At 73.0% G+C, this 56,196-nt stretch carries 53 protein-coding genes (2 of these 53 cut by a window edge); 33 read left to right on the forward strand and 20 right to left on the reverse strand.

The annotated features are described in order from the left end of the window. Positions 1-214 carry the final stretch of a translation elongation factor 4 gene (gene lepA, locus ACIPSC_RS06205; RefSeq protein WP_400823519.1) on the forward strand. The gene continues 1,655 nt to the left of window position 1, outside the view, so the window shows 214 of its 1,869 coding nt (coding positions 1,656-1,869); its start codon lies beyond the left edge, outside the window; it ends in the stop codon at positions 212-214. 120 nt (positions 215-334) lie between these two features. Here lepA and ACIPSC_RS06210 read toward each other — a convergent pair whose 3' ends face one another. The 4 genes from ACIPSC_RS06210 to ACIPSC_RS06225 all read right to left on the reverse strand — a co-directional run bounded on the left by ACIPSC_RS06210 (position 335) and on the right by ACIPSC_RS06225 (position 6,435). After that, complete coding sequence (locus tag ACIPSC_RS06210; RefSeq protein WP_400823521.1) at positions 335-1,414, reverse strand: NAD(P)/FAD-dependent oxidoreductase; 1,080 nt, start codon at positions 1,412-1,414, stop codon at positions 335-337. A 75-nt stretch (positions 1,415-1,489) separates the two neighbouring features. After that, on the reverse strand, positions 1,490-2,413 hold the full coding sequence (gene sigJ / locus ACIPSC_RS06215; RefSeq protein WP_400823522.1) for an RNA polymerase sigma factor SigJ: 924 nt from the start codon (positions 2,411-2,413) through the stop codon (positions 1,490-1,492). A 279-nt stretch (positions 2,414-2,692) separates the two neighbouring features. Then, positions 2,693-4,591: an ABC transporter ATP-binding protein gene (locus tag ACIPSC_RS06220; RefSeq protein ID WP_400824092.1), complete on the reverse strand. Its 1,899-nt coding sequence runs from the start codon at positions 4,589-4,591 to the stop codon at positions 2,693-2,695. A gap of 110 nt (positions 4,592-4,701) precedes the next feature. Further along, the gene (locus tag ACIPSC_RS06225) at positions 4,702-6,435 is read right to left on the reverse strand and encodes an ABC transporter ATP-binding protein (protein WP_400823524.1); all 1,734 of its coding nucleotides are present in this window, start codon (positions 6,433-6,435) and stop codon (positions 4,702-4,704) included. Between the two features lie 325 nt (positions 6,436-6,760). Here ACIPSC_RS06225 and ACIPSC_RS06230 point away from each other — a divergent pair, with 325 nt between their 5' ends. Together ACIPSC_RS06230 and hemW are read left to right on the forward strand one after the other, a co-directional pair. Next, positions 6,761-8,683 carry an AMP-dependent synthetase/ligase gene (locus tag ACIPSC_RS06230; RefSeq protein WP_400823526.1) on the forward strand — a complete coding sequence of 641 codons (1,923 nt, stop codon included), beginning with the start codon at positions 6,761-6,763 and terminating at the stop codon, positions 8,681-8,683. 58 nt (positions 8,684-8,741) lie between these two features. Next, positions 8,742-9,971: a radical SAM family heme chaperone HemW gene (gene hemW / locus ACIPSC_RS06235; protein ID WP_400823527.1), complete on the forward strand. Its 1,230-nt coding sequence runs from the start codon at positions 8,742-8,744 to the stop codon at positions 9,969-9,971. A gap of 112 nt (positions 9,972-10,083) precedes the next feature. Here the strand turns inward: hemW and ACIPSC_RS06240 are convergent, their stop codons facing one another. From ACIPSC_RS06240 to htpX, 3 genes are read right to left on the reverse strand one after another with little or no spacing between them, the layout of a single operon-like run. Further along, the gene (locus ACIPSC_RS06240; protein WP_400823529.1) at positions 10,084-10,914 is read right to left on the reverse strand and encodes a DUF3097 domain-containing protein; all 831 of its coding nucleotides are present in this window, start codon (positions 10,912-10,914) and stop codon (positions 10,084-10,086) included. A 44-nt stretch (positions 10,915-10,958) separates the two neighbouring features. Continuing rightward, complete coding sequence (locus tag ACIPSC_RS06245) at positions 10,959-11,543, reverse strand: hypothetical protein (RefSeq protein ID WP_400823531.1); 585 nt, start codon at positions 11,541-11,543, stop codon at positions 10,959-10,961. Positions 11,544-11,567: 24 nt separating this feature from the next. Next, a complete protein-coding gene (gene htpX, locus ACIPSC_RS06250) occupies positions 11,568-12,485 on the reverse strand; it encodes a zinc metalloprotease HtpX (RefSeq protein ID WP_400823532.1) in 918 nt (305 codons plus the stop codon). A gap of 272 nt (positions 12,486-12,757) precedes the next feature. On the opposite strand from htpX, the gene hrcA reads away from it, so the two are divergent. From hrcA to era, 15 genes are all read left to right on the forward strand, one after another. Beyond that, the gene (hrcA, locus tag ACIPSC_RS06255; RefSeq protein ID WP_400823534.1) at positions 12,758-13,792 is read left to right on the forward strand and encodes a heat-inducible transcriptional repressor HrcA; all 1,035 of its coding nucleotides are present in this window, start codon (positions 12,758-12,760) and stop codon (positions 13,790-13,792) included. Between the two features lie 76 nt (positions 13,793-13,868). Next, positions 13,869-15,011: a molecular chaperone DnaJ gene (dnaJ, locus tag ACIPSC_RS06260; RefSeq protein WP_400823535.1), complete on the forward strand. Its 1,143-nt coding sequence runs from the start codon at positions 13,869-13,871 to the stop codon at positions 15,009-15,011. A 130-nt stretch (positions 15,012-15,141) separates the two neighbouring features. After that, the gene (locus ACIPSC_RS06265) at positions 15,142-15,891 is read left to right on the forward strand and encodes a 16S rRNA (uracil(1498)-N(3))-methyltransferase (protein WP_400823536.1); all 750 of its coding nucleotides are present in this window, start codon (positions 15,142-15,144) and stop codon (positions 15,889-15,891) included. A 109-nt stretch (positions 15,892-16,000) separates the two neighbouring features. Further along, positions 16,001-19,234, forward strand: coding sequence for a PDZ domain-containing protein (locus tag ACIPSC_RS06270; protein ID WP_400823538.1), 3,234 nt, complete (start codon positions 16,001-16,003; stop codon positions 19,232-19,234). 114 nt (positions 19,235-19,348) lie between these two features. After that, positions 19,349-20,038 (forward strand): RDD family protein, encoded by a 690-nt coding sequence (locus ACIPSC_RS06275; RefSeq protein ID WP_400823540.1) that lies wholly within the window; start codon positions 19,349-19,351, stop codon positions 20,036-20,038. Between the two features lie 52 nt (positions 20,039-20,090). Continuing rightward, entirely contained in the window at positions 20,091-20,444 is a 354-nt protein-coding gene (locus tag ACIPSC_RS06280) for a histidine triad nucleotide-binding protein (protein ID WP_395298673.1), read from the forward strand. A 5-nt stretch (positions 20,445-20,449) separates the two neighbouring features. Further along, entirely contained in the window at positions 20,450-21,373 is a 924-nt protein-coding gene (locus ACIPSC_RS06285; protein WP_400823542.1) for a ribonuclease Z, read from the forward strand. A 233-nt stretch (positions 21,374-21,606) separates the two neighbouring features. Beyond that, the gene (locus ACIPSC_RS06290) at positions 21,607-22,743 is read left to right on the forward strand and encodes a PhoH family protein (RefSeq protein WP_400823545.1); all 1,137 of its coding nucleotides are present in this window, start codon (positions 21,607-21,609) and stop codon (positions 22,741-22,743) included. A 14-nt stretch (positions 22,744-22,757) separates the two neighbouring features. After that, positions 22,758-23,252, forward strand: a complete 495-nt coding sequence (ybeY, locus tag ACIPSC_RS06295; RefSeq protein ID WP_238741059.1) for an rRNA maturation RNase YbeY — start codon at positions 22,758-22,760, stop codon at positions 23,250-23,252. Between the two features lie 19 nt (positions 23,253-23,271). Next, positions 23,272-24,600, forward strand: coding sequence for a hemolysin family protein (locus ACIPSC_RS06300; protein WP_400823547.1), 1,329 nt, complete (start codon positions 23,272-23,274; stop codon positions 24,598-24,600). Positions 24,601-24,632: 32 nt separating this feature from the next. Then, complete coding sequence (locus ACIPSC_RS06305) at positions 24,633-24,869, forward strand: hypothetical protein (protein WP_400823549.1); 237 nt, start codon at positions 24,633-24,635, stop codon at positions 24,867-24,869. Between the two features lie 73 nt (positions 24,870-24,942). Continuing rightward, the gene (locus ACIPSC_RS06310) at positions 24,943-25,482 is read left to right on the forward strand and encodes a DUF4383 domain-containing protein (RefSeq protein ID WP_400823551.1); all 540 of its coding nucleotides are present in this window, start codon (positions 24,943-24,945) and stop codon (positions 25,480-25,482) included. Positions 25,483-25,607: 125 nt separating this feature from the next. Then, entirely contained in the window at positions 25,608-25,973 is a 366-nt protein-coding gene (locus tag ACIPSC_RS06315; RefSeq protein ID WP_313763704.1) for a cytidine deaminase, read from the forward strand. A 119-nt stretch (positions 25,974-26,092) separates the two neighbouring features. Beyond that, on the forward strand, positions 26,093-26,254 hold the full coding sequence (locus ACIPSC_RS06320) for a hypothetical protein (RefSeq protein ID WP_400823553.1): 162 nt from the start codon (positions 26,093-26,095) through the stop codon (positions 26,252-26,254). 50 nt (positions 26,255-26,304) lie between these two features. Next, positions 26,305-27,234, forward strand: coding sequence for a GTPase Era (gene era / locus ACIPSC_RS06325; protein WP_400823555.1), 930 nt, complete (start codon positions 26,305-26,307; stop codon positions 27,232-27,234). Positions 27,235-27,333: 99 nt separating this feature from the next. On the opposite strand, the gene ACIPSC_RS06330 is transcribed toward era, so the two are convergent. Both ACIPSC_RS06330 and ACIPSC_RS06335 read right to left on the reverse strand, forming a co-directional pair. Beyond that, a complete protein-coding gene (locus tag ACIPSC_RS06330) occupies positions 27,334-27,600 on the reverse strand; it encodes a protealysin inhibitor emfourin (protein WP_313763702.1) in 267 nt (88 codons plus the stop codon). 94 nt (positions 27,601-27,694) lie between these two features. Further along, positions 27,695-28,714 (reverse strand): M4 family metallopeptidase, encoded by a 1,020-nt coding sequence (locus ACIPSC_RS06335; RefSeq protein WP_400823559.1) that lies wholly within the window; start codon positions 28,712-28,714, stop codon positions 27,695-27,697. A gap of 333 nt (positions 28,715-29,047) precedes the next feature. Between ACIPSC_RS06335 and leuA the strand changes: the two genes are divergently transcribed. The 4 genes from leuA to ACIPSC_RS06355 all read left to right on the forward strand — a co-directional run bounded on the left by leuA (position 29,048) and on the right by ACIPSC_RS06355 (position 33,604). Next, positions 29,048-30,844, forward strand: coding sequence for a 2-isopropylmalate synthase (gene leuA / locus ACIPSC_RS06340; RefSeq protein WP_400823561.1), 1,797 nt, complete (start codon positions 29,048-29,050; stop codon positions 30,842-30,844). Positions 30,845-31,105: 261 nt separating this feature from the next. After that, positions 31,106-31,768 carry a TerB family tellurite resistance protein gene (locus ACIPSC_RS06345; protein ID WP_400823563.1) on the forward strand — a complete coding sequence of 221 codons (663 nt, stop codon included), beginning with the start codon at positions 31,106-31,108 and terminating at the stop codon, positions 31,766-31,768. Between the two features lie 239 nt (positions 31,769-32,007). After that, positions 32,008-32,754: a DNA repair protein RecO gene (recO, locus tag ACIPSC_RS06350; RefSeq protein ID WP_238741029.1), complete on the forward strand. Its 747-nt coding sequence runs from the start codon at positions 32,008-32,010 to the stop codon at positions 32,752-32,754. 4 nt (positions 32,755-32,758) lie between these two features. Further along, positions 32,759-33,604, forward strand: coding sequence for an isoprenyl transferase (locus tag ACIPSC_RS06355; RefSeq protein WP_400823566.1), 846 nt, complete (start codon positions 32,759-32,761; stop codon positions 33,602-33,604). A gap of 123 nt (positions 33,605-33,727) precedes the next feature. On the opposite strand, the gene ACIPSC_RS06360 is transcribed toward ACIPSC_RS06355, so the two are convergent. From ACIPSC_RS06360 to ACIPSC_RS06375, 4 genes are read right to left on the reverse strand one after another with little or no spacing between them, the layout of a single operon-like run. Beyond that, a complete protein-coding gene (locus ACIPSC_RS06360) occupies positions 33,728-34,141 on the reverse strand; it encodes a Fur family transcriptional regulator (RefSeq protein ID WP_400823568.1) in 414 nt (137 codons plus the stop codon). Between the two features lie 35 nt (positions 34,142-34,176). Continuing rightward, the gene (locus ACIPSC_RS06365) at positions 34,177-35,166 is read right to left on the reverse strand and encodes a metal ABC transporter permease (RefSeq protein WP_400823570.1); all 990 of its coding nucleotides are present in this window, start codon (positions 35,164-35,166) and stop codon (positions 34,177-34,179) included. Continuing rightward, complete coding sequence (locus tag ACIPSC_RS06370) at positions 35,163-35,927, reverse strand: metal ABC transporter ATP-binding protein (protein WP_400823573.1); 765 nt, start codon at positions 35,925-35,927, stop codon at positions 35,163-35,165. The genes ACIPSC_RS06365 and ACIPSC_RS06370 overlap by 4 nt, the downstream gene beginning before the upstream one ends. Before the next feature lie 16 nt (positions 35,928-35,943). Beyond that, entirely contained in the window at positions 35,944-36,897 is a 954-nt protein-coding gene (locus ACIPSC_RS06375) for a metal ABC transporter substrate-binding protein (protein ID WP_400823575.1), read from the reverse strand. Positions 36,898-37,087: 190 nt separating this feature from the next. Here ACIPSC_RS06375 and ACIPSC_RS06380 point away from each other — a divergent pair, with 190 nt between their 5' ends. Further along, complete coding sequence (locus tag ACIPSC_RS06380) at positions 37,088-38,470, forward strand: glycine--tRNA ligase (RefSeq protein ID WP_400823577.1); 1,383 nt, start codon at positions 37,088-37,090, stop codon at positions 38,468-38,470. Between the two features lie 116 nt (positions 38,471-38,586). Here the strand turns inward: ACIPSC_RS06380 and ACIPSC_RS06385 are convergent, their stop codons facing one another. From ACIPSC_RS06385 to ACIPSC_RS06395, 3 genes are all read right to left on the reverse strand, one after another. Then, positions 38,587-39,894 (reverse strand): hypothetical protein, encoded by a 1,308-nt coding sequence (locus ACIPSC_RS06385; RefSeq protein WP_400823579.1) that lies wholly within the window; start codon positions 39,892-39,894, stop codon positions 38,587-38,589. Positions 39,895-39,962: 68 nt separating this feature from the next. Then, complete coding sequence (locus ACIPSC_RS06390) at positions 39,963-41,132, reverse strand: hypothetical protein (protein WP_400823581.1); 1,170 nt, start codon at positions 41,130-41,132, stop codon at positions 39,963-39,965. After that, positions 41,129-41,707 carry an NADAR family protein gene (locus ACIPSC_RS06395; RefSeq protein ID WP_400823583.1) on the reverse strand — a complete coding sequence of 193 codons (579 nt, stop codon included), beginning with the start codon at positions 41,705-41,707 and terminating at the stop codon, positions 41,129-41,131. Before ACIPSC_RS06395 ends, ACIPSC_RS06390 begins: the two co-directional genes overlap by 4 nt. A 104-nt stretch (positions 41,708-41,811) precedes the next feature. Between ACIPSC_RS06395 and ACIPSC_RS06400 the strand changes: the two genes are divergently transcribed. Further along, positions 41,812-42,462: a hypothetical protein gene (locus ACIPSC_RS06400; protein ID WP_400823585.1), complete on the forward strand. Its 651-nt coding sequence runs from the start codon at positions 41,812-41,814 to the stop codon at positions 42,460-42,462. Between the two features lie 152 nt (positions 42,463-42,614). Here the strand turns inward: ACIPSC_RS06400 and ACIPSC_RS06405 are convergent, their stop codons facing one another. Further along, entirely contained in the window at positions 42,615-43,940 is a 1,326-nt protein-coding gene (locus ACIPSC_RS06405) for an MFS transporter (RefSeq protein WP_400824093.1), read from the reverse strand. A 269-nt stretch (positions 43,941-44,209) separates the two neighbouring features. Between ACIPSC_RS06405 and ACIPSC_RS06410 the strand changes: the two genes are divergently transcribed. Further along, positions 44,210-45,088 (forward strand): helix-turn-helix transcriptional regulator, encoded by an 879-nt coding sequence (locus ACIPSC_RS06410; protein WP_400823587.1) that lies wholly within the window; start codon positions 44,210-44,212, stop codon positions 45,086-45,088. A 117-nt stretch (positions 45,089-45,205) separates the two neighbouring features. Here the strand turns inward: ACIPSC_RS06410 and ACIPSC_RS06415 are convergent, their stop codons facing one another. Further along, on the reverse strand, positions 45,206-45,655 hold the full coding sequence (locus tag ACIPSC_RS06415) for a hypothetical protein (RefSeq protein WP_400823589.1): 450 nt from the start codon (positions 45,653-45,655) through the stop codon (positions 45,206-45,208). Next, positions 45,652-46,191, reverse strand: a complete 540-nt coding sequence (locus ACIPSC_RS06420) for a hypothetical protein (protein WP_400823591.1) — start codon at positions 46,189-46,191, stop codon at positions 45,652-45,654. Before ACIPSC_RS06420 ends, ACIPSC_RS06415 begins: the two co-directional genes overlap by 4 nt. 135 nt (positions 46,192-46,326) lie before the next feature. Between ACIPSC_RS06420 and ACIPSC_RS06425 the strand changes: the two genes are divergently transcribed. The 8 genes from ACIPSC_RS06425 to ACIPSC_RS06460 all read left to right on the forward strand — a co-directional run bounded on the left by ACIPSC_RS06425 (position 46,327) and on the right by ACIPSC_RS06460 (position 55,235). Next, entirely contained in the window at positions 46,327-47,556 is a 1,230-nt protein-coding gene (locus ACIPSC_RS06425) for a sensor histidine kinase (RefSeq protein WP_400823593.1), read from the forward strand. Continuing rightward, entirely contained in the window at positions 47,544-48,188 is a 645-nt protein-coding gene (locus tag ACIPSC_RS06430; protein WP_395296286.1) for a response regulator, read from the forward strand. Before ACIPSC_RS06425 ends, ACIPSC_RS06430 begins: the two co-directional genes overlap by 13 nt. Before the next feature lie 2 nt (positions 48,189-48,190). Continuing rightward, on the forward strand, positions 48,191-48,967 hold the full coding sequence (locus ACIPSC_RS06435) for a DUF4097 family beta strand repeat-containing protein (RefSeq protein WP_400823595.1): 777 nt from the start codon (positions 48,191-48,193) through the stop codon (positions 48,965-48,967). Between the two features lie 171 nt (positions 48,968-49,138). Beyond that, the gene (gene dusB, locus ACIPSC_RS06440; protein ID WP_400823598.1) at positions 49,139-50,308 is read left to right on the forward strand and encodes a tRNA dihydrouridine synthase DusB; all 1,170 of its coding nucleotides are present in this window, start codon (positions 49,139-49,141) and stop codon (positions 50,306-50,308) included. A gap of 564 nt (positions 50,309-50,872) precedes the next feature. Next, positions 50,873-53,581 carry a pyruvate, phosphate dikinase gene (ppdK, locus tag ACIPSC_RS06445; protein ID WP_400823600.1) on the forward strand — a complete coding sequence of 903 codons (2,709 nt, stop codon included), beginning with the start codon at positions 50,873-50,875 and terminating at the stop codon, positions 53,579-53,581. Positions 53,582-53,796: 215 nt separating this feature from the next. Beyond that, positions 53,797-54,312, forward strand: coding sequence for a ribonuclease domain-containing protein (locus ACIPSC_RS06450; protein ID WP_400823602.1), 516 nt, complete (start codon positions 53,797-53,799; stop codon positions 54,310-54,312). 135 nt (positions 54,313-54,447) lie between these two features. Continuing rightward, entirely contained in the window at positions 54,448-54,918 is a 471-nt protein-coding gene (locus ACIPSC_RS06455) for a hypothetical protein (protein ID WP_400823604.1), read from the forward strand. Further along, complete coding sequence (locus ACIPSC_RS06460) at positions 54,918-55,235, forward strand: winged helix-turn-helix domain-containing protein (RefSeq protein ID WP_400823606.1); 318 nt, start codon at positions 54,918-54,920, stop codon at positions 55,233-55,235. Before ACIPSC_RS06455 ends, ACIPSC_RS06460 begins: the two co-directional genes overlap by 1 nt. Positions 55,236-55,316: 81 nt before the next feature. On the opposite strand, the gene ACIPSC_RS06465 is transcribed toward ACIPSC_RS06460, so the two are convergent. Continuing rightward, positions 55,317-56,196, reverse strand: partial view of a hypothetical protein gene (locus ACIPSC_RS06465; protein ID WP_400823608.1) — the 3' portion only. 116 nt of this gene lie beyond the right edge of the window; 880 of the gene's 996 nt are visible here — the last part of the coding sequence; the start codon falls outside the window, past its right edge; the stop codon is at positions 55,317-55,319.

Here is a 56,196-nt window from a genome sequence, read left to right on the forward strand (position 1 = left end):
CTCCCGGGTGATCGCCCGTGAGACGGTCCGCGCGATCCGCAAGGACGTTCTCGCCAAGTGCTACGGCGGTGACATCTCGCGTAAGCGCAAGCTGCTGGAGAAGCAGAAGGAAGGCAAGAAGCGGATGAAGATGGTCGGCCGCGTGGAGGTCCCGCAGGAGGCCTTCATCGCCGCGCTGTCCACCGACGCCGAGCCGCCGAAGGACAAGAAGTAACGTCGAGCGGCGACGACGGGAGGGCCCGGGGCGAACAGCCCCGGGCCCTCCCGCGTTCCGGTGACGCGCGGCCGCGGCCCGCATGCCTGCATGCCTGCATGCCCCACGCCCGCATGCGCGCTACCGCAGCGACCGGACCACCGCGTTCACGATGAGGGCCTTGGTGATCCGCCCCGTCCGGCCGGTGAGCACGCCGGGCCGCATCGAGTCGTCCCCGTGGATGAGCTGCACCAGCCCCTCCCGCCGGCCCAGGCTCAGGCACTGCACCGCGTACCGGAACGCGAAGGGCTTGCCGGTGCGCCCGGCGAGCAGCCGGCCGACGTAGCGGCCCATCGGCAGGGCGGTGGCGCAGGCCATCCGCAGGGTGCCGGTGCCGGGGACGGCGACCTCGGCGGCGTCGCCGATCACGTGGACGTCGGGGTGCGAGACCGACCGCAGGTACCGGTCGACCACCGCCCGGCCGGCGGCGTTGACGGTGAGTCCGGCCTCGGCGGCCAGCGGGAGCGGCTCCATGGAGGCGGCCCAGACCACGATGTCGCCGGGGATCCGGCCGGCGGTGGTGTCCAGGCCCTCCGGGTCGACCGCGGTGACGGTGGCCTGCTCGTGCACCTCGACGCCGAGCCCGGCCATGACGGCCAGGACGTGGGCCCGGCCGCGGGCCGAGAACCAGCCGCCGACCTGGCCGGCGGCGACGATCCGCACCTTCCACGCCGGGTGCGCCTCGGCGATCTCGGTGGCCATCTCGATGCCGGTGGCGCCGCCGCCGACCACGGCCACGGTGCCGGGGCGGTCCGCGGTGCGCAGCCGCTCGCCGACCTCGGCGGCCCGTTCGGCGCCGTAGGCGTGCTCGGCGGCGCCGGGGACGCCGTGCCAGGCGGTGCGGCTGCCGAGGGCGTAGACCAGGGTGTCGTAGGCGAGGGTCTCGCCGGTGTCCAGGAGGACCTTGCGGCCGGTGAGGTCGAGCTCGGTGGCCCGGGCCCGGACGTGCCGGACGCCGCGGCCGCGCACCACCTCGGCGACGCTGGGCCGGCGTGCGGGGTGGCCGGCCGCGGTCTCGTGCTGGCGGATCCGGTGCCGGAAGCGGGTCTCGGGGGCGACGAGGGTCACCCGGTTGTGCTTGCCGGCCCGGGTGGCCGCGGTGAGGCCTGCGTAACCTGCGCCGAGTACGACGATGTGCTTGCCGTTCGCCTTGCTGGTCATGGTGCTCGTCTCCCCTTCGAAGGGCCCGCGAGGGGCGCCCTGCGCGCCTGCTCGGGAAGGGGACGACGCGACCGGTCAGGATGTGACGGTGATCGGCGTCACACGGGTGAGCTTCTCCGGGTTGACCACCACGTAGGCGTCGGTGATCCGGCCGCCGGGGCCGACGTTGAAGCCGACCACGCCGTCCACGGCGCCCGTGGTGGCGCTGTGGAAGATCAGTCCGGGCAGGCCGTTGACCTGGGCGGAGCTGATGCGGGTGTCGGGGGTGAGCCACTTGGCGATCAGGCCGAGCACCAGGCGGGCGACCTTGTCGGCGCCGAAGACCGGGCGGGCTGCGGCGCGGACGATGCCGCCGCCGTCCGCGTGCCAGACCACGTCGGGGTCGAGGACGTTCATCAGGCCCAGGATGTCGCCCTGGGCGGTGGCGGCGGCGAAGGCCTCGACCGCCTGCCGGTGCTCGGCGGGGTCGGCGGTGCTGCGCCGGCTGCCCTCCTTGACCCGGCGGCGGGCCCGGGAGGCGAGCTGGCGGGTGGCGTCGGGGGAGCGGTCGAGGGTGGCGGCGATCTCGTCGAAGCCGACCGCGAACACGTCGTGCAGGACGAAGGCGGCCCGCTCGGCGGGGGTGAGCTGCTCCAGTACGGCGAGCAGCGCCATCGAGACGGACTCGCCGAGCTCGGCCAGCTCGGCGGGCGAGGCCGGGGCGGCCGTGGTGGCGACGGACGGCTCGGGCAGCCACTCGCCGAAGTAGGACTCCCGGCGGGCGCGGGCCGAGCCCAGCTGGTCGTAGCAGAGCCGGGTGACCACGGTGGTCAGGAAGGCCCGCGGGTCTGCGACGGCCGTGCGGTCGGCGGACTGCCAGCGCAGCCAGGCCTCCTGCAGGACGTCCTCGGCGTCGGTGAAGGAGCCGAGCAGCCGGTAGGCGACCGAGCCCAGGTAGCGCCGGTTCGCCTCGAAGGCGTCCGGGTCCGGTGCGGCGGGGGCTGACGGCTGGTCACTCACAGGCCTACCGTAGCGCCCGCCGCCACCGGGGCAGAAGAGCCGCCCCCCGGGGGCCGGGGGCGAGCCCGACCGGATTGGGACGAGGCCACCCCGCCCGACCCGCGCCGGCCCGGCCCACCCGGCCCCGCCAGAACCGCCGGCCCCGCCCCGGCCGGCCCTGCCAGGCCCGCCGGTCACGACCGCCGGAACGCAGGAGCCGGAGCGGGAATCGAACTCCCCGCTCCGGCTCCCGCGCGTTCGCCGCGTCCGCCGCGTGCGCCCGCGCCACGCGCGCCCCGGTCAGTCGACCTCGGCCACCGCCTCGGCGAACTGCGCCTTGTACAGCCGCGCGTACGCGCCGTCGGCCGCGATCAGCTCGTCGTGCGTGCCCTGCTCGACGATCGAGCCGCTCTCCATCACCAGGATCACGTCGGCGTCCCGGATGGTGGAGAGCCGGTGGGCGATCACGAAGCTGGTGCGCCCGGTGCGCAGCCGGGCCATGGCGCGCTGGATCAGCACCTCGGTGCGGGTGTCGACGGAGCTGGTCGCCTCGTCGAGGACGAGGATCGAGGGCTGGGCGAGGAACGCCCGGGCGATGGTGATCAGCTGCTTCTCGCCGGCGCTGACGCCGGTGCCCTCGTCGTCGATGACGGTGTCGTAGCCGTCCGGCAGGGTGCGCACGAAGCGGTCCACGTGCGCGGCCTTGGCCGCTTCGACCACCTGCTCGCGGGTGGCGCCGTCGGCGCCGTAGGCGATGTTGTCGGCGATGGTGCCGCCGAACAGCCAGGTGTCCTGGAGCACCATGCCGATGCCGGAGCGCAGGTCCTCGCGGGCCATCGCGGCGATGTCCACGCCGTCGAGGGTGATCCGCCCGGAGCTGACCTCGTAGAACCGCATCAGCAGGTTGACCATGGTGGTCTTGCCGGCGCCGGTCGGGCCGACGATGGCGACGGTCTGCCCGGGTTCGACCTTGAGCGAGAGGTCCTCGATCAGCGGCTTCTCGGGGTCGTAGCGGAAGGAGACGTCCTGGAAGACGACCCGGCCGCGGATGGCGTCGGGGCGCTCCGGCATGGCCGGCTCGGGGGTCTGCTCGGGTGCGTCGAGGAGTTCGAAGACGCGCTCGGCGGAGGCGACGCCGGACTGCACCAGGTTGGCCATGCTGGCGACCTGGGTGAGCGGCTGGCTGAACTGCCGCGAGTACTGGATGAAGGCCTGGACGTCGCCGATGGACAGCGCGCCGGAGGCGACCCGCAGGCCGCCGACGACGGCGACCAGCACGTACTGGAGGTTGCCGATCAGCATCATCGCGGGCTGGATGATCCCGGAGATGAACTGGGCCCGGTAGCTCGCCTGGTAGAGGGCCTCGTTGTGCTCGCCGAAGGTCGCGGCGGACTCCTGCTGCCGGCCGAACACCTTCACCAGGGTGTGGCCGGTGTACATCTCCTCGATGTGCGCGTTCAGCTGCCCGGTGGACTTCCACTGCTGGACGAACTGCGGTTGTGCGCGCTTGCCGACCCGGGTGGCCACGACCACCGACAGCGGCACCGAGACCAGGGCGATGAGCGCCAGCAGCGGGGAGATCCAGAACATCATCGCCAGCACGCCGACGACGGTGAGCAGCGAGTTCACCACCTGGCCCAGGGTCTGCTGCATGGACTGGCTGATGTTGTCGATGTCGTTGGTGACGCGGCTGAGCACCTCGCCGCGGGGCTGCTTGTCGAAGTAGCTGAGCGGCAGCCGGGTGAGCTTGGCCTCGACGTCCTGGCGCAGCCGGTAGCCGGCCCGCTGGATGGCCTTGGTGGCGAGCCGGCCCTGGAGGACGCCGAAGACGGCGGCGGCGACGTAGATGGCGAGCACCCAGAGCAGGACGGTGCCGATGGCGCCGAAGTCCATGCTCTGGCCGGGGGTGAAGTCGGTGGAGGAGAGGAGGTCGGCGACGCCGCCGTTGCCCTGGGCGCGCAGGCCGTCGACCACCTGCTCCTTGCTGGTGCCGGGCGGGGTCTGCCGGCCGACCACGCCGGCGAAGATCAGGTCGGTGGCGTCGCCGAGGACCTTGGGGCCGGTGACGGCGCAGCCGATGCTGAGCACGCCGAGTGCGAGGACGCCGGCGAGCAGGGGCCGTTCGGGGCGCAGCAGGCCGAGCAGCCGCTTGCCGGAGCCCTTGAAGTCCATGGACTTCTCGACGCCCTGGCCGCCCATGAAGCGGCCGGGGCCGGCCGGGCCGCGGCGGGCGGCGGCGGCCTGGGAGTCGCTGCGCAGGTCGCCGGGTCCGGTGGGGGGCTTGGCCGGTGCCTTCTTGTCCGCGGTGGTCACGCCGCCTCCTGCTCGGTGAGCTGGGAGAGCACGATCTCCCGGTACGTCGGGTTGTCGGCCATGAGTTCGCGGTGGGTGCCGCTGCCGACGACGGCGCCTTCGTCGAGGACGATGATCCGGTCGGCGTCGCGGATGGTGGAGACGCGCTGGGCGACGATCAGCACGGTGGCGTCGGCGGTCTCGCGGGCGAGGGCCTTGCGCAGTTTGGCGTCGGTGGCGTAGTCGAGTGCGGAGAAGGAGTCGTCGAAGAGGTAGACGTCGGGCCGCCGGACGAGGGCGCGGGCGATGGCGAGGCGCTGGCGCTGGCCGCCGGAGACGTTGCCGCCGCCCTGGGCGATGGGCGCGTCGAGGCCTTCGGCGAGCTGTTCGACGAACTCCTTGGCCTGGGCGATCTCCAGGGCGTGCCAGAGTTCCTCGTCGGTGGCGTCGGGCCGGCCGTAGCGGAGGTTGCTGGCGACGGTGCCGGTGAAGAGGTAGGGCTTCTGCGGGACGAGGCCGACGCTTTCGGCGATCGCCTCGGGGGCGAGTTCGCGGACGTCGACGCCGTCGAGCAGGACGCGGCCGGAGGTGGTGTCGAAGAGCCGGGGGACGAGGCCGAGCAGGGTGGACTTGCCGCTGCCGGTGGAGCCGATGACGGCGGTGGTCTGGCCGGGGCGGGCGGTGATGTCGATGCCGCGCAGCACGGGGGCCTCGGCGCCGGGGTAGCGGAATTCGACGTCGCGCAGTTCGAGGTTGCCGCGGCGCAGCAGCTCGGTGACGGGGGTGGCGGGCGGGACGACGCTGGAGCGGGTGTCGAGGACTTCGTGGATGCGTTCGGCGCAGACCTCGGCGCGCGGCACCATCATGAACATGAAGGTGGCCATCATGACGCTCATCAGGATCTGCAGGAGGTAGGAGAGGAACGCGGTGAGCGCGCCGATCTCCATGCCGCCGCTGTCGATGCGGTGGGCGCCGAACCAGAGCACGGCGACGCTGGAGATGTTGACCACCAGCATGACGGTGGGGAACATCAGGGCCATCAGCCGGCCGACCTGGAGGCCGACGTCGGTGAGGTCGTGGTTGGCGCCGGCGAAGCGGTGTTGCTCGTGGTCGTCCTTGACGAAGGCGCGGATGACCCGGATGCCGGTGATCTGCTCGCGCAGCACGCGGTTCATGGTGTCGATCCGCACCTGCATGGCGCGGAACTTCGGGCGCAGCGCGCGGACCAGCAGCACGACGACGACGCCGAGGACGGGGACGACGGCGAGCAGGAGTGCGGAGAGCGGCACGTCCTGGTTGAGCGCCATGATGACGCCGCCGACGCACATGATGGGGGCGGCGACCATCAGGGTGAAGGACATCAGGACCAGCATCTGGACCTGCTGGACGTCGTTGGTGGTCCGGGTGATCAGGGAGGGCGCGCCGAACTGTCCGATCTCGCGGGCGGAGAAGCCCTGCACCCGGTCGAAGACGGCGGCCCGGACGTCGCGTCCGACGGCCATCGCGGTGCGGGCGCCGTAGTAGACGGCGCAGATGGAGCAGAGCGCCTGGAGGACGGTGACGCCGATCATCACGCCGCCGATGCGCAGGATGTAGCCGGTGTCGCCCTTGAGCACGCCGTCGTCGATGATGTCGGCGTTGAGGGTCGGCAGATAGAGCGAGGCGAGCGTCGCGACCAGCTGGAGCAGGACCAGCAGGGTGATCGGTCGGGAGTACGGGCGCAGGTACGCCCTGAGCAATCTGATCAGCACTGGCTCACTCTTGTCGTCGGCGGTGGGATTCGCATCCCAATTCTCGGTCTTTGGTGGACTCCTCCAGACCATTGGGCATGTGGCGATCGGAGGTTTGTCCAGTCCTTTGCCGAATGTTTCGGCGGGGGGTCGTAGCCGCCTGCACCGGGGGTGCGGGGGCGTGCCAGCTGCCTCTGCCCCCTTACGCATTGACCGGTTTCCCCCTAGGCTGCTGGTGGCCCCCTTGTTACCCGCTGGTATCCGGCCGGTTAACCGGGCCCCGGCGACCGCCCCCACGGGAGCCGCGACCACCCCTCAGACGGCCACCCGCCCCCGGAGGTCCTCGTTGAGTTCCGCGCAGTCCCTGATCGGCTCCGGCAGTGCCGACATCGTCGCCGGGCGTCCGGCCTCCGTCGCCCACCTGTTCCTTGAGCGGGTCGCCGCCACTCCCGGCGCCGAGGCCTACCGCTACCCCGCCCCGGTGGACGAGCAGGCGGCCGACGGTGCCCCGGGCGCCGAGCAGTGGCGCTCGCTGACCTGGGCGCAGACCGCCGTCCGGGTGAAGGCGGTGGCCGCCGGCCTGATGGCGCTCGGCATCCGGCCCGAGGACCGGGTCGCCCTGGCCTCCTCCACCCGGGTGGAGTGGATCATCGCCGACCTCGGCAACATGTGCGCGGGCGCCGCGACCACCACCGTCTACCCGAGCACCAACGCGGACGAGACGGCGTTCATCCTCGCCAACTCCGGGTCGAAGGCGCTGTTCGCGGAGAACGCCGCGCAGCTCGCCAAGGCCGTCGAGCAGATCGAGCAGCTGCCCGAGCTGCGCACCGTGATCCTCTTCGACGCCCCCGGGGAGGCCCCCGAGACGGCCGGCCTCGACCTGCTGACCCTCGCCGAGCTGGAGCAGCGCGGCGCGGAGTACCTGGAGCAGCACCCGGACGCGATCGAGAAGACCGTCGCGGGGCTCGACAAGGAGCAGCTGGCCACCCTGATCTACACCTCGGGCACCACCGGCCGGCCCAAGGGCGTGCGCCTGGTGCACGACTGCTGGGCGTACGAGGGCCGGGCGCAGGAGGCCAGCGGGCTGCTGCGCGCCGACGACGTGCAGTTCATGTGGCTGCCGCTGTCGCACGTGTTCGGCAAGACGCTGATCTCCGGCCAGATCTCGACCGGCCACGTGATGGCGGTGGACGGCCGGGTGGACCGGATCATCCACAACCTGCCGACGATCCGGCCGACCGTCATGGCGTCGGCGCCGCGCATCTTCGAGAAGGTCTACAACGGCATCGCCGGCCGGGCCCGGGCCGAGGGCGGGGCCAAGTACAAGATCTTCCTCTGGGCGGCCAAGGTCGCCCGCGACTACGCCCGGACCACCCAGGCCAACCGGATCGCCACCGGCCGCGACAGCGCCCCGGCCGCGCTGCGGCTGCAGCACGCGCTCGCCGACAAGCTGGTGTACGCGAAGATCCGGGCCGCCTTCGGCGGGCGGCTGCGCGGCGCGGTCTCCGGCAGTGCGGCGCTCGCCCCCGAGATCGGCTACTTCTTCCTGGGCGCCGGGGTGCCGATCCTGGAGGGCTACGGCCTCAGCGAGACCAGTGCCGGCTCGACGGTCAACCGGGCGGAGGACATCCGGATCGGCACCGTCGGCCGGCCGCTGCCCGGCACCGAGGCGCGGATCGCCGAGGACGGCGAGATCCTGCTGCGCGGCCCGGGCATCATGCGCGGCTACCACGACCTTCCGGAGAAGACCGCCGAGGTGCTGGAGCCGGACGGCTGGTTCCACACCGAGGACATCGGCGAGCTCAGCCCGGACGGCTTCCTGCGGATCACCGACCGCAAGAAGGACCTGTTCAAGACCTCCGGCGGCAAGTACGTCGCGCCGAGCGAGGTCGAGGGCAAGTTCAAGGCGGTCTGCCCGTTCGTCAGCAACGTCCTGGTGATCGGCAACGGCCGCAACTTCTGCACCGCGCTGATCGGCCTGGACGAGGCGGTCATCATGCCGTGGGCCGCCGAGCACGGCCTGGCCGCCAAGTCCTACGCCGAGCTGGCCGTCGACCCGCAGGTGCACCAGCTGATCGAGGGCTTCGTGAAGCGGCTCAACGCCGACCTGCAGCGCTGGCAGACGATCAAGAAGTTCCACCTGCTGCCGCGCGACCTCGACATCGAGCACGGCGAGCTCACCCCGAGCCTGAAGATCAAGCGCCCGGTGGTCGAGAAGACCTACGAGGACGCCGTCACCGCCATGTACGCGGGGGCCAACGAGGCCTGATCCGCCCCGTTCCGGTACGGCCCGCGGGCTTCCGCGGGCCGTACGGGACAATGGGTTCATGCCCTCCGCACTTCCCGACGGCGAACCCGTGCCGTCCGACGGTTCCCTGCCCGCGCACGCCCTCGCCGGGCTCGGGTCGCGGCCGTTCGGCTTCTACCTGCACGTCCCGTACTGCGCGAGCCGCTGCGGCTACTGCGACTTCAACACCTACACCGCCACCGAGCTGCGCTCCTCGGGCGCGGTCGCCTCGCAGGAGACCTACGCGGACAACGTGGTCGCCGAGATCCGGCTGGCCCGGAAGGTGCTGGGCTCCGCCGAGCTGCCGGTGCGGACGGTCTTCCTCGGCGGCGGCACGCCCACCCTGCTGCCCGCCCGCGACCTGGTGCGGATGCTGGCCGCGATCCGGGAGGAGTTCGGGCTCGCCGAGGACGCCGAGGTGACCACCGAGGCCAACCCCGAGTCCGTCGACCCGGCCTACCTGGCCGAGCTGCGGGAGGGCGGCTACAACCGGATCTCCTTCGGCATGCAGTCGGCCCGCCCGCACGTGCTGCAGCTGCTGGACCGCCACCACACCCCCGGCCGCCCCGAGGCCTGCGTCGCCGAGGCCCGCGCGGCCGGCTTCGAGCACGTCAACCTCGACCTGATCTACGGCACCCCCGGCGAGTCCGACGACGACTGGCGGGCCTCCCTGGACGCCGCGATCGGCGCCGGACCGGACCACGTCTCGGCCTACTCGCTGATCGTCGAGGACGGCACCCGACTGGCCGCCCGGGTCAAGCGCGGCGAGCTGCCGATGATCGACGACGACGTGCACGCCGACCGCTACCTGATCGCCGAGGAGGCGCTCGCCGCCGCCGGCTACTCCTGGTACGAGGTCTCCAACTGGGCCACCACCCCCGAGGGGCGCTGCCGCCACAACGAGCTCTACTGGACCGGGGCCGACTGGTGGGGTGCCGGCCCCGGCGCGCACAGCCACGTCGGCGGCGTCCGCTGGTGGAACGCCAAGCACCCCGCCGCCTACGCGCAGGCGCTCGCCGAGGGCCGCACCCCCGCGCAGGGGCGCGAGCGCCTCTCCGACGAGGACCGCCGGGTCGAGCGCATCCTGCTCGAACTGCGCCTCGCCGAGGGCGTCCCGCTCGGCCTGCTCACCGGAACCGGCCGGGAGGCCGCCGGCCGGGCCCTCGCGGACGGTCTGCTGGCCCCGGGCCCGTACGCCGCCGGCCGGGCCGCCCTCACCCTCCAGGGCCGCCTGCTGGCCGACGCCGTCGTCCGCGACCTGGTCGACTGACCGCCGCGGACCCGGACGGCCGTACCGCCGGTGCCGGCGGCGCCCGGCCCGGCCGCACACCCGCGGCCGGCGGCGCCCGGCCCTGCCGTGCGACCCGCCCCGGCCGGACCGGCTACGGCGCCGGCTCCGTCACGAAGTCGATCAGCTCCTCGACCCGGCCCAGCAGCTCGGGCTCCAGGTCTTTGTAGGAGTCGACCTTCGCGAGGATCCGCTTCCACGCGGCGGGGGTGTCGACCGGCCAGCCGAGGCGGCGGCAGGTGCCCTCCTTCCAGTCCTCCCCGCGCGGGACGGCGGGCCAGGCCGGAATGCCGACGCTGGCCGGCTTCACCGCCTGCCAGATGTCGATGTAGGGGTGGCCGACCACCAGGACGGCCTCGCCGGTGACCCGGGCCGCGATCCGGTGCTCCTTGGTGCCCGGGAGCAGGTGGTCGACCAGGACGCCGAGACGGCGGCCGGGGCCGGGGGCGAAGTCGGCGACGATCGCCGGCAGGTCGTCCACGCCTTCCAGGTACTCGACCACCACGCCCTCGATCCGCAGGTCGTCACCCCAGACCCGCTCGACCAGCTCGGCGTCGTGCCGGCCCTCGACGTAGATCCGGGACTCGCGGGCCACCCGGGCGCGGGCCCCGGGCACGGCCACCGAGCCGGAGGCCGTCCGCCCGGGCGTCCGGGCCGGCGCCGGCCCCGCGGGACGCACCAGGGTGACGGTGCGGCCCTCCAGCAGGAAGCCGCGCGGCACCAGCGGGAAGACCCGGTGCTTGCCGAAGCGGTCCTCCAGGGTGACGGTGAGGCCCTCGGCGGTCTTCTCGCAGCGCACCACCGCCCCGCAGAAGCCGGTCGCGGCCTCCTCCACCACCAGGTCCCGCTCGGCGGGCACCTCGGGGGCGGGCTGCTGTTTCTTCCACGGCGGGGTCAGATCCGGTCCGTACTGGCGGCTTCGCATGCAGGCGACTATAGGCAGCGCCGTCCCGCCGGGCCGACGGCGCGTCAGAGACCCGGCGCGCCCCAGACCGGGAACCACCGGGTGAGGTCCTTCTCCAGCCGCAGGTCGTTCCCGAGCGAGGCGTTGACCTGGAGCTCCAGCGGGCTGTTGCGCTTCTCCCCGCCGCCGGGCATCGGCGCGAACGGGTAGAAGGTGCCGCGCTTGTAGAGGTAGACCAGCGCCAGCGAGCGGCCCTGGTCGTCGCGGAACCCGACCATCGAGCAGAGCAGCTGCGGGCCGAAGCCGTTGCCCTCCAGCTCGCTGTTGACCGCGTGCAGGTCGGTGACCAGCTCCGGCAGCTCTTCCGGCGGGTGCCGCACCAGCAGCCAGGAGTAGCCGTACGCGTCCGTGGAGGCCTCCACCGGGACGCCGCCGCGCCCGGTGTCGGCGTCCAGCAGCGCCCGCACCTGTTGTTCGACCTCGACGAAGGCGCCGCCCTCGACGGAGGCGAAGCAGACCGAGCCGACCCCGGTCGGGCGGAAGCCGGAGGCCGCCTCCAGGGTCAGCGCGGCCGACGGCACGCCGAACAGCTGGTCGAGGTCGGGTTTGACCGGCTTGGTGCGGCCGAACAGCGCGTCCAGGATTCCCACGGCGGTCCCTTCCGGAGCGGCGGGTCAGCGGCCGAGCTGGGCCGAGATCCGGGCCAGCTGCTCCAGCCGCCGCTCCAGCGAGGGGTGGGTGGAGAACAGCTGGGTGGCGGTCTCCCGGGCGCTCAGCGCGGGGGCGAAGTAGAAGGCGTTGTAGGGCTGCGCCTGGCGCAGGTCCTTGGTGGGGATCGCGGCGATCTGCCCGGTCACCTTGGTCAGCGCCGAGGCGAGCGCGCTGGGCCGGCCGGTGAGCTGGGCGGCGGCCCGGTCGGCGGCCAGCTCCCGGTAGCGGGAGAGCAGCCTGGTCAGCAGGAAGCTGATCGCGTAGACCACCACCGACACCAGCGGGATGATCAGCGCGACGATCGCGGCGTTGGAGTCGTTGTTGCTCCGGCCGCCGGCGAACCCGCCGTACACCGCGATCCGGGTCATCGCCCCGGCCAGCACCCCGAGGAAGCCGGCGACGGTCATCACCGCGACGTCCCGGTGGGCGACGTGCGACAGCTCGTGCGCGAGGACGCCCTCCAGCTCCTCCGGCTCCAGCCGCCGCAGCAGGCCGGTGGTGACGCACACCACGGCGTTCTGCGGGTTGCGGCCCGTGGCGAAGGCGTTCGGCATGTCGTTGTCGGCGACCGCCACCCGGGGCTTGGGCATGTCGGCGAGCGCGCAGAGCCGGTCGACGGCGCCGTGCAGCTGCGGGTACTGCTCGGGGGTCACCCGGTGGGCGCCCATCGCCCGCTCGGTGATCTTGTCGCTGAACCAGAACTGGGCGACGAACAGCCCGCCGGAGATCAGCACGATCAGCGGCCAGGCGCCGCGCAGCAGCGCGATCAGCAGCCCGGTGAAGCCGACGTAGAGCAGGCCGATGAAGAACATCGTGGCGACCATCCGGCCGGTGAGGCCGCGGTCCGGTGCGAAGCGGGTGGGCTGGCCCGAGGTCGACATCGCTGTCCTCCGTTCGCCGTCTGCTGTCGATGCTCCCACCCGGACCGGCGCGGGGCATCATCCGGCGCGCGACCCGTCACCGCGGACTGCGGGCAGGATCACCCCGGCCGGGCCGTTCCTGCCGTGGGACCCGGGCCTTACACTGGCAGGTACGGTTCTGGCACTCGTGTGTTCAGAGTGCCAAGACCGGGGTTGCCCGGTTCGGCCCGGAACATGCAGGTACGGAACACATGTCACAACGGACAACGTGCGAAGACGGAGGTGCGTGCCCCATGGCCGGTGAGGTCCGCCAGCTGGACGACCGCAAGCTCGCGGTGCTTCGCGCCATCGTCCAGGACTACGTGGGCACCGAGGAGCCGGTCGGCTCCAAGGCCCTGGTCGAGCGGCACAACCTCGGCGTGTCACCGGCGACGGTCCGCAACGACATGTCGGCGCTGGAGGAGGATGGCTACATCCACCAGCCGCACACCAGCGCGGGGCGGATCCCCACCGACAAGGGGTACCGCCTCTTCGTCGACAAGCTGGCCGAGGTCAAGCCGATGAGCGCGCCCGAGCGGCGGGCGATCCGGCACTTCCTGGACGGCGCGGTCGACCTCGACGACGTGGTCGCCCGCACGGTCCGGTTGCTCGCCCAGCTGACCCGCCAGGTCGCGGTGGTCCAGTACCCCTCGCTGTCGCGCTCCACCGTGCGGCACATCGAGCTGGTGGCGCTGGCCCCCGGCAAGGTGATGCTGGTGCTGATCACCAACACCGGCCGGGTCGAGCAGCGGATGGTCGACTGCCCGGGCGCCGTCGGCGAGGTGGTCCTCGCGGACCTCCGCGCCAAGATCAACACGCGGGCCGTCGGCCGGCGGCTTCCGGAGGTCCCGGGGCTGCTGGAGGACGTGCCGGCGCTGTTCGAGGCGGCCGACCGGCCGACCGTCACCACCGTCCTGGCGACGCTGTTCGAGGCGCTCGCCGAGCAGAACGAGGAGCGGATCATGCTGGCCGGCACGGCCAACCTGACCCGCTTCGGCCACGACTTCCCGCTCACCATCCAGCCGGTGCTCGAAGCACTGGAGGAGCAGGTCGTCCTGCTCCGCCTCCTGGGTGAGACCGCGGACGCCGGGATGACGGTGCGGATCGGCCGCGAGAACGCCTACGAAGGGCTCAATTCCACCTCGGTCGTCTCGGTCGGTTACGGTTCGGGCGACGAGAGCGTGGCCAAACTGGGTGTGATCGGTCCGACCCGGATGGACTATCCGGGCACAATGGGGGCGGTGCGAGCGGTGGCACGGTACGTCGGCCAGATCCTGGCCGAGTCGTAGGAACGGCCGCCGCCGGGAATTCCGGCGGTGGTCCCAGTCGCAGGCACTTCTACAGGCGGAACAAGCGGAGCATTTGGTGGCCACGGACTACTACGCGGTACTCGGCGTCCGACGGGATGCGGGGCAGGACGAGATCAAGAAGGCGTTCCGGCGCCTGGCACGCGAACTGCACCCGGACGTCAACCCGGACCCGAAGACGCAGGAGCGGTTCAAGGAGATCAACGCCGCCTACGAGGTGCTCTCCGACCCGCAGAAGCGTCAGGTCTACGACCTCGGCGGGGACCCGCTGTCCCCGAACGGCGGCGCGGGTGCGGGCGGCTTCGGCGCCGGCGCGGCGGGCTTCGGCTTTTCCGACATCATGGACGCCTTCTTCGGCGCCGCCTCCGGCCAGCGCGGCCCGCGCTCGCGGACCCGGCGCGGCCAGGACGCCATGATCCGCCTGGAGATCACCCTGGAGGAGGCCGCGTTCGGCACCACCAAGGAACTCCAGGTCGACACCGCCGTCACCTGCACCACCTGCAGCGGTGAGGGCGCCGCGCCCGGCACCTCCGCGCAGACCTGCGACATGTGCCGCGGCAAGGGCGAGGTCTCCCAGGTCACCCGGTCCTTCCTGGGCCAGGTCATGACCTCGCGCCCCTGCCCGCAGTGCCAGGGCTTCGGCACCGTCGTGCCGACCCCGTGCCCCGAGTGCGCCGGCGACGGCCGGGTCCGCGCCCGCCGCACCCTGACCGTCAAGATCCCGGCCGGTGTCGACAACGGCACCCGGATCCAGCTGGCCGGCGAGGGCGAGGTCGGCCCCGGCGGCGGCCCCGCCGGCGACCTCTACGTCGAGATCGCCGAGACCAGCCACACCGTCTTCCAGCGCCGCGGGGACGACCTGCACTGCACGGTGACCATCCCGATGACGGCCGCCGCGCTCGGCACCCAGGTGCCGTTGCAGACCCTGGACGGCCTGGAGGAGGTCGACATCCGGCCCGGCACCCAGTCCGGCCAGTCGATCCCGCTGCACGGCCGCGGCATCACCCACCTGCGCGGCACCGGCCGGGGCGACCTGATAGTGCATGTCGAGGTGCAGACGCCCACCAAGCTCGACCCCGAGCAGGAGGAGCTGCTGCGCCGCCTGGCGGTGCTGCGCGGCGAGGAGCGGCCGGCCGGCCAGTTCGCGCCGGGCCAGCAGGGGCTGTTCTCCCGGCTGAAGGACGCCTTCAACGGCCGCTGACCCGGCCAACGGCTGCTGACCCGGTCAACGGCCGCCGACCGGGCCGTCGCCCGCACCGCCGGTGCCCGGTGATCCGCGAGGGTCACCGGGCGCCGTCGTTCCCCCGCCCGCCCCACCTCCAGGAACCGCCATGACCGCGCCCGTGTTCGTCGTCGAGACCGCGCAGCTCGCCACCGCCGCACCCGGCGCGGTGGTCCGGCTGGACGGCCCGGAGGGGCGGCACGCCGCGGCCGTCAAGCGGCTGGAGCCGGGCGAGGCGGTGACCCTCGCGGACGGCCTCGGCCTCGGCGCCGACGGCACGGTCGCCGCGGTGCACGGCAAGGACGCCGTCGACGTGGCGGTGGCCGCCGTCCGCCGGGAGCCCGAGCCGGCCCCGCGGATCGTCGTCGTCCAGGCGCTGCCCAAGGGCGACCGGGGCGAGCTGGCCGTGGAGACCATGACCGAGGTCGGCGTGGACGCGGTGATCCCGTGGTCCGCCTCCCGCTGCATCACCCAGTGGAAGGGCGAGCGCGGTGCCAAGGCGCTCGCCAAGTGGCGGTCCACCGCGCGCGAGGCCGGCAAGCAGTCCCGCCGGCTGCGCTTCCCCGAGGTCCGGGAGCCGATGACGACCCGCCAGCTGGCCCCGGTGCTGGCCGCCGCCGCGTTCGCCGGGGTGCTGCACGAGGAGGGCGCCGAGCCGCTGGCCGGCGCCGCCCTGCCCGCCGCGGGGGACATCGTGCTGGTGGTCGGCCCCGAGGGCGGGGTCTCGCCGGACGAGCTGGCCGCCTTCGCCGAGGCCGGCGCCAAGCCCTACCGGCTCGGCGCCTCGGTGCTGCGCACCTCGACCGCCGGGGTCGCCGCCGGCGCCCTGCTGCTGGGCCGCACCGGCCGCTGGAGCTGACCCGGCGCCCGCGGCCGACGGCCGCCTCCCCGGCCCCGCCGTCGCCCACAGGGGTCGGCTGTTGCCGAAAAGCCGGTGCATCGTACGCGTACGTGCCTAGGCTGGCGGAGTGAGCGAATCCCCGAGCACCTCCGCCGGCGCCTACCTGCGCCACCCGCACCTGCACGGTGACCTGGTCACCTTCGTGGCCGAGAACGACGTCTGGCTGGCTCCGGTGGACGGCGGACGGGCCTGGCGGCTGACCGCCGACCACGCCCCGGTCCGCAACCCGCGCTTCTCCCCGGACGGCCTGCACGTCGCCTTCACCTCCGCCCGGGACGGCGCCCCCGAGGTGCACGTCGCCCCGGTGGACGGCGGCCCGTCCCGCCGGCTGACCTACTGGGGCAGCGGCCAGACCCGGCTGGAGGGGTGGACGGCCGACGGCCGGCCGGTCGCCACCACCACCGCCGGGCAGTCCACGCTGCGCCGCACCTGGGCGCACGCCGTGCCGCTGGACGGCGGCGAGCCGGTCCGGCTGCCGTACGGGCCGATCGGCGGGCTGGCGTTCGAGCCGGACGGCGACCGGGTGCTGCTCTCCACCGTGAACAACCGGGAGCCGGCCTGGTGGAAGCGGTACCGGGGCGGCCGGGCCGGCAAGCTCTGGATCGGCCGCGAGGAGTTCGTCCGGGTCCACGAGGACCTCGACGGCCAGCTCTCCTCGCCGCTCTGGGTCGGCGACCGGATCGCCTTCCTCGCCGACCACGAGGGCGTCGGCGCGCTCTACTCCAGCCTCCCCGACGGCTCCGACCTGCGCCGCCACACCACCTCGCCGGACGGCTTCTACGCCCGCAACGCGAGCACCGACGGCACCCGGGTGGTCTGGCACAGCGCCGGAGACCTCTGGCTGCTGGACGACCTGACCGGCGCCGAGCCGCGCCGCCTGGACGTCCGCCCGGCCGGCCAGCGGGCCGGGCGCCGCCCCCGCCCGGTGCACGCCGCGCACTGGCTGGAGAGCGCCGCCCCCGACCGCACCGGCCGGGCCGGCGCCGTCGTCGTCCGCGGCACCGTGCACTGGCTGACCCACCGCGAGGGCCCGGCCCGGGTGCTGGACGAGACGCCCGGCGTCCGCGGCCGGCAGGCCCGGGTGGTGCCGGGCGAGGACGGCGGGCAGGGTGTGCTCTGGGTGACCGACGCGGACGGCGACGACGCGCTGGAGTACGCCCCCGCCGTGCTCGGCGCGGAGCGCCGCCGGCTGGCCGGCGGCCGGCTCGGCCGGGTCCGCTCGCTGGTCGTCTCCCCGGACGGCAAGCAGGCCGCGGTCGGCTCGCACGACGGCCGGGTGCTGCTGGTCGTGCTCGCCGACGGCACCGTCCACGAGCTGGAGCGCAGTACCGACGGCGAGGTCAGCGGCCTGGCGTTCAGCCCCGACTCGGCCTGGCTGGCCTGGTCCCGCCCGGCCCCCGGCATGGGCCCCTTCTCGCTACGCCAGATCGTGCTCGCCAACCTGGCCACCCGCACGGTCAGCGAGGTCACCCCGCAGCGGTTCGTCGACACCTCGCCCGCCTTCACCGCCGACGGCCGCCACCTGGCGTTCCTCTCGGTGCGCAACTTCGACCCGGTCTACGACTCGCACGTCTTCGACCTGTCGTTCCCCAACGGCTGCCGCCCGTACCTGGTCACGCTGGCCGCCGACACGCCGTCCCCGTTCGGGCCGCAGCGGGCCGGGCGGCCGGTCGGCGGGGAGGAGGACGAGCCCAAGGGCCGGAAGGCGGACGGCGAGGAGTCCACCGGGGACGCGCCGCCGGTCACCCGGGTCGACCTGGACGGCATCGCCGACCGGATCATCCCGTTCCCGGTCGAGGGCGGCCGGTTCGGCACCCTGCGCACCGCCAAGGACGCCGTGCTCTGGACGAGGGTCCCGCTGATCGGCGAGCTCGGCGACGAGGCGGCCTCGCTGGAGGACGAGCGGCCGCGCCCGGCGCTGGAGCGGTTCGACCTGCGCAAGCGCCGGGCCGAGCAGCTGGTCGACGGCCTCGACGGGTTCGCGGTCAGCGGCGACGGCAGCCGGATCGCCGTGCTGGACGAGGGCGGGCTGCGGATCGTCCCGGCCGACCACAAGGCGGGGGAGGACGACGAGGTCGACGTCGACCTCACCCGGCTGCGGGTCACCGTCGACCCGGCGGCCGAGTGGCGGCAGATGTACGAGGAGAACGGCCGCCTGATGCGCGACAACTACTGGCGCCCCGACCTCGACGGGGTGGACTGGGCCGGCGTGCTGGACCGCTACCGGCCGCTGGTGGACCGGGTCGGCTCGCACGACGACCTGGTGGACCTGCTCTGGGAGGTGCACGGCGAGCTCGGCACCTCGCACGCCTACGTGCTGCCGCACGGCGTCCACACCGAGGCCGCCCGCCGGCAGGGCCTGCTCGGCGCGGACCTCGTCAAGGACGGGGACGTCTGGCGGATCGCCCGCATCCTGCCCGGCGAGTCCTCCGACCCGCGGGCCCGCTCGCCGCTGGCCGCGCCCGGCGCCGCGATCCGGCCGGGCGACGCGATCCTCGCCGTCAACGGCCGCCCGGTCGACCGGGTCACCGGTCCGGCGCCGCTGCTGGCCGGCACCGCCGGGCAGCCGGTCGAGCTGACCGTGGCCGGCAAGGACGGCACCGACCAGCGCCACCCGGTGGTCGTCCCGCTCGCCGACGACGAGCCGCTGCGCTACCACGACTGGGTGTCCGGCCGGCGGGCCGCCGTGCGCGAACTGTCCGGCGGCCGGCTCGGCTACCTGCACATCCCCGACATGCAGACCACCGGCTGGGCGCAGATCCACCGGGACCTGCGCTCGGAGATGGCCAAGGAGGGCGTGATCGTCGACATCCGGGAGAACCGGGGCGGCCACACCTCCCAGCTGGTGATCGAGAAGCTGGCGCGCCGGATCGTCGGCTGGGACGTCGCCCGGGACATCACCAGCCCGGTGCCCTACCCCGGCGACGCCCCGCGCGGACCGGTGGTGGCGCTCGCCGACGAGTACTCCGGCTCGGACGGCGACATCGTCAACGCCGCCATCCAGGCGCTGAAGCTCGGCCCGGTGGTCGGCACCCGGACGTGGGGCGGGGTGATCGGCATCGACAGCCGCTACAGCCTGGTCGACGGCACGCTGGTGACCCAGCCCAAGTACGCCTTCTGGCTGGAGGGCTACGGCTGGGGCGTGGAGAACCACGGCGTCGACCCGGACGTCGAGGTGCCGTTCGCGCCGCACCACTGGGCCGCGGGGGAGGACCCGCAGCTGGCGGAGGGCGTCCGGATCGCGCTGGCCGCCCTGGCCGAGACTCCGGCCAAGACGCCGCCGCCGATGCCCTGGCAGTAGCCGCGGGGGAGCGGGGGGTCGGCCGGTCCGACCTCCCGCTCCGGGCCTGGGTAGGATGCGGGGCTGTTCTTGATCATCGGTAGGCTTGATCATCGGTAAGTACGGGGGCGGGTCGTGGCACAGGGATATCCACCGGGTTCGTACGGTTCGCAGCAGTACGCCCCGCAGCAGCCCTACGGGCAGCAGCCGTACCCGCCCCAGCAGCCGTACGGCCAGCCCCAGCCGTACGGGCAGGTGCCGCCGCAGCAGTACGGCCAGTCACAGCAGTACGGCCAGCCCCAGCAGTACGGGCACCCGCAGCAGTACGCGCAGGCCCAGTCGTACGGCCACCAGCAGCCCCACGGGCAGGAGCCGCAGCAGGCGCCCTGGGCCCGGGTGCCCCGGCCGAAGGAGGCGAGCGGCTTCCGCCGCTACCCGGCGATCCTCCTCGACTGGCTGCTCGCCGTCGTCCTGGGCGTCATCGCCGCCAAGGCCGTCGGCGGCCCGAAGAGCGACAATCCCGGCTCCTACTTCATGGCCCTGCTCGCCGTCGGCTTCGGCGTCTCCTACGTCAACCAGGTGCTGTTCGCCCGGCTCACCGGCTTCAGCGTGGGCAAGGGCCTGATGGCGCTCCGGGTGATCCGCAAGAAGGACGGCAGCCGCCCGCACACCTGGCGGCTCACCAAGCGCTGGGCGATCGGCTTCGTGATCATCGCCGTCTCGCTGATCACCGAGGACTTCGAGGACGAGGAGGTCTTCGGAGTCCGCGTGGTGCGCTGGAAGCATCTGAGCGAGTACCAGCAGGCCACGGCGCGGCTCGGCTAGCATGCGGCCGTACGCCCCGACCGACACCGTGCGACACCGCGAGGAGACCCCGATGGCCGGCGAGCCGCAGTCCGACTGCCTGTTCTGCAAGATCGTGGCGGGCGAGATCCCGGCCACCGTGGTGCGCAAGACCGAGCGCACCCTCGCCTTCCGCGACATCGCCCCGAAGGCCCCGACCCACGTCCTGGTCATCCCGCACGTCCACTACCCGAACGCCGCCGCGCTGGCCGCGGCCGAGCCGGAGATCGCCGGCGAGCTGCTCGCCGAGGCCGGCCGGGTCGCCGAGGACGAGGGCATCCGGGACTACCGTCTGATCTTCAACACGGGTGCCGGCGCGGGGCAGACCATCTTCCACGCGCACGTCCACGTGCTCGGTGGCATCCCGATGAACGAGCGCATGGTCTGACCGACGTGTCACAGCGCGAACTCGTCGTCCTCGGCACCGCCAGCCAGGTGCCGACCCGGCACCGCAACCACAACGGCTACCTGCTGCGCTGGGACGGCGAGGGCCTGCTGTTCGACCCCGGCGAGGGCACCCAGCGGCAGATGCTGCACGCCGGGGTCTCCGCCACCCAGCTGACCCGGATCGCCGTGACGCACTTCCACGGCGACCACAGCCTGGGCCTCGCCGGGGTGATCCAGCGGATCAACCTGGACCGCGTGCCGCACCCGGTGGACGTCTACTTCCCGGCCTCCGGCGAGGTCTACTTCGAGCGGCTGCGGCACGCCACGGCCTTCCACGAGACGGCCGTGCTGCGCCCCCGTCCGATCGACGAGCCCGGCCCGCTGCCGGCACCCGGCGCCCGCTTCGCGCTGGACGCCGTCCGGCTCTCGCACCCGGTCGAGTCCTTCGGCTACCGGCTCACCGAGCCGGACGGCCGCCGGCTGGTGCCCGGGCGGCTCGCCGCCCTCGGCATCGCGGGGCCGGACGTCGGCCGGCTGCAGCACCTCGGGGCGATCGAGGTGGACGGCCGGCGGGTCACCCTGGACCAGGTCAGCGAGCCCCGGCCCGGCCAGAGCTTCGCCTTCGTGATGGACACCCGGCTCTGCGAGGGCGTCCACGAGCTCGCCGAGCGGGCCGACCTGCTGGTCATCGAGGCGACCTTCACCGACGCCGACGCCCGGCTCGCCGAGGACCACGGCCACCTCACCGCCGGCCAGGCCGCCAAGGTGGCCGCCGAGGCCGGCGTCCAGACCCTGGTGCTGACCCACTTCTCGCAGCGCTACCCGGACCTCGGCCAGCACCTCGCCGACGCCCGCAAGCACTTCGACGGCACGGTGGTGCTCGCCGAGGACCTCGCCCGGGTGCCCGTGCCGCCCCGGCGCCGCCGGTGACCGTCCGCCGCGGCCCGGGCCGCAGCCCCGGCCGGGACCGCGCGGCGCCCGGCGGCCCGGCCGTGACCGGCGTGGAAAACCGCTCGCGCCGCCCCGCGATCTGCCGCAGCATCGTCGGGTGCGGCCCGGCCGCCCGCCGCGGCGATCACGTGCGCGGCGTACCCTGGTGCCCCGGAGAGAACCGAGCGGCCCACGAGAGACGGATGGGATGAGGCAGGCCTCAGCGCCGACCTATGAGTGACACATCGCAGACCCGTACCAACGGACAGTCGCGCCCCGAGCCGGCCGACGACGGCCGCGTCAGCGCCCGGATCGTCGTCCCCGAGAAGCACCCGATGGTCACCCTGCTCGGCACTGCCGACTCGCTGCTGCGGGTGATCGAACGGGGCTTCCCCGCCGCCGACATCCACGTCCGCGGCAACGAGGTGACCGCCACCGGAGAGCGCGCCGAAGTGGCCCTCGTCCAGCAGCTCTTCAACGAGATGATGCTGGTGCTGCGCACCGGCCAACCCCTGACGGAGGACTCCGTGGAGCGCTCCATCGCCATGCTCCGGAGCGCCGTCGACGACCCGGACAGCCCGGCGCCGTCGCAGGTGTTCACCGCGAACATCCTGTCCAACAGGGGCCGCACCATCCGCCCCAAGACCCTCAACCAGCAGCGCTACGTCGACGCGATCGACAAGCACACGATCGTCTTCGGCCTCGGCCCGGCCGGTACCGGCAAGACCTACCTCGCGATGGCCAAGGCCGTCCAGGCCCTCCAGGCCAAGGAGGTCAACCGGATCATCCTGACCCGTCCGGCCGTCGAGGCGGGGGAGCGGCTGGGCTTCCTGCCCGGCACCCTCTACGAGAAGATCGACCCGTACCTGCGCCCGCTCTACGACGCGCTGCACGACATGATGGACCCGGACTCCATCCCGCGGCTGATGGCGGCCGGCACCATCGAGGTCGCCCCGCTCGCCTACATGCGCGGCCGCACCCTCAACGACGCCTTCATCATCCTGGACGAGGCCCAGAACACCTCGCCCGAGCAGATGAAGATGTTCCTCACCCGCCTCGGGTTCAACTCCCGGGTGGTCGTCACCGGCGACACCAGCCAGATCGACCTCCCGGGCGGCACCCGCAGCGGCCTCAAGGTCGTCCAGGAGATCCTGGCCGACGTGCCCGACATCCACTTCTCCGTCCTCACCAGCACCGACGTGGTCCGCCACAAGCTGGTCGGCCGGATCGTGGACGCCTACGAGCGCTGGGACGCCCGCCAGGAGGCCGAGGACACCGCTCCGCAGGCCGCCCGCAAGCCCGCCCAGCGGCGCTCCGGCAAGGCGACCGCGCCCCGCGCACCCCGACAGTCCCATCGCACCGAAAGCTGAGTAACCAGCCCGTCATGTCGATCGACATCGCCAACGAGTCCGGTTGGGACGCCGACGAGGAAGCCATCCTCGACGTCGCCCGCTACGCACTGGACAAGATGCGGATCCACCCGCAGTCCGAACTGTCCGTGATCCTGGTGGACGGTGCGGCGATGGAGGAGCTGCACATCCAGTGGATGGACCTCCCGGGCCCGACGGACGTGATGTCCTTCCCGATGGACGAGCTGCGCCCCGGCAAGGAGGGCGAAGAGCTGCCGCAGGGCCTGCTCGGCGACATCGTGCTCTGCCCCGAGGTCGCCGAGCAGCAGGGCAAGGCGGCGCCGTCCAAGCACTCGATGGACGAGGAGCTGCAGCTGCTGACCGTCCACGGCGTGCTGCACGTGCTCGGCTACGACCACGAGGAGCCGGACGAGGAGGAGGAGATGTTCGGCCTCCAGAAGGCCATCCTGGACGGCTGGCGGGCCGGCCGCGGCCTCGGCGGCATCTCCCCGGCCCCCACCACCCACTGAGCGCGGAGCCCGAACCCCTGTGAGTGGTGAGAGTACGAGCTTCATCCTCGGTGCCGTGCTGCTCGTCGTGCTCGGCTGGCTGGCCGCGTGCGCCGAGGCGGGCATCTCCCGCGTCTCGAAGTTCCGTGCGGAGGAGGCCGTCCGGGCCGGGCGGCGCGGGTCGGCCCGGCTGCTGACGGTGGCCTCCGACCCGATCCGCTACCTCAACCTGGCCACCCTGATCCGGGTGGCCAGCGAGATGGCGGCCGCGGTGCTGGTCACCGTGGTCTGCGTGCGCAACCTCGACGAGACCTGGCAGGCCGTGCTGCTGGCGTTCGGCGTGATGGTGCTGGTGTCGTTCGTGGCGGTCGGCGTCTCGCCGCGCACGATCGGCCGTCAGCACCCGCTGACCACCGCGACGGCGGCCTCCTTCGTGCTGCTTCCGCTGGCCGCCGTGCTCGGCCCGATCCCGAAGCTGCTGATCCTGCTCGGCAACGCGCTGACCCCGGGCAAGGGCTACAAGGAGGGCCCGTTCGCCTCCGAGGCGGAGCTGCGGGCCCTGGTCGACCTCGCCGAGAAGAACGACGTGATCGAGGACGAGGAGCGCCGGATGGTGCACTCCGTCTTCGAGCTGGGCGACACCATCGTCCGCGAGGTGATGGTGCCGCGCACCGACCTGGTGATGATCGAGCGGCACAAGACCGTCCGGCAGGCGCTCACCCTGGCGCTGCGCTCGGGCTTCTCGCGGATCCCGGTGGTCGGCGACAACGAGGACGACGTGGTCGGCATCGTCTACCTCAAGGACCTCGTCCGCCGCACCCACATCAACCGGGAGTCCGAGTCGGACGAGGTCGGCAGCGTGATGCGGCCGGCCGTGTTCGTCCCGGACTCCAAGCCGGCCGCCGACCTGCTGCGCGAGATGCAGCAGATCCGCTCGCACGTGGCGATCGTGATCGACGAGTACGGCGGCACGGCCGGGCTGGTCACCATCGAGGACATCCTGGAGGAGATCGTCGGCGAGATCACCGACGAGTACGACCGGGAGATCGCGCCGGTGGAGGACCTCGGCGACGGCTCGTACCGGATCACCGCCCGGCTGCTGGTCGAGGACCTGGGCGACCTGTTCGGCATCGAGCTGGAGGACGAGGACGTCGAGACCGTCGGCGGCCTGCTCGCCAAGCACCTCGGCCGGGTGCCGATCCCCGGCTCGTCCTGCGAGATCCCGCTCCCGGAGGACACCACCTCCACGCTGTCCGGGATCCGGCTCACCGCCGAGAGCTCGGCCGGCCGGCGCAACCGGATCGGCTCGATGGTCGCCCTCCCGGTCCGCCGGTCGGCGGACCGGCCCGCCGAGGAGGTCGGCGAGTAGCGCCCGGGCGGCGGCGGGGCGACGATGGCGTCATGACTCATCTACTGCGTGCGGAGTACGGCCCGCAGGGTCGGTCGGCCGGGGCGAGCACCTGGCACGTCGTCCGGGCCGCAGATCCCGCGACGGCCCTCTGTGGCCGCACGATGGACACCGACGCCGAGACCCGGGCGGAGGAGGAGTGGGGCACCGGGCTGCGCTGCTGCCAGCAGTGCGGCTCGCTCTACATGCACGAGGTGCCGCACATGGAGGGGAGCCACCCCTACAGCTAGCCGTCGGCCGAGCGCTTCCGGGAGACCGGAGTAGCGTGGACAAGGCCGTCCGACGTCCCCTGCGGAGGTCACCATGAAGCTGCAAGACGAACTGCCCGTCGACCGCAAGCTCCACACGGTCTGGCGGATCGGGGCGGGGCTCGGGGGAGTCTTCCTGATCGTGTTCGGCTGCCTCGGGCTGGCCGACACCCCGGGCTTCCTCTCCACCAGCGGCGACAAGGTCGCCGGGATGTCCACCAACGGGGCGCTGAGCATCCTCTCCATCGTGGTGGGCGGCATCCTCGTGATCGGCGCCTTCATCGGTGGGAACCTCGCCGCCAACCTGAACATGGCGGCCGGGGTGCTGTTCGTGCTCTCGGGCTTCTACGGCCTGACGGTGCTCGGCCGGCCGGACGCCAACATCCTGAACTTCCGGATGTCCAACGTGCTGTTCGCCTTCATCTTCGGGCTGGTGCTCACCACTTTCGGGATGTACGGGCGGGTCAGCAGTCACCTGCCGCACGACAATCCGTACTGGCAGCGGCGCGCCGGCCACGAGGAGCCGCTGCCGTCCGGCCCCAAGACCTTCGTCAAGGTCATGCGGCCCGGCCCGCCGAACCCGGTCGGCCACTGACTCGCCGGGTCGCCGGGTCACTGACTCGCCGAGTCGCCATGTCGCCGGGGCACTGAGTCCGCGTCCGGGGCGGGTGGCCGGCGGCAGCGGTGGAACGTCCGGACGGCCGGCCCGAGCGGCGCCCTATGCTCGGCGGCATGAGTGACATCGTCGAGATCGACCCCGAAGACAAGAAGATCATCACCCTGGCCCGCTCCGCCCGCGCCCGCAACGGCGTCCCGGAGGGGGCCGCGGTGCGCGACGAGACCGGGCGCACCTACGTGGCCGGGACGGTCGCGCTGGAGTCGCTGCGGCTGAGCGCGCTGCAGACGGCCGTGGCGATGGCGGTGGCCAGCGGCGCGAAGTCGCTGGAGGCGGCGGCCGTGGTGACCGAGGCCGGGGAGCCGGCCGAGGCCGACCTGGCCGCCGTGCGGGATCTCGGCGGGGCCGGGACGCCGGTGCTGCTGGCCGGTCCGGACGGCGCGCTGCGGCTCTCGGTCGGGGCCCGCTGACCGACGACGCACCTCCGGGCGCCCGGGGCCGCGACCCGGGCGCCCGGCCCGCGCTGTATGGCCGACCTCGTTCAGCCGATAATCTCACCGGAAGTCGGCGCGGTGAGAGGGCTGGGGAGATGGGGCCGTACGCGTTCTTCGCGGGGCTGCTGCTGGGCGTGATGGGGATGGGCAAGTGGCAGGAGACCGGTTCGCCGTTCTGGCTCTGGGGCTCGGTGGTCTTCCTGCTGATGGTGCTGATCATGGGAATCTCCTCGCTGGGCGGTGGCAAGAAGGGCTGACCCTGGCGGTGCGTCCGTCCCGGCTCGGGTGATCAGGGAGAATGGAGCCCATGAATGCCCCTTCCTCCTCGTACCGCTCCGGCTTCGCGTGCTTCGTCGGCCGTCCCAATGCGGGCAAGTCGACCCTGACCAACGCCCTGGTGGGGACGAAGGTCGCGATCACCTCCGACCGCCCGCAGACCACTCGGCACACCGTCCGCGGCATCGTGCACCGCCCGGACGCCCAGCTCGTCCTGGTCGACACCCCCGGCCTGCACAAGCCGCGCACCCTGCTCGGCGAGCGCCTCAACGACCTGGTCCGCAGCACCTGGGCGGAGGTCGACGTGATCGGCTTCTGCCTGCCCGCCGACCAGAAGCTCGGCCCCGGCGACAAGTTCATCGCCAAGGAGCTCGCCGAGATCAAGAAGACCCCCAAGGTGGCCATCGTCACCAAGACCGACCTGGTCGACTCCAAGCGGCTCGCCGAGCAGCTCATCGCGATCCACCAGCTCGGCGTCGAGCTGGGCATCGAGTGGGCAGAGATCATCCCGGTCTCCGCCGTCGGCGACAAGCAGGTCGACCTGGTGGCCGAGCTGATCACCAAGCTGCTCCCGGAGGGCATGCCGCTCTACCCGGACGGCGACCTCACCGACGAGCCCGAGCAGATCATGGTCGCCGAGCTGATCCGCGAGGCGGCGCTGGAGGGCGTCCGGGACGAACTGCCGCACTCGCTGGCGGTCGTGGTCGAGGAGATGCTCCCGCGCGAGGGCCGTCCGGCGGACCGCCCGCTGCTGGACATCCACGCCAACGTCTACATCGAGCGCCAGAGCCAGAAGGCGATCGTGATCGGCGCCAAGGGCGCGCGGCTCAAGCACGTCGGCACCACCGCCCGCAAGCACATCGAGGCGCTGCTCGGCACGCCGGTCTACCTGGACCTGCACGTCAAGGTGGCCAAGGACTGGCAGCGGGACCCGAAGCAGCTGCGCAAGCTCGGCTTCTGACCCGGAGCCCCGACGGCGGCCCGCCCGGACACCTCCGGACGGGCCGCCGTTCCGTGTCGGGCCGATCCACAGGACGGGCCGTGGGGCGTGTCTGACTCCCTAAGCGCCCTCGCGCAGTACCAGCGAGACCAGCTCGCGCTGCGACTCGGTGAGCTTGGGGTCGGCGCAGTGGACCGTCCGGCCGTCGACGGTGATCTCGTAGTGGAAGCCGTCCGGCACCCCGTACGAGGGCGCCCGCAGCCCGCCCGCGACGGCCTCGCGGGCGAGCGCGTGCACGTGCGGGGCGTCGATCCGCTCGGTGGTGTCGAGTTCCGCATGGCGGACCTGCCCCGCGAGGCCGCCGGTCCGGGTCACCTGGATACGCATGGTGTCCATGGTGATACGCAGGGATGGTGTTTGCCGGGGTTTTCCCGGACCTTGACCTTGCGGGATCCGCCGCCCGCCCGGCGGATCCCGCCGGTCAGACGGTGCTGACGCCGACCTGTGCCCAGGCCGCCGTCACGGTGTCGGCCACCGAGGGCTCGGGGTATCGGGCCTTGGCGGCCGACACGGTGGCCCGGGCGAACGCGGTGAATCCGGCGTCGGAGGGGAGCCGCCGGCCGGTCAGCGCGTCGTACCAGATCCGCCCCGCCCGCTCCCAGGCCGGCCCGCCGAGCGCGGTGGCGAGCAGGTAGAACGCGTGGTTGGGGATGCCGGAGTTGATGTGCACGCCGCCGTTGTCCCGGGCGGTGCGGACGTAGTCGCGCAGGTGCGCCGGCTGTGGGTCCTTGCCGAGCCGGGGGTCGTCGTACGCGGTGCCGGGGGCCTTCATCGAGCGCAGCGCGACGCCCTGCACGCCCGGGGCGAGCAGTCCGGCCCCGATCAGCCAGTCCGCGTCGGCGGCGTCCTGGCGCAGCGCGTACTGCTTGACCAGGGAGCCGAAGACGTCGGAGACGGACTCGTTGAGCGCGCCGGGTTGGCCCCGGTACTCCAGGCCGGCGGTGAACTGGGTGACGCCGTGGGCGAGTTCGTGGCCGATCACGTCGATGCAGGCGGTGAAGTCGCCGAACACCTCGCCGTCGCCGTCGCCGAAGACCATCTGCCGGCCGTCCCAGAAGGCGTTGTCGTAGTGCACGCCGTAGTGGACGGTGGCGTCCAGCTGCAGGCCCTCGTCGTCGATCGAGCGACGTCCGTAGGCGTCGGCGAAGAGTGCGTAGGTGGCGCCGAGGCCGTCGTAGGCGTGGTTGACGGAATGGTCGTCGACGGGGTCCTGGCCCTCCCGGCGGACGGTGCGCCCGGGCAGGCGTTCGGTGTGCTCGGCGTCGCCGATCACCCGGTCGAGCCGGTCGGAGCCGGGCTGGGGCGGGGCGGCGGTGAGGCGGGCCGTGCGGTGCACGGCGTCGAGGGCGAGGGAGCGGGCGGCGGGCTCGTGACCGTCCTCGGCGAGGCGGTCCAGGACGTACGGCGGAACGATCGCGCAGAGCGCCGGTTCAGCGGTCATGTGGCCAAGAGTGAGGCAAGCGTGACGTGTTGTCACCGGCGCGGGCGAAATCGCGCGCCGTCTCACGGAGTGGAATGTCCGCCCGGTTCGCTTCGGGGGCGCGCTCCGCTCGGTTACGCTGGAGCACATCATGCGCAATGGGCTGCTTCTTCTTAGCTGCCGCGTCGAGGGCCTGTAGTCCGCCAAGGGCCGGCTCCCTCGCCGCGGGGACTGTGCTGTGCGCGTAGGAATCGGGCGATCCAGCGACGGGTCGCGAGCGGCAGCAGGCCGGCCAGTCGGGTGTCCATCCACCCCGACACGCCCCGCATCCACAGGAAGCCGAGAGTCACCTCCATGACCGAGCAGAGCTCCGCCGCGTCCGTCCCCGCCGGTCGGGCCTTCACCGACCGTCCCACCCCGATCACCGCCGCGACCGTCCGCCAGCAGCCCGCGGGCATGCGCCACGGCCGCTACCTGCCGTTCGGCACCGTCGACCTGCCGGACCGCACCTGGCCGTCGAAGGTGATCACCAAGGCGCCGCGCTGGCTCTCCACCGACCTGCGGGACGGCAACCAGGCGCTGATCGACCCGATGTCCCCGGCCCGCAAGCGGAAGATGTTCGACCTGCTGGTCGCGATGGGCTACAAGGAGATCGAGGTCGGCTTCCCGTCCTCCGGCGCCACCGACCATGCGTTCGTGCGGTCGCTGATCGAGGAGGGCGCGATCCCGGAGGACGTGACCATCTCGGTGCTGACCCAGGCGCGCGAGGAGCTGATCGAGAAGACGGTGGAGTCGCTGGTGGGCGCCCCGCGGGCGACCGTCCACCTGTACAACGCGACCGCTCCGCTGTTCCGCCGGGTGGTGTTCCGCAACGACAAGGAAGCCACCAAGGCGATCGCCACCGACGGGACCCGGCTGGTGATGGAGTACGCGGACAAGCTGCTGGGCGACGACACCGTCTTCGGCTTCCAGTACTCGCCGGAGATCTTCGTCGACACCGAGCTGGACTTCGCGCTGGAGGTCTGCGAGGCGGTCATGGACGTCTGGCAGCCGGGCGAGGGCCGCGAGATCATCCTGAACCTGCCGGCCACCATCGAGCGGGCCACCCCGAACGTCCAGGCCGACCAGTTCGAGTGGATGTCGCGCAACCTGTCCCGCCGCGAGTACGTCTGCCTGTCGGTGCACCCGCACAACGACCGCGGCACCGCCGTCGCCTCCGCCGAGCTGGCCTACATGGCCGGCGCCGACCGGATCGAGGGCTGCCTGTTCGGGCAGGGCGAGCGGACCGGCAACGTCGACCTGGTGACCCTGGGCATGAACCTGTTCTCGCAGGGCATCGACCCGCAGATCGACTTCTCCGACATCGACGAGGTGCGCCGCACCGCCGAGTACTGCAACCAGATGGAGGTGCACCCGCGCCACCCGTACGCCGGCGACCTGGTGTACACCTCCTTCTCCGGCTCGCACCAGGACGCCATCAAGAAGGGCTTCGACGCCCTGGAGGCGGACGCGAAGGCGGCCGGCGTACCGGTGGAGGAGCACACCTGGGGCGTGCCGTACCTGCCGATCGACCCGAAGGACGTCGGCCGCACCTACGAGGCCGTCATCCGGGTCAACAGCCAGTCCGGCAAGGGCGGTGTCGCGTACGTCCTGAAGAACGACCACAAGCTGGACCTGCCGCGCCGGATGCAGATCGAGTTCTCCCGGATCATCCAGGCCAAGACCGACGCCGAGGGCGGCGAGGTCACCCCGGCCGACATCTGGGCGGTCTTCGAGGACGAGTACCTGCCGACCACGGCCAACCCGTGGGGCCGGATCTCGCTGAGCGGCTCGCGGACCCTGACCACCGAGGACGGCCGGGACGCGCTGACCGCCGAGGCCGTCGTCGGGGGCGAGCCGGTCACCCTGGCCGGTACCGGCAACGGCCCGGTCTCCGCGTTCGCCGACGCGCTGGCCCGGATCGGCGTGGACGTCCGGGTGCTGGACTACGCCGAGCACGCGCTGAGCGAGGGCGGCGACGCCCAGGCCGCCGCGTACGTCGAGTGCGCGGTGGAGGGCAAGGTGCTGTGGGGTGTCGGCATCGACGGCAACACCGTGCTGGCCTCGCTGAAGGCGATGATCAGCGCCGTCAACCGCGCGCAGCGCGGGTAGTTCGTACGAGTGGTAGTCGCCGGGCCGTCCTTCGGGGCGGCCCGGCGCCGTTCCGGGCGGCCGGGGCCGGGCGGGGCGCCGCCCGGTGTGGCCTGCGCCACACTTTTTCGGATTCCGGGCCGTTCGAGGTGCTGACACGTGCCGGTAACCATGGCAACATCGACGCACCGGAAAGCCGGGTCGGTGGGACGGCCTCGGTGTCCGGTCGCGTGACCTGCCCATGGTTGTGCAGGCCGCCTGCCGTGTCTGGGGAGTGGCGCCGTGACAGGGTTGTGGGGTGTTCGCCCGCGGTGGCGGACTGACGTTCTCGGTGACTTCTTCTGCCCGGGCTGCGGTGGCGACCGCAACTACCGCCGGCAACACGGCCGGCGGTGGCTGCGGTTGCTCGGTACCCCGGTGCTGCCGCTCGGCCCCGTCCTGGGCAGCGTGCAGTGCACCACCTGCCACGGCCGGTACGGGGTGGAGAGCCTGGAGCAGCCCACCTGCGTCCGCCTGGGCGGGATGCTGCGCGACGCGCAGTACACCGTCGCGCTGGCCCTGCTCGCGGCGGGCGGCACCGCGCACCGGGCGGCCCGCGAGGCGGCCTGCGCGGCCGTCCGGGAGGCCGGCTTCGAGGACTGCGGTGAGGCCCAGGTGCTGGCGGCGCTGGCCGCGCTCTCCGGTCTCGGCGGTGAGCTCTACGACGCCCACGGCGTGGCCGGGGGCCTGGCCGTCGAGCTGCACGCGGTGCTCGAACCGCTCTCCGTGCACCTGGCCGAGCAGGGCCGGGAGCGGTTGCTGCTGCAGGGCGCCGCGATCGCCCTGGCCGACGGGCGCTACCTGCCGCAGGAGCGCGAGGCGCTGGCCGCGGTCGGGCGCTGCCTGGACCTGCCGCAGAGCACGGTCGGGGCGCTGCTGGAGGCGGCCACCCGGGCCTCCCGCTAGGCTCCGGGCTCCGAGGCCTCCGGGCCCGGTCGACCGGCCGCCGCCCCCTGTTCCGAGACCCCCACAGAACCGGGCCCGAACCCCCCTCCCGGGCCCGCCGTGACCCGCACCGACCGGCACACCCCCACGGCCACGGTGCGGGCACACGGCTGCCACCGTTCCGTGCGCCGGCCGCCCGCCGTCCTGGGCGACAATGGTGGGATGTCCACACTGTTCGACGCCGGCCGCGGGGCCGCGGCATGAGCCTCTTCCGGGACGACGGCGTGGTGCTCCGGGCGCAGAAGCTCGGTGAGGCCGACCGGATCATCACCCTGCTCACCCGCCAGCACGGCAAGGTGCGCGCGGTGGCCCGCGGGGTGCGCAAGACCAAGTCCAAGTTCGGTGCCCGGCTGGAGCCGTTCTCGCACGTGGACGTGCAGTTCTTCAGCCGGGGGAGTGAGCTGGTCGGCCGCGGGTTGCCGCTCTGCACCCAGGTGGAGACGATCGCCCCGTACGGCGGCTCGATCGTCACCGACTACGGGCGCTACACCGCCGGGACGGCCATGCTGGAGACGGCGGAGCGGTTCGCCGAGAACGAGGGCGAGCCGGCCGTCCAGCAGTACCTGCTGCTGGTCGGCGGGCTGCGCACGCTGGCCGCCGGGCTGCACGAGTCGCACCTGGTGCTGGACGCCTTCCTGCTGCGCTCGCTGGCGGTCAACGGGTACGGCGCGAGCTTCACCGACTGCGCCAAGTGCGGTCTGGAGGGCCCGAACCGGTTCTTCTCGCTCCAGGCGGGCGGCGTGCTCTGCGCGGACTGCCGAGTGCCCGGATGTGCCGTACCCTCCCCTGAGACACTGGTACTGCTCGGGGCGCTGCTGTCAGGGGACTGGCAGACGGCCGACACCTGCGAGCCGAGGTACTGGCGGGAGGGCAGCGGCCTGGTCGCGGCCTATCTGCAGTGGCACCTGGAGCGGGGCATCCGCTCGATGAGATACGTGGAGAAGTGAGCACATGGTAGCGCGACGGCTCTTCGGCGGCGGCAAGCAGCGGGCGTACGTCCCCCCGACCCCGCACCCCAGTGGCGCCCAGCCCCCGAAGATCCCCGGCGAGCTGGTGCCCGACCACGTGGCCATCGTGATGGACGGCAACGGCCGCTGGGCCAAGGAGCGCGGGCTGCCGCGCACCGAGGGCCACAAGGTCGGCGAGAGCGTCGTGCTGGACGTCCTCAGGGGCGCGATCGAGCTCGGCGTGAAGAACATCTCGCTGTACGCGTTCTCGACCGAGAACTGGAAGCGCTCGCCCGACGAGGTGAAGTTCCTGATGAACTTCAACCGGGACGTCATCCGCCGCCGCCGCGACGAGATGGACGCGATGGGCGTGCGGATCCGCTGGGCCGGCCGGATGCCGAAGCTGTGGAAGAGCGTCGTCCAGGAGCTCCAGGTCGCCGAGGAGCAGACCAAGGGCAACGACGCCGTGACGCTCTACATGTGCGTCAACTACGGCGGCCGGGCCGAGCTGGCGGACGCGGCGCAGGCCATCGCGGCCGACGTCGCGGCCGGGAAGCTGGACCCGCGGAAGGTCAACGAGAAGACCATCGCCAAGTACCTGTACCACCCGGACATGCCGGACGTGGACCTCTTCCTGCGCCCGAGCGGCGAGCAGCGGACGTCCAACTTCCTGCTCTGGCAGTCCGCGTACGCCGAGTTCGTGTTCCAGGACGTGCTCTGGCCGGACTTCGACCGCCGGGACCTCTGGCGGGCCTGCGAGCAGTACGCGATGCGCGACCGCCGCTTCGGCGGGGCGATCCCCAACGACGTGGCCCAGTCGGCGGTGGCGGATCTGCCCTCGCAGCGCTGACGCGTCGGAGACGCCGGTGCCGGCGCCGGAAGCGGTGCGGCGCCGACGCCCGGACAGCCGGAAGGGCCCCGCGGGACGCGTCCCGCGGGGCCCTTCCGTGTCCCGTGCCGGCCTGTTGCCGGCTCAGGCCTGCTTCTTGGCGCACTCCGAGCAGGTGCCGAAGATCTCCAGCGTGTGCGCGATGTCGCTGAACCCGTGCTCGGCGGCGACCGAGTTGGCCCAGCGCTCGACGGCCGGGCCCTCGACCTCGACCGTGGCGCCGCAGTGCCGGCAGACCAGGTGGTGGTGGTGCCCGCTGCTGCAGCGGCGGTACACGGCCTCGCCGTCGGCGGTGCGCAGGACGTCCACCTCGCCCGCGTCGGCGAGCGACTGCAGCGTGCGGTAGACCGTGGTCAGGCCCACCGAGTCGCCGCGGTGCTTGAGCATGTCGTGGAGCTCCTGCGCGCTGCGGAAGTCCGCGATCTCGTCCAGGGCCGCCGAGACGGCGGCACGCTGCCGGGTCGATCGGGCGCGCGGCGACGGGCCTGCGGTGGTCACCGTGGGTCCTCCTGGGGGTGTGGGCGTCTCGCCCCTCATTGTGCCAGCCCCGCCCTCCGCTCCGGAGTGGTCGCGTCGGACGGACCCTGACCGGACGAACCGTGGCCGGACGGACCCCGGCCCGACGGACCCTGACCGGACGAACCCTGGCCGGGCAGCCGCACGTCGCAGACCGCCGGGCCGGCGTCGGCGGCCGGCCGGTGCCGGCGGCGGGCCAGCGGGCCGGCGATCGCGCTGAAGACCGCGAAGACGACGATGGCCAGCAGCACGATGGCGGGGCCGGGGGGCAGCTCGGCCTCGAAGGAGGTGGTGACGCCGGCCAGCGAGACGACCACGCCGAGCGCGATCGAGGCCGCCTGGGTGACGGCGAAGGAGCGGGTGAGCTGCTGGGCGGCCACCACCGGCACCACCATCAGCGCGCTGACCAGCAGCAGGCCGACCACCCGCATGGCCACGGTGACGGTGACCGCGGCCATCACGGCGAGCAGCAGGTTGAGCAGGCGCACCGGCAGGCCGGTGACCCGGGCGAAGTCCTCGTCCTGGCAGATCGCGAAGAGCTGGCGGCGCAGGCCGACGGTGACGGCGATGACCACCGCGCCGAGGACGGCGATGGTGACGAGATCCGCCGGGTCCACGGTCAGGATCGAGCCCCAGAGGTAGCTCTCCAGGGCCGTGGCCCCGCCCTGGGCGGACGTGGAGACCAGCAGCTTGCCGCAGGCCATGCCGCCGTAGAAGAGCAGGGCGAGGGCGATGTCGCCGCGCTGGTTGCCGCGCGAGCGGACCAGCTCCATCGTGACGGCGCCGAGCACGCAGACCAGCACGGCCATCCAGACCGGGCTGGTGTTGAAGACGAAGCCGAGGCCGACGCCCGTCATCGCGACGTGGCCCATGCCGTCGCCCATCAGCGCCTGGCGACGCTGCACCAGGTAGATGCCGACGGCGGGTGCGGTGAAGCCGACCAGCACGGCGGCGAGCAGGGCGCGCTGCATGAAGTCGTAGCTGAGCATCTCGGTCAGGTCGATCATGCGAGCAGCCTCGGCGGGGTGTGGTCGGCGTGCGGGTGGACGTGGTCGTGGCCGGGCAGGGCGTGCAGGCCGGTGTTGGGGACGGGCGGCCCGTCGTGGGCCACGCAGCCGTCGCGGAGCACCACCGTGCGGTCGATCAGCGGTTCCAGCGGTCCGAGTTCGTGCAGCACCAGCAGGACTGCGGCGCCGCGTGCGACCTCGCTGCGCAGGGTGTCGGCGAGCACCTGCTGGCTGGCGGCGTCCACCCCGGCCATCGGCTCGTCCATGATCAGCAGGTCGGGCGAGCCGACCAGGGCGCGGGCGATCAGCACCCGCTGCTGCTGGCCCCCGGAGAGGTCGGCGACGCCGTCCGAGGCCCGGTCGATCATGCCGACGGCGGTCAGCGCGCGGTCCACCGCCTCCCGGTCCCGGCGCCGGAACGGCAGCAGCCGGTGCTGCGGCAGCCGGCCGGTGGAGACCACCTCGCGGACGGTGGCCGGGACGCCGGAGGCGGCGGTGGTGCGCTGCGGCACGTAGCCGATCCGGTGCCAGGCGCGGAACTTGGCGAACGGCGTGCCGAACAGCTCCAGCTCGCCGTGCTCCAGGGCCACGGCGCCGGTCACGGCCTTGACGGTGGTGGACTTGCCGGAGCCGTTGGCGCCGAGCAGGGCGACGACCTCGCCGGCGGCCACGGTCAGGTCGACGCCGCGCAGCACCGGCCGGCCGCCGCGGGAGGCGACGGCGGCACGCAGGTGCACGGCCGGAGGTGTCAGGTGGGTCATCGCTTCTGCCGTCCTGTCAGCTGGTGGTGGCGCCGAGCGCGGCCCGGAGGTTGGCCAGGTTCTGGCGCATGACCGTCAGGTAGTCGTCCTTGGCCGGCTCCTTGAGGCCCTCCAGCGGGTCCAGGACGGCGGTCTTGAGGCCGAGGTCCTTGGCGACGGTGTCGGCGAGCTTGGAGCTGACCAGGGTCTCGAAGAAGATCGTGGTGACGCCGTTCTCCTTGGCGGCCTTCTGGACGTCGGCGAGGCGGGCCGGGGTGGGCTCGGACTCCGGGTCGACGCCGTTGATGGCGACCTGGGTGAGGCCGTAGTGCTCGGCGAGGTAGCCGAAGGCGGCGTGGCTGGTGACGAAGGTCCTGTTCCCGGCGTCCTTCAGGCCGGCCTTGAACTCCTCGTCCAGCGCGGTGAGCCGGCCGACCAGGTCGTCGGTGTTCTTCCGGTAGTCCTCGGCGTGCTCCGGGTCGGCCTTGGCGAACTCGGCGCCGACGCTCTTGGCGACCGCCGCGTAGCGGGTCGGGTCGAGCCAGATGTGCGGGTCGCCGGCGGCCCCGTCGTGGTCGTGGCCGTCGCCCTCGGCGTGGCCCTCCGCGAGGTGGTGGTCCTCCAGCGGACTGGCCGCGGCGGCGTCGACCACGTGCTTGGCGGAGGAGCCTGCCACCGCCTTGTCCACGGTGGGCTGCAGGCCCTTGAGGTAGACCACCGCGCCGGCCTTCTTGACGGCGGCCACCTGCTTGGCGGTGAGCTCCAGGTCGTGCGGTTCGACGCCGGCGGCGGTGAGGTCGATGACCTTGACGTGCTCGCCGCCGATCTGCGCGGCGAGGTACTCCATCGGATAGAAGGAGGCGACGACGTCCAGCTTGCCGTCCGTGCCCTTGGCGCTGCTGTCCCCGCCGCAGGCGGTGAGGAGGAGGGCGGCCGTGAGGGTGGTGGCGGCCAAGGCCATGGAAGCGCCGGCAGGTCGTCGGATCATCATGACAACCATTCTCAGGTTAATTGGAAATGATTGTCAAATCACTCGGGCGGGTGAACGGTCGGTGGGGGTGGCCGGGACGGGCCGGGCGATACCGATTTGAACCTCGTACCCGGATGGCCGGTAACCTGAGGTATTCGGGAACGTGCAACCAGCCGTGCCCTGACCGTGCCGTCGTACTGAAGAGAGCACTGTGGCCGCCGACAAGATCGACACGATCGTCAGCCTGAGCAAGCGCCGTGGCTTCGTCTACCCCTGCAGCGAGATCTACGGCGGCACGCGTGCCGCCTGGGACTACGGGCCGCTGGGCGTCGAGCTGAAGGAGAACATCAAGCGCCAGTGGTGGCGCGCGATGGTCCAGGCCCGTGAGGACGTCGTCGGACTCGACTCGTCGGTGATCCTGGCCCGCGAGGTGTGGGAGGCCTCCGGCCACGTCGCGACCTTCAACGACCCGCTGACCGAGTGCCTCTCCTGCCACAAGCGCCACCGGGCCGACCACCTGGAGGAGAAGTACGAGGCCAAGCACGGCTTCCCGCCGCCGAACGGCCTCCAGGACATCAACTGCCCGGACTGCGGCACCAAGGGTTCCTTCACCGAGCCCAAGGACTTCTCCGGCATGCTGAAGACCCACCTCGGCGTCACCGAGGAGGCGAGCGGCCTGGCCTACCTGCGCCCGGAGACCGCCCAGGGCATCTTCACCAACTTCAAGGCCGTCCAGACCACCTCGCGCAAGAAGCCGCCGTTCGGTATCGCCCAGACCGGCAAGAGCTTCCGCAACGAGATCACCCCCGGCAACTTCATCTTCCGCACCCGCGAGTTCGAGCAGATGGAGATGGAGTTCTTCGTCAAGCCGGGCGAGGACGAGCAGTGGCACGAGTACTGGCTCCAGCAGCGCTGGGACTGGTACGTCGACCTCGGCCTGCGGACCGAGAACATGCGCTTCTTCGAGCACCCGAAGGAGAAGCTCTCCCACTACGCCAAGCGCACGGTGGACATCGAGTACCGCTTCAACTTCGGTGGCAGCGAGTTCTCCGAGCTGGAGGGCATCGCCAACCGCACCGACTACGACCTCACGGTGCACAGCGAGGCCTCCGGCCAGGACCTCAAGTACTTCGACCAGGAGTCCGGCGAGCGGTACTTCCCGTTCGTCATCGAGCCGGCAGCGGGCCTCAACCGCGCCATGCTGGCCTTCCTGATCGACGCCTACTTCGAGGACGAGGCGCCGAACGCCAAGGGCGTCATGGAGAAGCGCGTCGGCATGCGGCTCGACCCGCGCCTGGCCCCGGTCAAGGTCGCGGTGCTGCCGCTGTCGCGCAACGCCGACCTCTCGCCGAAGGCCCGCGGCCTGGCCGCCGACCTGCGCACCGCGTGGAACGTCGAGTTCGACGACGCGGGCGCGATCGGCAAGCGCTACCGCCGCCAGGACGAGATCGGCACGCCGTTCTGCGTCACCGTCGACTTCGACACCCTTGAGGACAACGCCGTGACGGTGCGCGACCGCGACACCATGTCGCAGGAGCGCGTCTCGCTGGACCAGGTGAAGTCGTACCTGGCGGCGCGGCTGATCGGCTGCTGAGGCCCCTCCGCTCGACCCGGAGCCCCCGTTCGCCCTTCCGGGCGGGCGGGGGCTCCGGCGTTGCTGACGGTGTTGTTGACCCGCGCTGCCGGTCGGTGGCTTGCGCAACCGCTCGCTCAGCGCCGGCCCCAGCGGGAGCGGGGCCGGCCGGCGGGGGTGGTGGGCAGCCCGGCCGTGCGGAGGGCGGCGAGCGTGGTGCGGTGGCGGCCCTCGTCCGCGGTCAGTACGGCCAGCAGCCCGTCGTAGAGCTCCCGGCGGTCCTTCAACGCGGAGGCCAGCCGGACCAGTTCGGCGGACGGGCGGAGCGCGGCGAGCTCGTGCAGCAGGACGGCGGGCAGCGGCGCGGGCAGCGTGCCGACCAGGGCGGTGAGGTCGGCGGTGGGCCGGCCGGCCGCCTGGCGCAGCAGGGTCCGGACGTCGCCGGCGCGGCCCGCCCGCTCCAGGGCGGCGGCGAGGGCGGTCAGTTCGGCGGTCGGTGCGGAGCCCCAGTTCCAGAGCAGGGTGGCGCCGTCGGCGGGCTGTCCGGTCTGCTCCAGGGCGGCGAGCAGGGCCGGCAGGGCGTCGGCCGGGTGGCCCCAGAGGGCGTGGAACAGCTCGGTGGCCTCCTCGGCGAGGCCGGCCTGGCGCAGCTCGGCGAGGGTGGCGGCGGCCTGCTCGGGCTCGCCGTTCGCGGCGCCGCGGGCCAGCCGGACGGAGGCGCCGTCCGGGCCGCCCCGGGCCAGCAGTGCGGCGAGGCGGGCGGTGTCGGGCGGCAGGAGGAGGGCGGCGGCCTGGTCGAGCAGGGCGGCGCTCTCCCGGGCGGCGCCCTGGCGGTGCAGGGTGACGATCCGCTCGGCGAGGGCGGCGAGTTCGCCGGGGGAGCGGCGGCGGGGCGGCTTGGGCGCGGGCGGTGGTGGGGGCGGTGCCTGGGGGGCCGCCGCCGGGGCTTCGGGCTCCTCGGGGCGGGCCTGCACGTCGTCGGACCGGGCCTGCGTGGTGCCGGACCGGGTTCCTGGGGCGGACCGGGTTCCTGGGGTGGGCGGCGGGGGAGCGGGTTGTGGCGCCGATGGGGCGTACGGATCGTCGTACGCGCCCCCGAACCGGGCGTCGGCGCTCGGGCGGGGAGCCGGCCCCGGGGCCGCTTGGCGGGGGACGGGTTGGCGCAGGCGGTGCTCCAACTCCATGAGTTGCTCGCTCAGTTCCAGGCAGCGCGCGCCGATCTCCTCGCGCAGCGTCCGGGCCTTGGCGAGCTGTCGCAGCAGCTCGGCGTCCGGCCGCTGCCGCTCCGGGACGGCCCGGACGGCTTCGGCGAGCCGGCGCTCGCGCTGGTTGGCGTACTGCCGCGCGCGGAGTAACTCGTCCAGCTCCGCCCGTAGTTCGATGGCGTCCTGCTCGCTCTCACCTGTGTGTTGGGCTCTGGGTTGTTCCGTGTGCCGTATCCGCATGATCGCCGCACCCTGTCCATCTCGACCCTGACTGCGGGTCATCCTGGCGTCGGTAAACGGCGGTCACGTTACGAGAGTGCGTCGAGTGGCTTGCGACTGGCGTCCAGGAACGCGCAGACGGTGCCCGCGGTGCCGAGCGCGACGACGGCCGCCCGCAGGAGCGCGGCCTCGTAGTAGGGATCCGTGAAGCAGAGGACGGTCAGGCAGCCCGCGGCCGCACCCGCCGCGACGGGGAGCGCGAGCCGGGCGGTGGCGGCGACCAGCACCACGGCGCCCGCCGCGGCAGCGAGCGCGGGCGTACCGAAGCTCCCGGCGTACCGGACGGCGAGCGCGGGGACGAAGAACAGCACGAGTCCCCGGCCCAGGGCGTCCGTGAGCGCGGCGACGCGCGGGCCCGGTGTAGCGTCGGAGCGCGGCACGAAGCGGGTCGCGGCGAGCACGGAGAGCGCGACGACCGCGCGCACCAGCCGCTGTTCGTCCAGCCGGGCGAGGTTGTAGAGCAGCACGGTGTCGTAGAACACCAGCATCAGCTGGCCGTACGCCCACAGCTCGATCGCGAAGACGACCGGCCGGGGCGCGGTCGGTCCGGTGTCCGGTTCGCGCGAGGCGATCCGGGCGAGCAGCAGCGGTGTGACGAGCGCCGACGCGATCCGCAGGAGGATGTCGTCCACCGTGTAGGGATTGCGCAGGTCCCACTCCACCGCGCAGAACGCCGCGGTGTACGAGGCGGCGGCGAGCGGCAGCAGCGGGGAGCCGGCCACCCGGACGTACAGCGAGCGGTCCAGTCGGCGCAGCACCGCGGCGAACGCCAGGAGGACGAGGGGCAGTTCGAGGAACGCCTGGACGCGGAGGACGGACGGCGCGAGCAGTTCCGGCGCGGGTGTGTGCGCGGCGAGCCAGTCGATCGTCCGGCTGTCGCGCGGCACGGCGAACCACCCGGGCGGCAGGTGGCGCGCGATGAACGCGGTGCTCCCGTCGTGCACCCGCCGGACGTGGACGGCGAAGGCCAGTTGGTTGAGGAGGAACAGCACGCCGACGAGCGCGAGCAGCGCCTCCGGCCCGGGTGCCCGGCTGCGTGGGGGCCTCGTGCCGGGCCTCGTGCTCGGCCGGGTGCCGGGCCTGGGCGCGGCGGTGTGCCCGGGCCGGGCCCCGGGCCGCAGGACCCGGGGTGCGAGGGCGAGTGTGGCTCCCGTCGACAGCACGACCGTGCCGTCCAGCACGGGCGCGACCGTGCTCACCGCGCCAGCCGGGTGCGGGCCTCCATCAGGGCGAAGCCGAGCAGGTTCTCCCCCCGCCACGCGGCCGGTCGCTGCGCCCGCTCGTCGTCGGCGGCGAGTCCGATGCCCCAGATCCGGTCCACCGGGCTGGCCTCGACCAGGACGCGCCGGTCGGTGCCGAGCAGGTACTCCCCGAGTGCCTCGTCCTGCCCGAACTTGGCGAGGTTGCCCTGGACGACCAGCTCGAACCGGCCGGCCGTCCAGGCCGCGGCGTCGAAGCCCTTGACCATCCGTCCGAGCTTCTTGGCCTCGGCGGGGGTGGCGGCCCCGAGGATCCGGGGCACGATCGCCTCGTCCCCGAACATCCGGGCCTTCCCGGCCATCATCCAGTGCTCGGCGGAGGCGTACTCGACGCCGTCGACGGTGAACGCGCACGGCCACCACTGGCTCAGCGCCCCCGGACCGATCGACCCGTCCCGCTGCGGCCGGTGCCCCCAGAACAGCAGCCACTTCGGCTCCGCACCGCCGGCGACCGCGGCCACCAGCTCCGCCCGGTTGCGGGCGTCGAGCGGGTTCCCCGTGAATTCCTTGCTCATATCGTCATACTGACACAAAGGGGTGACGGTCGGCCAACGGCTTTCGCGCCCGGGGTGCGGTCCGCCCGTCCGTCGTGTCGGTGCTGCTTGGCATCATGATCGGTATGAGCCACAACATCTCGTACTCCACCGCCGACAAGGCCGATGTCCTGGCGTTCCTCGGTGCCGGTGACAACCTGACGGAGGACCAGCAGCGCCGCCTCGGCAACATGCGCCGGCTCGCCCAGGCGCACCAGGACAGCCTCGACCACCAGGACGTGGACTGGGGCCTGTCCGTCCCCGACGCCCTCGACCACCTGATAGCCGGGCGCGCGGACTCCGGTGCGGCCTGCGCGGGCAACGCCTACCACGCCGCCATGCAGCTCGTCATCGACCGCAACGCGTCCGACCCGTCGCAGCTGGGCACCTACTCCAAGCCGTCGACGTTCTTCGGCCTGGTGGACGACGAGATGCGCCGCCTGGGCGTGCCGGCCGACCTGCTGCCCCACGGCTACCTCTACGGCGGTCTGCCCGACGAGTTCCCCCACATCCCGTGGTCGGTCGACGGCTACCCGGCCATCGGCCACCTCCCGCTGGCCAAGGCCAAGCCCGCCGCCGACGCCTACCGCGCCGTCCTGGACCGGATGGACCCGGACTTCCGCTACGACGTCCAGGAGCTCATCGAGAAGCTGGAGTTCGAGCACGAGGAGTGGGAGCGCGCCACCCGGGACATCGACTGGTACACCCAGGACACGCTGTTCTTCTCCCTCACCTGAGGGCCCTGCGGACCGGGGGCGGCGGTGTCGGGCCACCCGGGCGGACCCGGGTCCCTGACCAGGGGGCAGGGGTGGCCGGACGACGCAGCGGCCCCTGCCGCTGCGATGAGCGGCAGGGGCCGGGAGCTCGGCCGTGACCCGAGGACGGACCGTCAGCCGATCGAGCGGGGGAGACGGAGGGTCAGACCGAGGATGGTCAGCGCGCCCAGCAGCTGGATGCCGAGGCAGAGGGCCAGCGCCCGGTCCATTCCGAGGGTGGGGGAGAGGGCCAGGAACAGGGAGCCCAGGGTGGCCACGCCCAGGGCGAGGCTGGACTGCTGACCGGTGGCGAGGACGCCGCTGCCCACGCCCGCCCGGTCGGCCGGCACCTTGGAGAGGACCACCCGGAACAGCGGGGTGCCGATCAGGCCCTGGCCGATGCCGGCGAGGGTGACGCCGGGCACCATCCGGAGCGGGGAGAAGTGCGCCCAGTCGGCGAGGACGGTCGCCGCCAGGGCGGCCAGGCCGGTCGCCTGGACCAGCGCGCCCGCGGTGAGCACCCGGCTGCCGAAGCGGCCGATCAGCCGGGGGCCGGCGAGCGAGGCGGCGAAGTAGCCGACGGCCATCGGGACCAGCGCCCAACCGGCCGTCACCGGGCCGAGGTGGAGGCCCTGCTGGAGCGCCACGGCGATGACGAACATGAACCCGCCGAACCCGGCGAAGAAGGGGAGCGCGATGCCGAGCCCGCGCCGCATCTCGGGGATCCGCAGCATGGTGGGCGGCACCAGCGGGGAGCCGCCGTTGCGCTCGGTGCGGCGCTCGACCAGGACGAACGCGGTGGCGAGGACCGGGAACAGCGCGAGCAGCACCCAGGACCAGAGCGGCCAGCCGGCCGCGCGGCCCTCCATCAGCGGGACCAGCAGGGCCAGCAGGGCGGCGGCGAGCAGCACGGTGCCGGGGACGTCGACCCGGGCGGCCCGCTCGGCGCGGTTCTCCGGCACGTACCGGACGGCGAGGACGAGGGTGAGCAGCGCGCACGGCACGTTGATCAGGAAGACCGAGCGCCAGCCGGTGCCGAAGACGTCGGCGGCGACGAGGATGCCGCCGAGCACCTGCCCGATCACCACCGAGATGCCGCCGACCGCGCCGTAGAGGCTGAGCGCGCGGCCGCGCCGGGCGCCGTGGGTGGCGGCCGTGACGGTGCCGAGCACCTGCGGGATCAGCAGCGCGGCCGAGGCGCCCTGCGCGGCCCGGGCGGCGACCAGCGTCCAGGCGTCCGGGGCGAGTCCGCAGGCGAGCGAGGTCAGGGCAAACGCGGCGGCGCCGACGGTGAAGAGGCGGCGGCGCCCGAAGATGTCGCCGAGCCGGCCGCCGAGCACCAGCAGGACGGCGAAGGCGATGCCGTACCCGGCGGCCACCAGCTCCAGCACGGCGGGGCCGGCGGCCAGGTCCTGGTCGATGGTGGGCAGGGCGACGTTGACGATGAAGAAGTCGAGCATCGTCAGGAAGGCCCCGAGCAGCAGGGTGGCCAGCCCGGCGGTGCCGAGCGGGGCGACGCCCGCCGGGGCGGCACCGGGGGTGGCGGTGACGGCTCCGGCCGGCTTGGGGGACGCGACGACGGTGGTCTTGGCGATGGTGGGCTTGGCGACGGCGAGTTGTTGGGTCACGGGTCATACGATCCGCCGCCCGACAACCTGGTACCAGAGTGTGCTTATCCAGGTATAAGAAGTACCTGGCAATAGGCTCCGCGCTGGCGCATGCTGGGGCCATGAGCCTGACGACAGCCCCCGCCCCCACCCCCGAGAGCGCCACCCCCGTCGCGCCCGCCGAGGCCCGGCGGCACGAGCTGGCCGCCTTCCTGCGCAGCCGCCGGGAGCGGATCGCGCCGGAGCAGGTGGGGCTGCCGATGACCGGCCGCCGCCGGACGCCGGGGCTGCGCCGCGAGGAGGTGGCGCTGCTCGCCGCGGTCGGCGTCACCTGGTACACGTGGCTCGAACAGGGGCGGGACATCCAGGTCTCCGCCCAGGTCCTGGACTCGGTGGCCCGGGCGCTGATGCTGGACCCGGCCGAGCGGGGCCACCTCTTCGTGCTGGCCGGGGCGGAGGACCCGGCGCCGGTGCGGGAGTGCCTGACGGTGACGCCGCCGATCCGGCTGGTCCTGGAGCAGATGTCGCCGATGCCCGCCGCGGTGGTCAACGCCCGCTTCGACGTGCTGGCGTACAACCGGCCCTACAGCCACATCATCGGGAACATCGACGAGTTGCCGTTCGAGGACCGGAACCTGATGTGGCTGGCGTTCACGCCCTCCCGCTTCCGGGACGTGCTGGTGGACCACGAGAACGAGCGGGAGACCATGGTGGCCCGCTTCCGGTCGGCGATGGCCGACCACAGCACCGAGCCGGCCTGGAAGGCGCTGCTCGCCCGGCTGCGCAAGGCCTCGCCGGACTTCGAGGCGGCCTGGCAGCGGCACGACGTGATGACCCCGGGCAACGGGCTGAAGCGGTTCGTGGTGCCGGGCATCGGGCTGCTGCACTGCGACTACACCAGCTTCTGGCTTGGGCCGCGGCCCAGCGCCCGCCTGGTGGCGTACACGCCCCGGGACGAGGAGACCCGGGCGCGGATGGGCCTGATGGCCGACGGGTTGTAGCGGGCGGGCTGCCCCGGGCGGGGCGGTCGGCGGGTGGGCTTGAGCGGGTGGCCGGGGTGGGCGAGCCTGTGAGCGGGTGGGCCGGAGCGGGTGGGGCCCGTGCGTGCGGGCGGGGGCTCAGGCGCGGGCGGCCGAGCGCCGGCCGAGTGCCAGGCAGAGGGCGGCCAGCGGCAGCTCGACGCAGCCGGCCATCACCACGGCGGCGAGCAGCGGCAGCCCCTGGCCGGCGGTGCCGACATCGGCCAGGGCGTCGCCGGTGAGCAGCACCGCCACCGCGCAGGCCGCCGGTAGCGCGGCCGGGCTCCGGCGCCGCAGCAGCGCGTCCAGCCGCAGCAGGGCGGCCAGTTCGCCGAGGTCCAGCGCGACCCAGGCGGTTTCGTGGCAGACCGCCAGCACCACCAGCCAGGGCAGCAGCGCGGTGGCGGCCACGGCGGGGAGCCGCCAGGCCCAGGCCGGCAGCGAGCCGGCGGGGCGGGCGGGGGAGCCGGCCCGGCGGGCCGGGCGGGCCGGTGCGAGGGCGGCGCGGGGCCGGGGAGCCGGACGCGGCGAAAGGACGGCGGTGCTCACAGCGCGCTCCCGGACCGCAGCGGGAGCCGCCGCCAGGGGCGGACCCGTTCCAGCGCCTGCCGCTCACAGCCGCCCGCGTGCCGGACCAGCACCCCGTCGAACCGGCCCTCGGCCCAGGCGAGCCAGAACTCACCGGCCACCGTGACGACTTCGGGCACCGCGACGATCCGGCCCGGGCGCCCCGGCCGGCGCAGCCGCCCGCCGGTGAACCCGACGGTGGGCACGGCGCCGCCGTGCGGCAGCCGGCCCCACGACAGCGCGGAGGACTCGCGCGCCCCGAGGAGCGTGCACCGCCGGGCGCCACGCAGCAGCGGTAAGCCGAGCCGGGTGGCGACCAGGACGTCCGCCAACTCGCCGTACTCGTAGACCTCCAGGGCCAGGCGTCCGCGCGTCGCCCGGGCGCTGCGCACCGACCACGGCCCGCGCGGCCCGGTCGGGCCCGACGGCCCGACCGGCAGCGGACCCTCGGCGCCGTCGGCGCCCTCGGCGGGGCGCCCGGACGGCGGGGTGGCGGAGTGCGATGCAGTGCTCGTCATGCCGTCAAGACTCCCGTCCGGCAAGGCCCCGCGTCGGTAGTGCACCGCACCGAATCGGGGGTGTAGCCAGGTACACCCCTACTCGGCAGCCCCCTTCATGGCAGCTGTCGATCACCGCCCTCTACGCTGTCGGCCGTGCCCACCACGACGCTGCGCCGCGCGCTCGCCAGGGGCGCCGCCCGGCCGCCGTGGTCGGCGGCGCCCTGGCGCGACACGCGCTTCCTCGCGGCCGGAATCCCGCCGGCCCTGCCGATCTGGTTCGCCGTCATGTCACCGCGGCTGTCCCTGGTGATCCTCGGCCTGGTCCTGCTCTGCCTGCGCCCGCTCACGGCGCTCCAGCGCAGCCGCCTGCGCGCCCTGCGCGGGATCGAGGTGCCTCCGCTGCTGCGGGCGGACGACGCCCCGAGCGGCCTGCTGCCCCGGATCCGCACCGGCGTGAGCTGGCGCCAGGTCGGCTACCACCTGCTGGCCGGGCCGCTGCTGGCGCTCGGCGCGCTGGCGGTCGTCTACGCCTGGGGCGCCGCCCTGGCGGGCACCACCGTCTGGGCGTGGGCCTGGCTGATGCCGGTCTCCAGTCCGGTGCGGCACCAGTGGTACCAGCTGGACGTCCCGCTCGCGGTCGGCGGCGCCGTGCTGCTGGCGGTGCTGCCGTGGGCGGCGGCCCTGCTCGCCCGGCTGGAGGAGCGGGCGGCCGTCCGGCTGCTCGGCCCGGGCCTGGCGGAGACGCTGGAGCACCGGATCGAGGAGGTCGTCGAGAGCCGGGCGGGCCTGGTCGACGCCGTCGACGCCGAGCGCCGCCGGATCGAGCGCGACCTGCACGACGGCGCCCAGCAGCGGCTCACCTCGCTGGCGATGAACCTCGGCCTGGCCCGCCGCACCCTCAAGGACGTGCGGCCGGAGGTCATGCAGGTGATAGTCGAGGCGCACGAGGAGGCTCAGGCCGCCATCGACGAGCTGCGCGACCTGGTCCGCGGCCTGCACCCGGCGGTCCTGGAGGACCGCGGTCTGGACGCGGCTCTCTCCGGCATCGCGGCCCGCGCGCCGCTGCCGGTCCGGCTCGACGTCCGGCTGGCCGAGCGCATAGCCCCGACCGTCGAGGCGGTCGCCTACTTCACCGTCTCCGAGGCGCTGACCAACGTCGCCAAGCACGCCCGGGCCTCCCGGGTGGACCTCTCGGTGCGGACGGCGGGCGGCCGGCTGCGCCTGGTCATCAGCGACGACGGCGTGGGCGGCGCGGACGCCGCGCGCGGCACTGGGCTCACCGGTCTGCGCAAGCGCGCCGCCTCGGTCGACGGCACGCTGTCCGTTCTCAGCCCCCTCGGGGGCCCGACCACCATCACCGTGGAGTTGCCGTGCGCGCTGTGATCGCCGAGGACTCGGTCCTGCTCAGGGTCGGCCTGGTCAAGGTCCTGGAGGCGGTGGGCTTCGAGGTGGCCGCCGCGGTCGGGGACGCCGAGGCGCTGCTCGCCGCGGTCGAGGAGCACCGCCCGCAGGTGGTGGTGGCCGACGTCCGGATGCCGCCGGGCTTCACCGACGAGGGCGTCCGGGCCGCGCTGCTGATCCGCCGGCAGTGGCCGGAGATCGCGGTGCTGCTGCTCTCCCAGTACGTCGAGGAGCGCTACGCCGCCGACCTGCTGGCCACCAACACCAGCGGGGTCGGCTACCTGCTCAAGCAGCGGGTGGCCAATGTGGACGACTTCGTGGACGCGCTGCAGCGGGTCGCCGAGGGCGGCACCGCGCTGGACCCGGAGGTCGTCGCCCAGCTGCTGGTCCGCCGCCACCGGGATCCGCTGGAGAAGCTGACCCCGCGCGAACGGGACGTGCTCGGCCTGATGGCGGAGGGCCGGTCCAACGCCGCGATCGCCGCCGCCCTGGTGGTCAGCGACAGCGCGGTGGCCAAGCACATCAACTCGATCTTCACCAAGCTCGACCTGCCCCCGGCCGACGACAGCCACCGCCGGGTGCTGGCGGTGCTGCGCTTCCTGGAGGTCGGATAGCCGTGCGGGAGGGTCGGGTCTGGCGGACGGTCGGGGCGCTGTCCCTGGCAGCGGTGCTGGTGGTCGGGGCGGTGCAGACCTGGGCGGTGGCGGTGCAGCAGCAGACGGTTTCGGAGCGGACGTACCCGGTCGCGGCGACCAGGGTGGTGCTGGACACCGGCCCCGCGACGGTGGTGGTCAAGCCGGGTGTCGAGGGGCAGACGGTGGTCCGGCGGCGGCTGGACTGGACGGTGCGCAAGCCGGTCGTCTCGGCGGAGTTCCTGGGCAGCACGCTGACCGTCACGATGCGGTGCAACCAGGTACTCCCCGGGGTGGACGTCAGCTGCGGCGCGCTGATCGAGCTGGAGGTGCCGCCGTCGGCCGCGGTGGAGGGCCAGGGCTCCTCCGGCAGTCTGCAGGTCTCGGGCCTGAGCGGGGAGGTGCGGCTCTCCTCCACCTCGGGGGAGATCCGGATGAACGGGATCTCCGGGTCGGTGGTCGCGCGGACCACCTCCGGCTCGGTGCGGGGCAGGGGCCTCACCTCCGCCCAGGTGGAGGTCGGGGCGACCTCGGGCTCGGTGTCCCTGGACTTCGCCAGGCCGCCGCACCTGGTGGACGTGGGTGCGACCTCCGGCTCGGTGGAGCTGGTCGTTCCGAAGGGGTCCCGGTACGCCTTCACGGGCGAGGCGGGCTCGGGCAGTCGGCACGTCGACCCGCTGCTGGCGGACTCCTCCAGCCCCGACCGGGTCCGGGTCGCGGTGACGTCCGGCTCGGTGAGCGCCGTCTCCTCGGACGGCTGACCGGAGCGGCTGACCGGAGGCCGACCGGAGGCCGACCGGGGCGGCCGACCGGAGGCCGGCGGGGCCGCGGTCGGCCGCCCCGGGGCGAGCAATTCCGACGCGCCCGGGGCCGGTCCGCCGAGTGGGGGACAATGAAGAGTCCCGCATCCCCGTCCCCGAGGTCAGCCGCGCATGACAGCCACGCCCGCACCCACCGCGACCACCGACGAGTTCGCGCCGCTGACCATCGGCCCGATGCAGGTATGGCCGCCCGTTGTGTTGGCGCCGATGGCCGGCATCACCAACGCGCCGTTCCGCACCCTCTGCCGCGAGCAGAGCGGCGGCAAGGGTCTGTACGTCTCGGAGATGATCACCACCCGGGCGCTGGTCGAGCGCAACGCCAAGACCATGCAGCTGATCAAGTTCGACGCGAGCGAGAAGCCCCGCTCGATCCAGCTCTACGGGGTGGACCCGGTCACCGTCGGCAAGGCGGCCCGGATGATCGCGGACGAGAACCTGGCCGACCACATCGACCTGAACTTCGGCTGCCCCGTCCCCAAGGTGACCCGGAAGGGCGGCGGCTCGGCCCTGCCCTACAAGCGGAACCTGCTCCGCGAGATCCTCCGGGAGGCCGTCGCCAACGCCGGGGACCTCCCGGTCACCATGAAGATGCGCAAGGGCATCGACGACGACCACCTCACCTACCTGGACGCCGGCCGGATCGGCGCCGAGGAGGGTGTGGCCGCGATCGCCCTGCACGGGCGCACCGCCGCCCAGCACTACGGCGGCACCGCGGACTGGTCGGCGATCGCCCGGCTGCGCGACTCCGTCCCGGCGCACATCCCGGTGCTCGGCAACGGGGACATCTGGTCGGCGGACGACGCCGTGCGGATGATGCGGGAGACCGGCTGCGACGGCGTGGTGGTCGGCCGTGGCTGCCTGGGCCGCCCCTGGCTGTTCAAGGACCTGGTCGCGATCTTCGAGGGCGAGGTCGACTACGCCCGCCCGAGCTTCGCCGACGTGTCGCGGGCGATGGTGCGCCACGCGCAGCTGCTCGGCGAGTGGCTGGGCGACGAGGCCCGCGGTGTGATCGATTTCCGCAAGCACGTGGCTTGGTACACCAAGGGCTTCTCGGTCGGGTCCGAACTGCGGGTGAAGCTGGCCAACTCCTCCTCCTTGGCCGAATTGGCCGAAACCCTGTCCATGGTGGAGCAGTCCCAGCTCTGGCCGGCCGGTGCGGACGGCCCGCGCGGCCGGACGAGCGGCAACAACCGGGTGGTTCTGCCCGAGGGGTGGTTGGACGATCCGTACGACTGCGCCCTGCCCAGCGTAGACGCCGAATCGGACACCTCCGGCGGATGATCTGTCCTTAGTGGCCAAATGGCCCCCTCGGGGGTCATGGACGCCCCGGCCCAGCCCTCTTGTCCAATTCGGCCAAGAGGGCTCCCTTTTGGCGCGCTGATGTCACGCAACGAGCACGATTCTGGACGGAGTGCGACGATCGACGCAGGCGGACTACGCCCGATCGGCGAGATGCGCTCGTGACGCTTGCCACATACGGTGGCTGCTGACGGTGACTCAGGGGACGAATTGGCCAGTTCGGCCGGGAATCGCTTCCCGAAGGGGAGCGGTGCGGGATCGGCCCGTCCGGGTGCAGGAAATCAAGCCGGGGCGACGCACTCGGCCGTCGGTCACTACCCTGCGTCCCGCTCGTGTGATCTTCCGGTTTCCTTGTCTTCAAGACTTGAACGCTTGCTAGCGTCATCCGGACGATTTCACCAACAGAGGTGAACGCCTTTATGTGCATTCGATCTGCTGGGTTACCGCTCCGTACTGGCCACGTACGGCCTATCGGGGACGCAAAAGTGCCTTCGAAATGGGTATGTTCTCCGGCGTCAGGGCAACCGCGTACGAGGAGACCGACCCGTGCCGTCCCAGCAGAAGTTTGTTTACTCCTTCACCGAAGGAAACAAGGACCTCAAGGATCTTCTTGGCGGCAAGGGCGCGAACCTGGCCGAGATGACCAACCTGGGCCTCCCCGTCCCTCCGGGGTTCACCATCACCACCGAGGCCTGCAAGGTCTTCCTGGAGACCGGCAGTGAGCCGGCCTCGCTCCACGAGGAGATCAGCGCGCACCTTGAGGCGCTTGAGCAGGAGATGGGCAAGAAGCTCGGCCAGGCCGACAACCCGCTCCTCGTCTCGGTGCGCTCGGGCGCCAAGTTCTCCATGCCCGGCATGATGGACACCGTCCTGAACATCGGTCTCTCCGACGCCTCGGTCGTCGGTCTGGTCGCGCAGTCCGGCAACGAGCGCTTCGCCTGGGACTCCTACCGCCGCCTGGTCCAGATGTTCGGCAAGACCGTGCTGGGCGTCGACGGCGAGCTGTTCGAGGAGGCCCTGGACGAGGCCAAGCACGCCAAGGGCACCACCAACGACCTGGACCTGGACGCTTCCGACCTCCGGGAACTGGTCGAGGTGTTCAAGGGCATCGTCGAGCGCGAGACCGGCCGGGCCTTCCCGCAGGACCCGCGCGAGCAGATGGACCTCGCCGTCCACGCCGTCTTCCACTCCTGGAACGGTGACCGCGCCCGGCTGTACCGCCGCCAGGAGCGCATCCCGAACAACCTGGGCACCGCGGTCAACGTCTGCACCATGGTCTTCGGCAACCTCGGCGAGGACTCCGGCACCGGCGTCGCCTTCACCCGCGACCCCTCCACGGGCGCCCAGGGCGTCTACGGCGACTACCTGTCCAACGCCCAGGGCGAGGACGTCGTCGCCGGCATCCGCAACACCCTGCCGCTGTCCGAGCTCGAAAACCTCGACAAGAAGTCGTACGACGAGCTGATGGCGATCATGCAGAAGCTTGAGAACCACTACCGCGACCTCTGCGACATCGAGTTCACCATCGAGCGCGGCAAGCTCTGGATGCTGCAGACCCGCGTCGGCAAGCGCACCGCGGCCGCGGCCTTCCGGATCGCCGTCCAGCTGGTCGACCAGGGCCTGATCGACCTGGACGAGGCCCTGATGCGGGTCACCGGCGGCCAGCTCTCGCAGCTGATGTTCCCGCGCTTCGCCCCGAACGCCGAGTCGAAGCAGATCGCCTGGGGCCTCGCAGCCTCCCCCGGTGCGGCCATCGGCAAGATCGTTTTCGACTCGTACACCGCCGTCAAGTGGTCCCGCTCCGGCGAGAAGGTCATCCTGGTCCGCCGCGAGACCAACCCGGACGACCTGGACGGCATGATCGCCGCCGAGGGCATCCTGACCTCGCGCGGTGGCAAGACCTCGCACGCCGCCGTCGTCGCCCGCGGCATGGGCAAGACCTGTGTCTGCGGTGCCGAGGAGCTGGAGGTCGACACCAAGCGCCGCCGGATGACCACCGCCGACGGCATGGTGCTGGAGGAGGGCGACGTCGTCTCGATCGACGGCGCCACCGGCAAGGTCTACCTGGGCGAGGTACCCGTACTGCCGTCCCCGGTGGTCGAGTACTTCGAGGGCACCCTGCACGCCGGCGCCGACGTTCAGGGCGGTCTGGTCCAGGCCGTGCACCGCCTGATGTCGCACGCCGACGGCCGCCGCCGGCTCGCCGTCCGCGCCAACGCCGACAACGCCGAGGACGGCGGGCGCGCCCGCCGCTACGGCGCCCAGGGCATCGGCCTGTGCCGCACCGAGCACATGTTCCTCGGTGAGGAGCGCCGCAAGGAGGTCGAGCACCTGATCCTGGCGGACAACGACAAGGACCGGGAGCTGGCCCTCTCCACCCTGCTGCCGCTGCAGAAGGGCGACTTCCTGGAGCTCTTCCAGGCGATGGACGGCCTCCCGGTGACGGTCCGCCTGCTCGACCCGCCGCTGCACGAGTTCCTGCCGGACATCACCGAGCTGTCGGTGCGCGTCGCCCTCGCCGAGGCCCGCAGGGACCCGAACGAGAACGACCTGCGCCTGCTCCAGGCCGTGCACAAGCTGCACGAGCAGAACCCGATGCTGGGTCTGCGCGGCGTCCGCCTCGGCCTGGTCATCCCCGGCCTGTTCGGCATGCAGGTCCGCGCCATCGCCGAGGCCGCCGCCGAGCGGAAGCTGGCCGGCGGGGACCCGCGCCCCGAGGTGATGATCCCGCTGGTCGGCACCGTCCAGGAGCTGGAGCTGGTCCGCGACGAGTGCGAGCGCGTGCTCGCCGAGGTCGCCCAGTCCACCGGCGTCCAGCTGGACATCAAGCTCGGCACCATGATCGAGCTGCCGCGTGCCGCGGTGACCGCGGGCCAGATCGCCGAGGCCGCCGAGTTCTTCTCCTTCGGCACCAACGACCTCACCCAGACCGTCTGGGGCTTCTCCCGGGACGACGTGGAGGCCTCGTTCTTCACGGCCTACCTGGAGAAGGGCATCTTCGGGGTCTCGCCGTTCGAGACCATCGACCGCGACGGCGTCGGCTCGCTGGTGAAGCACGCCGTCGAGGCCGGCCGGGCCACCCGTCCCGACCTCAAGCTCGGCGTCTGCGGCGAGCACGGCGGCGACCCGGAGTCGGTCCACTTCTTCCACGAGGTGGGGCTGGACTACGTCTCCTGCTCCCCCTTCCGGATCCCGGTGGCGCGCCTGGAGGCCGGCCGCGCCGCCATCGAGTCTGCGGGCAGCGACTCGCGCTGAGGAAGGCATCCCTCCAGCGCGGTTCCATTCGCTGACCGCAATCCCTCCCGTCGGGAGGGCGTACACCGGAGCTCGGCGCAGGAGAACCGGCGTACGTAACGCAGCCGGGGCGGGAACGGACAACGGCGTCCGTTCCCGCCCCGGCCGCGTGCTTTCCGGGCCGCGGCCGCGCCCGCCGTCGCTCCCGCGGCCCGCCCGGCTGCCAAGCTGGGCCCATGACCAGCAGAAACCGCCTGCCCGCCCGTCTGGCCGTCCTGCTCTGCGCCCTGGCGGCGGCGGCCGGGTGCACCGGCGCGGACCACGGCGCCACCGCCCCCGCGACCGCCCCCGGTGCCGCTTCCGCCGCCACGGCCACCGCGCCCCGACCGAGCGCCCCCAAGCCCTCCGCGCCCAGGACGACCGCCGCCACTCCCGCCCCGGCCGGCGCCTGGGTGCCCACCGACCCCGCGCTCGCCGACGTCTGCCGCACCCGGCTGCCCGCACAGGCCCTCGACACCCTCGGCCTGATCGCCGAGGGCGGGCCGTACCCGTACCGGTCGGACGGGATCGTCTTCGAGAACCGGGAGAACCGGCTCCCGCGCAAGGCCTCCGGCTACTACCACGAGTACACCGTCGTCACCCCCGGCTCCGCGGACCGCGGCGCCCGGCGGGTCGTCACCGGCGGTTCCGGTGAGCAGTACTGGACGGCCGACCACTACGACAGCTTCCAGGAGATCGACGCCCGCTGCTGACGGAACCCGGCCCCCGGCAGAACTTTCGAACCGGCAGAACTCTCCTTTGGGAACTACTTTCCAATGCGGAAAGTAGATGCCATAGTGGAAGTACCGAGGCGCTCCGACGGGGTGCCGAAACGCCAGGGGGATTCCATGAACGACACCGCTCCGGCCGGCCTCTCCGCGGCGGAGGCACTGCGCGTCGCCGAACAGGCCCGCGCCGCCGCACAGGCCCCGCGCTCGCTACCGGGCTGGTTCGGCCCGGTGTTCGCCGTGGCCTTCACGCTCTACGGCTCCGGCGTCGGGTATGCCGCCTACTCCCACACGAGCTGGCTGGGCGGCGCGCTGGCCGTGGCCTTCGCAGCCCTGACCGGAGCCCTGACCGCGGTCGCGGCTCGCAGTGGGGGCATCGTGCAGCGCTCGGCGAGCGGCTGCCGGCACCTGTACTGGCGTGCGTTCGCGCAGGTGGGCGCGGTGGCGCTGGCGGCGGCCGGGCTGGCCTACGCGGCCGGTGCCGACGCCCGCGGGTTCGGGGTGGCGATCGGTGCCGCGTCGGGCGTGGCGTTCTGGGTGACGGCCCGGTGGCTGAACACCCGGATCCGGCGCGAGTTCGAGGCCCGCTGATGCCCGCCGGACTCGACCCGCTGCTGCAGCACCCGACCAGGCTCGCCGTGCTCGCCTTCCTGAGCGCTTGTCAGGAAGCCGAGTTCGGCGCCGTCCGGGACCACTGCGAGGTCTCCGACTCGGTGCTCAGCAAGGCCGCGACCGCCCTGGAGGAGGCCGGCTACGTCAAGGTGAAGAAGGGCTATGTCGGCAAGCGCCCGCGCACCTGGCTCGCCGCCACCAAGTCCGGCCGTGCCGCGCTGGCCGGGCACGTCGCCGAGCTTCAGCGCCTGGTGGCCGCCGCCGCGGCGGCCGGCGCGGAGCACGGCCGGGAATAGCCCGGCCCGACCCATGCCGGAGCGGGGGGCCGGCATGGGTCGGCGGACCGGACTCGCCGGACTCGCCGAGCCGGACCGGACTCACCGGGCCCGGCGCCAGCTGATGCGGGCGTGCGGCCCGTGCGGCCCGGAGGCGATCAGGGCGGCCAACTCCCGCAGGACGGGGGCGGGATCGCGGCGCAGCTGGACGGGGGTGGCCCGGACGACCGGGAGTCCGGCGGCGGTCAGCCGGTTGGCGCGGGCCAGGCTCCGCTCGTGGTCGGCCGGTCGCAGGTGCCAGGCCCGGGAGTCGATCTCCAGGGCGACGCAGGCCGGCGGCCAGTAGGCGTCCGGTACGGCGAGGAAGCCGCCGTCGAGGAAGAGCACCGGGTTCCAGAGCGGTTCGGGCAGGCCCGATCCGTGCAGCAGCTCCCGGGCCTCGCCCTCCGCCACCGAGCGGACCCCGGCCGTGAGTTCCTCCACCACCCGTGCCACGTGGGGGAGTTCGGCTGCACCCGGCCGGGCGAGCAGCTGGTCCAGCAGTTCGCCGAGGCTGCAGTGGCGCCGCTGCACGGCCTCCGCGCAGAGTGCCCGGTAGCGCCGCCGGCCGGTCTCCCGCGGTGCCAGGTCCGCGAGCGCCCGGGCGACCGTGGTGGTCCAGAGTCCGTCGTCCCGCTCGAAGCCGCCCGGCATCGCCCCGGCCGCGCGGTGGATGCGGACGTACTCCCGGTCGGCCACCCGGCGCGGGCCGGGCACCAGCACGTCGACCTCGGTGAGGTCGGCCGGGTGCCCGGCGCTGGGCAGTCCGGCGTCGGCGAGGACGGCGGCCCCGGTCAGCAGCACCTCACCGGCCTGCGGCCCGCGGCCCTTCGGCCCCGCGTACGCGAGCGCCGAGCGCAGCCGCTGATGTGACGTCAACCGCCCGGTCTGCAGGCAGATCACCCGCGGCAGCACCTGCTGCCACGGGCCGCCCGGCCGCAGC

It is taken from the genome of Kitasatospora sp. NPDC090091 (assembly GCF_044747365.1).
GTDB lineage: Bacteria > Actinomycetota > Actinomycetes > Streptomycetales > Streptomycetaceae > Kitasatospora.

Excerpts from the sequence above, each read along its gene's own strand:
- ACIPSC_RS06210 (WP_400823521.1), bottom strand. The coding sequence starts at position 1,414 with ATGACCAGCAAGGCGAACGGCAAGCACATCGTCGTACTCGGCGCAGGT.
- ACIPSC_RS06220 (WP_400824092.1), bottom strand. The coding sequence starts at position 4,591 with ATGGGCGGCCAGGGCGTCGAGAAGTCCATGGACTTCAAGGGCTCCGGC.
- hemW (WP_400823527.1), top strand. The coding sequence starts at position 8,742 with ATGCCCTCCGCACTTCCCGACGGCGAACCCGTGCCGTCCGACGGTTCC.
- ACIPSC_RS06240 (WP_400823529.1), bottom strand. The coding sequence starts at position 10,914 with ATGCGAAGCCGCCAGTACGGACCGGATCTGACCCCGCCGTGGAAGAAA.
- htpX (WP_400823532.1), bottom strand. The coding sequence starts at position 12,485 with ATGTCGACCTCGGGCCAGCCCACCCGCTTCGCACCGGACCGCGGCCTC.
- hrcA (WP_400823534.1), top strand. The coding sequence starts at position 12,758 with ATGGCCGGTGAGGTCCGCCAGCTGGACGACCGCAAGCTCGCGGTGCTT.
- ACIPSC_RS06265 (WP_400823536.1), top strand. The coding sequence starts at position 15,142 with ATGACCGCGCCCGTGTTCGTCGTCGAGACCGCGCAGCTCGCCACCGCC.
- ACIPSC_RS06280 (WP_395298673.1), top strand. The coding sequence starts at position 20,091 with ATGGCCGGCGAGCCGCAGTCCGACTGCCTGTTCTGCAAGATCGTGGCG.
- ACIPSC_RS06290 (WP_400823545.1), top strand. The coding sequence starts at position 21,607 with ATGAGTGACACATCGCAGACCCGTACCAACGGACAGTCGCGCCCCGAG.
- ybeY (WP_238741059.1), top strand. The coding sequence starts at position 22,758 with ATGTCGATCGACATCGCCAACGAGTCCGGTTGGGACGCCGACGAGGAA.
- ACIPSC_RS06305 (WP_400823549.1), top strand. The coding sequence starts at position 24,633 with ATGACTCATCTACTGCGTGCGGAGTACGGCCCGCAGGGTCGGTCGGCC.
- ACIPSC_RS06310 (WP_400823551.1), top strand. The coding sequence starts at position 24,943 with ATGAAGCTGCAAGACGAACTGCCCGTCGACCGCAAGCTCCACACGGTC.
- ACIPSC_RS06315 (WP_313763704.1), top strand. The coding sequence starts at position 25,608 with ATGCTCGGCGGCATGAGTGACATCGTCGAGATCGACCCCGAAGACAAG.
- ACIPSC_RS06320 (WP_400823553.1), top strand. The coding sequence starts at position 26,093 with ATGGGGCCGTACGCGTTCTTCGCGGGGCTGCTGCTGGGCGTGATGGGG.
- era (WP_400823555.1), top strand. The coding sequence starts at position 26,305 with ATGAATGCCCCTTCCTCCTCGTACCGCTCCGGCTTCGCGTGCTTCGTC.
- ACIPSC_RS06330 (WP_313763702.1), bottom strand. The coding sequence starts at position 27,600 with ATGCGTATCCAGGTGACCCGGACCGGCGGCCTCGCGGGGCAGGTCCGC.
- ACIPSC_RS06335 (WP_400823559.1), bottom strand. The coding sequence starts at position 28,714 with ATGACCGCTGAACCGGCGCTCTGCGCGATCGTTCCGCCGTACGTCCTG.
- leuA (WP_400823561.1), top strand. The coding sequence starts at position 29,048 with ATGACCGAGCAGAGCTCCGCCGCGTCCGTCCCCGCCGGTCGGGCCTTC.
- recO (WP_238741029.1), top strand. The coding sequence starts at position 32,008 with ATGAGCCTCTTCCGGGACGACGGCGTGGTGCTCCGGGCGCAGAAGCTC.
- ACIPSC_RS06355 (WP_400823566.1), top strand. The coding sequence starts at position 32,759 with ATGGTAGCGCGACGGCTCTTCGGCGGCGGCAAGCAGCGGGCGTACGTC.
- ACIPSC_RS06365 (WP_400823570.1), bottom strand. The coding sequence starts at position 35,166 with ATGATCGACCTGACCGAGATGCTCAGCTACGACTTCATGCAGCGCGCC.
- ACIPSC_RS06370 (WP_400823573.1), bottom strand. The coding sequence starts at position 35,927 with ATGACCCACCTGACACCTCCGGCCGTGCACCTGCGTGCCGCCGTCGCC.
- ACIPSC_RS06375 (WP_400823575.1), bottom strand. The coding sequence starts at position 36,897 with ATGATGATCCGACGACCTGCCGGCGCTTCCATGGCCTTGGCCGCCACC.
- ACIPSC_RS06385 (WP_400823579.1), bottom strand. The coding sequence starts at position 39,894 with ATGCGGATACGGCACACGGAACAACCCAGAGCCCAACACACAGGTGAG.
- ACIPSC_RS06395 (WP_400823583.1), bottom strand. The coding sequence starts at position 41,707 with ATGAGCAAGGAATTCACGGGGAACCCGCTCGACGCCCGCAACCGGGCG.
- ACIPSC_RS06400 (WP_400823585.1), top strand. The coding sequence starts at position 41,812 with ATGAGCCACAACATCTCGTACTCCACCGCCGACAAGGCCGATGTCCTG.
- ACIPSC_RS06405 (WP_400824093.1), bottom strand. The coding sequence starts at position 43,940 with ATGCTCGACTTCTTCATCGTCAACGTCGCCCTGCCCACCATCGACCAG.
- ACIPSC_RS06410 (WP_400823587.1), top strand. The coding sequence starts at position 44,210 with ATGAGCCTGACGACAGCCCCCGCCCCCACCCCCGAGAGCGCCACCCCC.
- ACIPSC_RS06420 (WP_400823591.1), bottom strand. The coding sequence starts at position 46,191 with ATGACGAGCACTGCATCGCACTCCGCCACCCCGCCGTCCGGGCGCCCC.
- dusB (WP_400823598.1), top strand. The coding sequence starts at position 49,139 with ATGACAGCCACGCCCGCACCCACCGCGACCACCGACGAGTTCGCGCCG.
- ACIPSC_RS06450 (WP_400823602.1), top strand. The coding sequence starts at position 53,797 with ATGACCAGCAGAAACCGCCTGCCCGCCCGTCTGGCCGTCCTGCTCTGC.
- ACIPSC_RS06455 (WP_400823604.1), top strand. The coding sequence starts at position 54,448 with ATGAACGACACCGCTCCGGCCGGCCTCTCCGCGGCGGAGGCACTGCGC.
- ACIPSC_RS06460 (WP_400823606.1), top strand. The coding sequence starts at position 54,918 with ATGCCCGCCGGACTCGACCCGCTGCTGCAGCACCCGACCAGGCTCGCC.